Raw genomic sequence first — 57,671 nt, 5'->3', positions numbered from 1 at the left:
GCCTCGTTTTTCTTCAAACCAATTGGTGATCATCATACTCACTGGAATCAATGTACTACTTGTATACGCAATACCTAATATGATAGCTAATAAATACAATTGCCAAACGGCTGTTGCAAATGAAAAACTAAAGTAGGTGCCCACAAAAGCGACTAAAGCAATTGTTTGGATTTTTTTTAAATCGCCGGTCGCTAGCTTTTTCGCTACGATCGGAGAAAAAATAATTCCCATCGACTGTGTGATCGTATTGACTAAAGTAAATGCGCTTCGAGATATCGCCATATCTTCTGTCACTGCTAAAAGATAGACATTTGCTAATGACATAACCATTGGTACTACAGTCGCAGTGATACAAACACAGCCAAAAACAACGATCCAACCATAAAATATTTTCTTTTCTTTCATATTATTTCTCCTGATTGAAGTACTCTGAAACAACGGTCGCCATCGTTTTGGCGGCAATTAAAATGGATGCTTCATCGATATCAAATTTTGGATGATGATGTGGATAGGCTACTTGTCCTTCCCCCGTTGCGCCAACATAAAAGAAGCAGCTAGGACGTTCTTGGCAATAATACGCGAAATCTTCTGAAGGAGCGATTGGTCCGCTATCTACTACTTCTTTTAATTCTGTAAATGGATGTTGCTCTATGATATTGACTACAAATTCTGTTAGCCTTTGATCGTTCATCAAGACTGGATAATCATCTACATAATCTAATTCATATGTCGCACCATAAACTTCACAAATACCTTTAACGGTATCTTCGAAAGCTTCTTTGACTAATGTACGACTTGCTTCATTCATCATTCGGATATCCCCTTCTAAAAAGACCGCATCCTTTAACACATTTGCAGAACCTTTTCCATCGAATGATCCTACAGTCAACGTCGTCATATCAAAGGGATTTACACGTCGACTGACAATACTTTGCAGATTTACGACGATTTGACTTCCAACGAGTACCGCGTCGATTCCGGCATTAGGCATTGAACCATGACTTCCCTTTCCTTGTACTTTCAATTTGAAAGTAGCTCGACCAGTTTGTGTTGCACCTGTATGATAATAGACTGTTCCTAAATCAAAGCCCGACATTACATGACAACCGACTACATGGTCTACACCGTCAAGGCAGCCATCTCTGATCATCTGGATCGCGCCACCTGGAGGTGTTTCTTCAGCAGGCTGATGGAGGATAGTAATTTTACCAGAGAACTGTTCTTTCAATTCAATTAAACATTCTGCTAAAATCAGCATGTACGCGGTGTGTGCATCATGCCCACAAGCATGCATAACTCCAGGATTTTCAGAAGCAAAAGGTAAGCCCGTTTCTTCTTGGATTGGCAGCGCATCAAAGTCCGCTCTTAAAGCAAGATTTTTCCCTGGTTTTCCACTATCAATCTCAACGACTATTCCATATCCACCGATATTCTTCTTAACTGTACATGCTAGATTTTGATAGAAGTCCGCGATATATTTAGCGGTTTCCTGTTCTTCAAAAGACAATTCAGGGTGTGCGTGTAAATAACGACGAATCTCGATCATACGTTCCTTTTTTGAATCAACTAAGCTCAATAGATTTTCCGCAAAATTATTCATAATATCTCCTTTATTTGAATATAATTTTCTGACAAATAAATAGTAGCATGAATCTTTCTGCAGAAACAAGCTGTTTTAAAGTCGATATAAAAAATGGATATTCTACTTTTTTTAGCATTTTAAATAATTTTACAAGAACGGATAGCATTTTATTATTTATTCAAGAAATAAAAATAATTATACTTCTAACAAAAATAAAGTTTCATTTTATAAATATCTTTTTTTATCGAATGTTCCAGCCGTTTAAAATTTTATTTTTCTTGATACTTAAAACTTATTAAAATTTCTATTTACACTTTTTTTAGTTGTTCCTTTATACTTAATAAAAAGATTGTTTATGAGGAGGAATCGTATGGATAATTATCGAGTCGCTTTTTTCGATATCGATGGAACACTCGCGGATAATCAACTACCTCGCGAATTAGCTTTTACTGAACGGGTTCCGGATTCTGCTAAAAAAGCCTTGAAGAAATTAAAAGAAAATAAAATTGAACCGGTTATTGCTTCTGGTCGCCATTATCGAACATTACTTGATTTAGCAAATAGCCTAGGTGTCGATAGTATTATTTCTTCGAATGGTAACTGCGTCCACTATCAAGGTGCATTGATTCATCAAAATGTGATTCCAACAAAGGTAGTGACTCAATTGATCCAACAGCTAAAACAAGCAACAATCGAATTCATGCTGGAAACACCCAACGGAATTTATTATTTAGAAGACAGCACCTACCGTGGTGAACATCCGACTGGAAAATTTGGACTAAACGAACAAGATCCTTTACCAAAAGATATCGTTCAATTGATTGTTCCCTTAAAAGATCTCAGCCATTTTAAATTGGCGGAAGACTCTCCTTTGATCATAGAAAAAGTAGCACCTTTTACTGCCAATATTCATTTAAAGACTGGAACGAAAGCGGAGGGAATCCAAAAAATTTGTTCTTCTATGGGGATCGATACAGCACAAGCTTTAGCCTTTGGTGACGAAGAAAATGATTTTACAATGTTTCATACTGTCGGATTTCCCGTTGCTATGGGCAATGCAACACCTTCTTTGAAAGAAAAAGCAGCTTACGTAACAGACAGTGTCTCCAATGACGGCATTTGGAAAGCTTGCTTACATTTAAATTTAATTTCAGAACAATAAAAAGGATGTGACTTTACCGGTCACATCCTTTTTAGATTATCATTCAATTGTTGATAGCTAGCATGCTCTGAAACTTCCATATAAGCTAGACGGATATTTTTGCGTTGATGCGTTCTTCAATTCGATAAGCTGATCATCTAACAATGCTTGCGATTGCAAAGATTGATGTATATAATTCTTGCGGCAATTCCAATATATGATAAACAACGCCGCTAACTATGTCGGCAATATAAAAACACTTAGAAAACCAAGAATGGTTTGCTAAGTGTTTTTGCTAACGTAGGTAACTATTATTTGTGACGATTCCAGCCACTTCATCATATGTGATTGCTACTTGTCCATTTTGAGCATCAATTTTATCAGCATCCAAGCCGCTAAAACGCTCAACATTTACTACACAACCAGCATCATCTTTATGAACAACTTCTCCAATGATTGGCCGAGCAAAATCAGTCTTACGGCATTCATAGTTTTCTCCTACAATAATCGCTTCTTTATTCATTCAACCACCTCATTAATGTTTTATATTACATTTATATAATAGCATTAAATGGGATAAAAAACTATAATAAAGGTGCTATTTATTAAATAACCCTCTTTTTTAAATTGCAATACGCTTTTTAAGCGAGATTATCTAACAATAATGAGACATATTGTTCCAAATAAAACTGATCGATTTGGTCGTACATTCCGATTTCTGAACTATCTAAATCTAATACACCAATTAATTGGTCTCCTTTTTTCATCGGAACAACAATTTCAGAGCGTGCCGCCGAATCGCAGGCAATATAATTTTTATGTTCTAAGACGTTTTCAACGATCACTGTTTGATTTTTTTCCGCAGATTCGCCACAAACACCTTTACCCATCGCAATATGAACACATGAAACATTTCCTTGGAAAGGTCCTAAAATCAATTCATCATTTTTAAATAGATAATATCCAGCAAAAACCGTTTCTTTTAATGTTTGATTCAATAATGCCGATGAATTCGCTAAATTTGCGATTAAATCAGTTTCTCCTTCAAGTAAGGCTTTTTGTTGTAATAATAATAATTGATAAGCAGCTTCTTTTGCTTCTTGATTTTCCCAACTCATATCTATTCCTCCACTTTGACTCGTCTAATTGATTAAAAATGTTGTTTTTTCAATTTTTTAAAATTGATGGCTTAATTTTAACGTAATTCAAACAAGAATACCATCGTTTCATTTCTTTCCTCTCAATAAAAAAACACAGCTAAATCATTTAGCTGTGTTTCCTATCATTCTGCTTCTGCAATATCTTTTGAAATTTCATCTAAGTTGATTTCATTCTTCAAATAATCTACATTATCAACGGGGAAGTGTTGCCGAAATTCAGCTAATTCCATCAACTCAATCATCCCTTCAGCCAATTCAAAATCTAAAACATGACCTCCAAAACGATGATCATCACTAATAAAGTGTAGATGAAATCCGGCCGCGGCCGCTCCATGAAACAATTTTGGAGTAAAGAATCCGACGATTGTTCCTGCGATATTCTCTGCCTGAAATTCAGGTTGATTCCGTGCAATCTCTACAAAACGAGGATAAGGTTTTTCTTGTTTAGGTGCTACACGAACATGCATTTTCTTGAAAGTTCCTTTTACTTGAACCGCTGAAAATAAATTTTTACTAATTTTAGCTAAAATCCTTTCCTTTAGTTCATCATCCGATTGTTTTTTTGCTGAGAACTGTTGAGTTGAAGTAAAAGAAGTCACAGCAGCATAAGGCGTTAATTCAGTTCCAACAAGTTGATGAATAGCTCCAGCTTCATCCGCATGATAAATGTTACCATCTAAAATAATGATTTCACCGTTAGATCCAGCTAACGTCCCTAAGCCAAAATCACCATTGTCCAGTAACTTACCGATTTCTTCTGTTCCATCCATTAATTCTTGCATCAATCCACCAAGCGTTCCATGTTGATAAATATAATTTTTTGTTTTCATTACCACGAAAAATCCTCTCTTAATAAAATTGATCCGGCAAAATCGTTTTACCTAGTTCTTTGTTATCAGAGTAATCAATTGGAATATCAATAATCACAGGACCATCGGTCGCAAAACCTTCATTGATTGCCGCTTCTAATTCATCTTTTGTCGTTGCTCTTAAACCTTTTGCTCCAAATGCTTCTGCATATTTAACAAAATCAACTGGGCCAAAGTGAACGCCAGAAGAACGATTGTATTTCATTTCCTCTTGGAACTCGACCATATTGTAACTACCATCATTCCAAATCAAATGAATAATTTTTTGTTTCAAACGCACGGCTGTTTCAAGTTCTTGAGCAGAAAATAAGAAACCACCATCACCAGAGATAGAAATGATTTGTGTATTTGGTCGAACTAATGCAGCTGAAATTGCCCATGGCAGTGCCACACCTAACGTTTGCATGCCATTACTAAATAGTAAGTGGCGAGGTTCATAACTTCTAAAATGACGAGCCATCCAAATGTAATGACTCCCTACATCAACTGTTACGGTCATTTCATCTGTCACATTTTTTTGTAACGAATCAATTACCTCTAATGGGTGAACACGTCCCGCTGCGGTTTCACTTATTTGTTTACCGTTCGTTAATTTTTCTTGCAATGTAGCTAAATAGTTTTCTGCATCTGAAGATAATTGATAACTAGTGACAACATGGCTTAATTTTTCAATTGTTTTGGCAATGCTTCCGATTAGTTCTACTTCTGGTTGCATATATTGATCGATTTCCATGGGTACTTCATCGATAACGACGATACGAGCGTCTTTTTCAGCATTCCAGTTTCGGGCTTCATATTCAATTGGATCATACCCTACAGCTAAAACTAAATCACTGCGTTTTAACAGCATATCGCCAGGCTGATTACGGAAAAGACCAACACGTCCAAAGAAATGATTTTCTAAATCGCGAGAAATGATCCCAGCTCCTTGGAAAGTTTCTACTACGGGTAATCCTGTTTTGGCAACCAGTTTGCGAATTGCTTCAGTTTCTTTTTTACCAGAGGCACGCATCCCCACCAACAATGTTGGTAGTTTTGCTTCACTTATTCGGCGAGCTAAATCTGCAATATCTTCATCCGAAGCCGTACCCAAGATAGGTGCTGACAACGGTTTTATTGCTTCACCTTTTACTTCTCCATCGGTTACATCTTGAGGAATTGAAAGAAAACTAGCGCCTTTTTTAGCTGTTTTTGCAATTCGAAAAGCATTCGCAATGTTTTCTGACAATGTTTCAGAATCTTGAATTTCTGTACTAAACTTTGTAATAGGAGCAAATAGTGCCGCATTGTCCATGCTTTGATGGGTTAGCTTTGAAAGATCTGAACGTTTAACTTGTCCTGCTAATGCGACAACTGGATCACCTTCAGCAGTTGCTGTTACTAATCCTGTTGCTAAATTACTGGCGCCCGGCCCACTCGTTGCAATGACTACACCTGGCTCACCAGTTAGACGGCCAATTGCTTGCGCCATAAAAGCCGCATTCTGTTCATGACGGGCTAAAATCAATTCTGGTCCATGATCTTCTAATGTATCAAATACTCCATCAATTTTTGCTCCAGGGATTCCAAAAATATAAGGAACATTATGATTTTCCAAACTGTTAACGATAATTTCTGCACCATTTTTACTCACTGTACTACATCTCCTCAAAATCTGTATTACTAACTGTTGATAATATAGCACTAATATACTTATTTATCAAAGATGAAACATTAAAAATAATTGTTTTATTAGAAAGGTAAAAAAGAATAGTCAATGGTTAAACGCTTTCTTTATTGCCACAAAAAGATTTTACTAATTTCTTATTAGATTAATAATTTTGATTGTTCCTTTAACCTTTCTATGCGATAATTTAAGCAAACGTTTGTTCGGAGGTGGCTACATGCATTTTAAAGAGTACAAAAGTATTCTGTCCGCTAAAAATAATTTGAATCTTTTTCGTGGCTGTACTCACGGTTGTATTTATTGTGATAGCCGCAGTGATTGCTACCAATTAAATCATGTCTTTGAGGATATTGAAGTCAAAGCACATGCATTAGAAATCTTCGAAAGCGAATTACAGCGCCGAAGAAAACCCGGCATGATCACTACCGGGGCAATGACTGATCCTTATATCCAATTAGAGCCTCGTTTAAAAATCACTCAAGGTGCATTGGAATTGATCGAAAAATATGAATTTGGGGTAGCGATCCAAACAAAATCCTCACGTATCCTTCGTGACTTGGACTTATTAACACGTATTAATCAAAAAACGAAAGCTATCGTAGAAATGACACTAACTACCTATGACGAAGACTTATGCAAAATTTTAGAGCCCTATGTTTCGACAACCCAGGAACGTTTTGAGACCTTAATGCAGTTTAAGGCAGCCGGCGTCCCAACTGTCGTTTGGTTGTCTCCAATTTTGCCTTTTATCAATGATAGTGAAGAGAATTTACAAGGAATTTTAGATTATTGTATTCAAGCTGGTGTCAAAGCAATCATGTGTTTTGGCTTTGGTGTGACATTACGCACAGGAAATCGCGAATATTTTTATCAACAATTAGACAAGCATTTTCCAGGTATGAAACAAAAGTATTTAGCGACTTTTGGCGACAACTATGTTTGTACTAGCCCAAAACACGATCAGTTGATGACGATCTTTATCGATACATGCAAAAAATATGGTATCTTGTGGAAAACAGAAGAAGTTTTTCAATACCTCCATACCTTTGAAGATAAACGAGAACAACTTTCTCTATTTTAGTAAAACAAAACGCTTGCTCTGAAACTCGTTTCATAAACTATACTTCGTTTGTAAAGAAAAAGGAGGAAGATTTATGAATACATATGTGAACATCCAGAGCAATACGACACAGGATCATTTTCAAGTTTCTCTACACTTTTCTACGAACCAGTTGGTTTTAACCCGACCACAAGGTTTCAAACGACCTATTACAACGACGTTGCGTCTGGCTGATATCAAGCATTTAGTGATCGATGAATCTTTTGGTAGTCCGATTATCAGTTTCTTCTACCGAGACCGCCGTTATACTTTTTATGAAACAGGACCGGCTGTCACTGAATATTTAAAAGACAATTTAGCAGCATAAATTATTTCTACGAGGTGTTCTATGGCTAATATTCGCGATATCGCAAAAATCACCGGCTACTCTGTTTCAACGGTCTCACGTGTTATCAACAACCATCCTTATGTTGATGAAAAGAAGCGTGAACAGATCCTAGCCGTGATGAAAGAATTGAATTATGTCCCCAATCGTTCAGCTCAAAATCTGAGTTATGGTAAAACCAAAAACATTGGAGTCATCTTACCTTTCATCAATCATGCCTATTATGATCAAATGCTCAACGGAATTATGGAAGCTGCTTTTGAGCATCAATATCGTGTGACTTTGTTGCCGACCGACTATGACCCACAGCGCGAAAAACGCTACCTCGAAGAATTTTCTACCAAAATGTATGATGGTTTGATCGTTACCACAAAATCAAACCCGATTGATGCTTTTAAAGAGTATCATCGCTACGGCCCGATTATTTTTTGTGAGAATATTCCGGATGCAGATGTTAGTTGTGTATACTACAATTTAGACAACTCGTTGCGTGAAGCTTTTATGTTTTTAAAAGATCATGGTATTAAACACGTTGGAATCACCTTAGGTCGGAGTAAAAACATCAGTCACAATTCAAAAGTAACTTTGCAAGTTGTAAAAGAGATTTTCCCCAAATTTGATGATCGCAATATTTTTTGGGATTGCTGTGTTCATGGCCAAGATGGAGAAAAAGCTGCCGCCTTCTTTAAAAAGCGAAACGTAGATGGCATTTTGACGAATGGTGATGAAGTTGCTGCGGTTATCTTAGAGCAATATGGTGCATCCGCTCCCTTAGTTGTCGGACGAGAAAATATTTTAGTCAGCCGTTTGATGCAATTTTCTAGCATCGATCATCACTTAACAGAGATTGGACACTATGCATTTGAAGCATTCATTGATAATAAAAAAGAAAAAATATGTATCCAACATGACTTTATTGAACGCTAAAAATAAATACGCCGATAAGCTAGACAATTGGTCTGCATTATCGGCGTATTTTTAATCATCTAAATCTGTTGCTAATACCTTACCTGATTGCGCATTGATTTTAACTTCGGCTTCTTTTTGCCCATCTTTTACTTTAACTTCCCAATAAGTAATAGCTAAATCTTTATCAAGTGACCATTCTGTTGCTTCTCCACTGCCGACTTCTTTAACCGCAATTTTAGATACTTCATCAATAGTCAATAAATCATTTAAATCTAACTTGTCTTCTTTACGTTTGACCCCATTTTGTTCGTCTGAATCTAAAGTTTCCTCTGATTTTTTCGATACTTTTTTACTTTCACTATCGATTTGTAGTTCATATTCTTTAGTATCATCTACACCTTCTATTTTATAAACGTATTTCCCTAAAGATTTTTCTAGATCAAGTGAGGTGATGTCTGTCTCAGGATAATTATCTTTGAATAATTTAGCAGCCTCATCTACACTAACCTTTCGTTCCGTACCACTACTCATAGTCTGACTATTCATTGTTTTGCTTTGACTAGCCGCTGAACTTGAATTTAGACTTGGACCATCCGTTGATGAAGAACTACACCCAGCTATGGCGCCCAATATAATTAAAAATAAACCCAAATGTATCATTTTCTTCATGATTTTGCCTCCTCATTTACCATTCATTATCTCAATCTTGATATAACTAGCTTCTCTTTAAAATAGTATCATCTATTTATCTTTGAACCAAGAAATCCGTTTACCACCTTGATTTTCAATAGCTGAATTATCAACTAGACCAATTTTCATTATAATTCGTTTGGATAAATAAAGTTATTCAAATTTTTTTGTCTTTTTTTATTATTAAGTCATCAATTTAATAATCTACTCTATCTACTTTATTTTTTTTGCTTTATACTGAAATTAATAACTGAATAGAGGCGATTTATAATGAGAAACGCTTTATCTTCCACCACCAACCGACAAATCGATATTATTGAAATTCTTCGTGATGCTGATAATTTCGTTCCAATAAAAAAAATCACCGAAAAAATCGATGCTGTACCAAAAACAATTTTAACCAATTGTCATGAGATCAATACCCAGTGGGGAGAGATCGTTCACATTGACAAAAATGATTTGTCCGAGCTTCGATTATCTGAAAAAGATAACCGCTCTGTCCAAGAAATTTTCTCAAAGATGATCAAAGAAAGTCCGAGTTTTCAATTGCTTGAATTACTTTTTTTCAAACCGGGGAAACTACGTACCGACCTAGAAAAAGAATTATTTCTTAGCTCATCCAGTCTATATCGTCGCATAGTCCAACTAAATAAAGGCTTAGCAAAACGAGGTTTGACCGTTGATCGCACTGATTTATGTATTTCAGGAACAGATGAATTATATGTCCGGCTATTTATGACAGGGTATTTTTTAGAAGTTTACGAACCGCTTGAATGGCCTTTTCAATTACAAAAAGAACCACTTTACAAAGTCGCACACTTGCTCAATACTACTTTAAAATTAGATTTAACTGTTTACGAATTGACCAAACTAGTCTTTTTAATCGCTGTTACCCTAACTCGGTTAAATCAGGGCTATAGAACAGTCGCAAAGCCCCAAACAAAGCATTCCCACAAGGTGTTCACCACTTATCAAAAAGCACTCCAAGATTCAGTTGATTTGGTCGGACTTTGTTTAACTGCTGAAAAATTTATGGATTTATTTTATACGCTGTTTTGGCAACCATTCTTCGGCTGGAAGTCTTTAGAAGAAGAGTCCCACCTTACTTCGCTATGCGATGAACTATTAGACTTACTCACTGGCGTTTTAAAATTAACTTTTTCCAAAAAAAGTCGAGCCGCGTGCTTGAATGTCTTAAAAACTGTTTATACTAATTATAAGGTTTATCCCCATGAAAATTATATCGCTTATAATCGTGAATACTATAATAGTTTGACGATCCAAAAAGACTTTGCCATTTTTTCAAAGGTCTTAGAAAAAGCATTGCACGACTTCGAAAGAACTAGTTCAATTCCTTGGTATTCCATGTATTTCAATCATATCCTATTCGAATTTTTTATTAATTGGCAGCATCTCCCTGCGCAACTTGATGCGATGCGTCAAGCGGTTGTGACTGAAGTTTGTAGTGATCTAGGCATCAAGCATATTGGCTTACTCGCGTTTTATTTAGAAAAACAATTTCATGAAAAAGTTTCCCTGGTAGTCCGCCCTCAATTAAACTGTAAAGATTTTCCTTCAGATACCTTTACATCAGACCTATACATCACTAGTTTTCCAACTTGTGCGGTTCCAATCGAAAAACTTTTTGTTATAGCTGATATTCCTTCTAAGAAAGATCTAACTGCACTTGGTAAAAAAATTGATAACATTCGAAGGAATAAATTGATCAATGAATTAGCCTATTTAAATTAAGTAGAACGGCTAGTTCAACAATCAAAAATTTTCGACTCGCTTTTATTTTTTAGCAACTTTCACTAAAGTATTCTTTGCGCTGCTTCTTGTTGTTCTAGTCAAGCAAAACCCGAACTAAACACTCGAACTAAAATACACGGAACTAAAACTTGATGTATCACTTGATCCACCTATTAAAAAAAAGAACCTCTTGATCTACATTCTTAAAACAGCTGCTTTTGAGAAAGATCAGTGAGATTCTTTTTTTAATTTCTAAGGTTTGATGTAGGCATAGCCCTTTTCCTGTAATTCAATTAAATCGATCACACCAGCTGGTACGACTTCTACCCCCTGAGGTAAATCTGCTTTTTCTAAATGAAAAGCTTTCATGGCATTTTGGCATGCATGAAAAGAAACCTTAGGATATTGCAAAATAAAGTCGCGGGCCGCGTTTAATTGATAGCTTTGAATGCCACTGCCATTAACTACTAAAATAATTTCAGCATCTGGTTTTAGCTTTAGTAAATTTTTGATATTTTTACTAGCCTCTGACCATTTTTCTAACTCATCTACGTGAAAAACTACCTTCATTAAAATCCTCCTCCTTCTAGCTCAACTTACTTTATTGTAGCAATAATTTTAAATTATTTAAGATATTATGTCTTTTTAGACAACCAATCATAACCTAATAAAGCAAAAAAACAGACTATCCGTAATAGATAGTCTGCTAAACCTTGAGTTAACAATGTTTTGATTATTCTGCAGCGTTTTCGTCTTTGAGACCGTATTTTTTGTTGAAACGATCCACACGTCCATCTGCTTGAGTGAATTTTTGACGACCAGTGTAGAATGGATGAGAGTCTGAAGTAACTTCGACACGGATTACTGGGTAAGTATTTCCGTCTTCCCATTCAACTGTTTCTTGTGAAGATTTAGTAGAACCTGACAAGAATTTGAAACCTGTAGTTGAGTCCATAAATACTACTGGGTGATATTCTGGATGAATTCCTTGTTTCATAGTTTTTTTCGCTCCTTTGCCCTGAATCATTTGCTGGTTCAGAGTTATTTTTGCATTTCGCAACATGAATATACTATCATGAATAATTCAACAATGCAATTATCTTTTTTGATTTCGGCGAGGAGTTTTTCCGCCAAAAGAAACATCTTTAAATGCTTTGAAGACTTCTTCGTTATTCTTTGACTTTTTCAAGAAATTAATGAATTGGGACGTGTATTCCAGTGAATCACCAACCATATTATTACGGATCTTCCAAATTTCTTCTAGACGATTGGCTGGCATCAATAATTCTTCTTTACGTGTTCCAGATTTTTTAATGTCGATAGCTGGGAAGATCCGACGTTCAGCTAAGTCACGTGAAAGTTGCAACTCTAGGTTTCCGGTTCCTTTAAATTCTTCATAGATAACATCATCCATTCGACTACCGGTATCCACTAATGCTGTCGCTAAAATCGTCAAGCTACCGCCTTCTTCGATATTTCTAGCTGCACCAAAGAATTTTTTAGGTTTGTACAAAGCAGCTGGATCAATCCCGCCACTTAATGTCCGACCACTTGGTGGAACCACTAAATTATATGCTCGAGCTAAACGCGTGATACTATCCATCAAAATAACAACATCCCGTTTATCTTCTACTAGACGCATGGCACGTTCCAAGACTAACTCAGAGACACGCGTATGATTTTGTGGTTGTTGATCAAAGGTTGAGTAGACGACTTCACCTTTTACGCTACGTTCTAAGTCGGTTACTTCTTCTGGACGCTCATCGATCAATAGCACGATCAATTCGACGTCTGGATAATTATCTGTGATCCCATTTGCGATTTCTTTTAAGATCGTCGTTTTTCCTGCTTTAGGCGGTGCCACAATCAATCCTCGTTGACCAAAGCCGACTGGAGAAAAGATATCGATCATCCGAGTCGATAATCGGCCGGAAGTCGTTTCTAAAACCAATTGTTTTTCAGGATATAGAGCTGTCAAGGCTGGAAAATGTGGCCGTGCTTTTGCTTCTTCTGGATCCTTGCCATTCACACTTTCAACATGCATCAACCCATAATAACGTTCAGATTCTTTGGGTGGCCGTGCTTTTCCTGCAACTAAATCACCATTCCGTAAGCCAAAACGGCGGATTTGAGAAGACGAAATATAGATATCTTCGGCACTTGAACCATAATTGATTGGACGTAAGAAACCATAGCCATCTTGTCCTACGATGTCTAAGACGCCTTCCATATAAAAGAATCCTTGTTTTTCTGCTTGAGCACGAATCACAGCCAATGACAATTCTTTTTTATTCATTTGACTGTAATAAGGAATTTTAAAATCTTTTGCATATGCGTAGATTTCTTTTAGCGTCTTGTTTTCAAGTTCCGCCATTGTTAAATAATCGCTCATTTACTCTGCCTCTTCCTCATCGATCATTTCGATAGTTGCACCAAGAGCTGTTAATTTTTCAATAATATGATCATACCCACGTAAAATATATTCTACGTTATAGATCGTTGTTTTTCCGTCTGCCATCAACCCAGCAATCACAAGGCACGCACCTGCACGTAAATCAGAGGCAACCACTTCTGCACCGTGTAATTTGTTTGGACCATTCAGCACGATCATATTTCCTTCTACTCGAGCATCAGCTCCCATACGAACCAATTCAGGAATATGATTGACCCGTTTTGAATAGATCGTATCGATGATTTCTGCCGATCCTTGTGCTTTTAATAATAAAGGCGTCAAAGGTTGTTGCAAATCAGTCGCAAAGCCAGGATATGGTGATGTCTTCACATCGACCATTTTTAAATTTTTTGAGGGCAAGACTTCGATGCTATCTTCAGAAATATTCATCTCAACGCCGATTTCTTCTAATTTAGCAATAAAGCTTTCGATGTGTTCGTAGATCACGTTGTTTACCTTCACACCTTCACCCATTGCTGCGGCTAGCGCTAAGTACGTTCCTGCTTCGATACGGTCAGGAATGATAGAATGCACGCAGCCGTGTAATTCTTCGACCCCTTCGATTCTGATTTCATCCGTACCCGCTCCACGAATTTTTGCTCCCATGTTATTCAATAAAGTTGCGACATCAATAATTTCTGGTTCTTTTGCAGCATTTTCGATAATTGTTTTCCCTTTTGCTTTAACTGCCGCTAACATGACATTAATTGTCGCACCAATAGAGACTACATCCATAAAAATGCGGTCGCCTTTCATACCTTCTTCTTCTGTCCGTAAATAAATCACACCTAATTCGTTCGATACATCAACACCTAAACTCTCAAATCCTTTGATGTGTAGATCAATTGGACGAGGACCTAAGAAACAGCCTCCTGGCAAGCCGACGACTGCCTCGCCAAACTTACCGACCAATGATCCCATAAAATAATATGAAGCGCGTAAAGAATTGATTTTGCCACTAGGCATAGGAATGGATTTTACATTGGTTGGATCAATGACCATTCGATTGTTTGCAAAGGTAACTTCTGCGCCCATGATTTCTAAGATTTCAATCAATGAATGGACATCTTGAATGTCGGGAACTCCTTCTAACGTAACGGGAGAATCTGCCATGATTGCTGCTGGGATTAATGCGACTGCACTATTTTTAGCGCCGCTAATTGTGATATTACCTGATAATGGCTTTCCGCCATGAATTTCAATTTTTTTCATTTATATTCACCTAATTAATTATTTTTAAGTTGATAGACCATGAATTATTTTAGCATATTATGAACCGCATAAAAAGGAAGCATTCTCAAAACTCAGAAGATTATTAAATGAAAGGCTTTACAAAAACCTTTAAAAGATGAATATTTGAAAAAATATTTTAAATAACTCTACAAATGTTTAAACCCTTAATTTTTTCCATACAAAAAAAGATACATACCAAAAAATTGGCATGCATCTTCTTGATTCAAACAAATTAAGCTTTGTTTGCTGAACCGAACCAGTCGATATGTTCTTCAGCATCTCTAACGATTGCAGCAGCACCTGGTGCTAACAATTTACGAGGGTCAAAGCCTTTTCCTTCTTTATCTTTGCCAGCTTCGATATATTCACGAGTTGCTTGAGCAAATGATAATTGGAATTCAGTATTAACGTTAACTTTTGAAATACCCATTGAGATAGCTTTTTCGATTTGTTCTTGAGGAATACCAGAACCACCATGTAATACTAAAGGTACTTCAGAACCTACAGCATCAGCAATAGCTTGTAAGTGATCGAATGCTAAACCTTTCCAGTTTTCAGGGTATACGCCGTGGATATTACCAATACCACATGCTAAGTAGTCTAAACCTGTAGCTACCATTTGTTTACATTCTTCAACGTCAGCTAATTCACCAGCGCCGATGATTCCATCTTCTTCTCCGCCGATTGAACCAACTTCACATTCAACAGAGATACCTTTAGCGTGAGCTTTTTCAACTACGTCTTTAGCTAATTTCAAGTTTTCTTCGAATGGTAAGTGAGAACCATCGAACATGATTGAAGTATAGCCAACTTCGATACATTCTAAAGCAGCTTCATAGTCACCATGGTCTAAGTGGATTGCAACTGGTACAGTGATACCCATTGAATCAACTAGATCAGTGATTAAATCTTTTGCAAGTTTGTAACCACCCATGTATTTTGCAGCGCCCATTGAAGTTTGGATTAGAACTGGTGCTTTTTTAGCTTCTGCAGCTTTTAAAATTGATTGCGTCCATTCTAAGTTGTTTGTGTTGAATCCACCTACTGCATATCCGCCTTGACGTGCAGCTTTTAGAAATTCTGCTCCTGATACTACTGGCATAAAAAATTCCTCCTAAGGTTTTTTACTATTTGGTTAAGCCTCGCTTAACTAACGTGTTAATTCTAACAAATATTTGCTCTCTTTGCTACTCCCAACTATCCGATAAAACCTTTACATTTCAACTTTTTTTCTTTTCTTACAAAAAAAAACTGAAAGGATTCAAATCCTTTCAGTCTTTTTTACTATTTTGCTTCTTTACTTTCTAATGATGCACCGACAAAAGCTTTAATTAATGGTTGAGGGCGGTTTGGACGAGAAATCAATTCTGGGTGGAATTGACAACCCACAAAGAATTTATTTTCAGGAATTTCAACGATCTCAACTAAACGGTTATCTGGTGATACACCAGAGAAGACCAAGCCTTTTTCTTCAAACATTTCACGGTATTGATTGTTAAATTCAAAACGGTGACGATGACGTTCTTGGATGACTTCTTCATTATTGTAGGCAGCGGCTGTTTTCGTACCTTTTTTCAATTTACATGGGTATAAACCTAAACGTAATGTTCCACCAAGATTTTCTACATTTTCTTGGTCAGCCATTAAATCGATGATATTGTTTTTTACGCCAGGAACAGTTTCTGCTGAATGAGCATCTTCAAGACCAGCAACGTTACGACCAAATTCGACACAGGCCATTTGCATACCTAGACAAATCCCTAAGAATGGCACATCGTTTTCACGAGCAAAACGAATGGCTTCGATTTTTCCTTCGATCCCGCGATCACCAAATCCACCTGGTACTAAGATACCATCCGCACTTGCTAATTTTTCTGCTACATTTTCACGCGTAACATCTTCTGATTTGACCCAATCGATTTCGATATCTGAATCAAAAGCAAAACCAGAATGTTTCAACGCTTCAACAACAGAGATATAAGCATCTGGCAATTCAACGTATTTACCAACTAAAGCAATCTTAACTTTCTTCTTAAGATTCAAGACTTTTTCTTCCAATGCACGCCATTCTGTCATATCTGCTTCTGGTGCATCGATTTTCAAATGCTCACAAACAATACGATCCATTCCTTGTGCTTGTAGTGCCAATGGAATAGAGTACAATGTTTCAACGTCGCGTGATTCAATCACTGCTTCTGGTTCAACATCACAAAATTGCGCTAATTTATTTTTTGTTCCTTGAGAAACAGGTTGCTCTGTACGAACAACTAAAATATTTGGTTGGATCCCTAAACCACGTAACTCTTTTACACTGTGTTGTGTTGGTTTAGTTTTCATTTCGCCAGCAGCTTTCAAGAATGGAATCAATGTTGTATGGATATACATCACATTGTCTGCTCCAACTTCTGCTTTCATTTGACGTAAAGCTTCTAAGAATGGTAGAGATTCGATATCCCCAACCGTACCACCAACTTCGGTAATGATCACATCTGAATCAGTCATCTTCGCTGCACGCATGATTTTTGATTTGATCTCGTTAGTAATATGAGGAATAACTTGAACTGTTGCTCCTAGGTATTCGCCTTTACGCTCTTTGCGAATAACTTCTGAATAGATTTTTCCTGTCGTTACGTTGGAGTATTGGTTTAAGTTGATATCGATAAAACGTTCATAGTGACCCAAGTCTAAGTCCGTTTCAGCACCATCATCTGTTACAAAAACTTCTCCATGTTGGTAAGGACTCATCGTACCTGGATCGACATTGATGTAAGGATCGAATTTTTGGATAGTAACTTTCAATCCTCTGTTTTTAAGCAAACGTCCAAGTGAAGCTGCCACGATCCCTTTCCCGATTGATGAAACTACGCCGCCAGTTACAAAAATATACTTTGTCATAAATGATAAAACTCCTTCATACTAATTTGCAGGAAACGTCTAGAAAAAACAAATAAAGCTCCCTATCCAATTTGAATAGGGAGCTATGAATTCACTAAACACTTGACCCTTACTAAAAGGGTGCCCAAGCAGTATAATACCCACACTTTCAGAAAATGTCAACAAAAATTATCTACAGCTTACTTTTATTTAATCAAATAATCGGCTAAAGAAGCTTTTTTTCTCTTTAGGTTTTTCCTCTGTCGTTGTTGTATCAGCTGGATATTTTTCTTCGATATCGATAATTTCTTCATTCACCGCATGATCAGTGACCAACAAGGCTCCGATGCTGTCTTCGTCTTCGACAGTAGCATCATTAACGATTGTAAAATCGACTGCGTTTTTAGAAGCTAGCTTGATAAACGCTTGTTGCACCTTTTCCGGTACTTCTCCATTGATCAATAACTTGCCTTCTGGATATTTTTTTATTTCCATTAACAAATGCTCGCAATCTGTTTGATTGCTCATTTCTCGTACCGTCATACTCACAAGACATCGTTCACGAAATGTGCCTAAATATTTTCTTTGCTCATCGGGATTGATTTTAGGAGAACCATATCTTCCTTTATCTAAATGCTGTTGCAATTCATCCTTTGCCAAACAATCACTTCCTTAAATTGAATTTATTGTTTTAAGTATATCAAAAGAAACCAAAAAATGCTGAATCCTTGCTGAATTACATGCGCACTTCTTAACAAACAAGAAAGAGTCTCCTAAGAATCCTAAAAAAACCATTGTGCTTTTATTTCTCCTATTTTATAGTTAAAAATGGTTTTTAAAAATTTGAAAATTAGTTCAAAGTCCGTTTTAGGCGGACTTTTGTCGTGTTTTCAACAAGGAGTGTATGATAATCAAACGTTACAAAAATTTGTTGCAACAAGAGTTTTCACATTATTCTCTAGACAAACTCAAGAAAGATCTATTAGCGGGGCTAACAGTTGCGGCTGTCGCTTTGCCACTAGCTTTGGCCTTCGGTGTTTCTAGCGGAGCGGATGCCGCAGCTGGAATGGTTACTGCAATCATTGCGGGAGTCGTGATTGGTAGTTTTTCTGGTGGTTTCTATCAGATATCTGGCCCAACCGGTGCCATGGCAGCCGTCTTAATGGGGATCATTGCTACTCAGGGCCTTGAGGGTGTTTTAGTCGCCACATTTATTGCGGGTATTTTTTTACTACTTGCAGGTATTTTTAAATTGGGTAGCCTAACCTCGTTTATTCCTTCACCAGTTATTACTGGTTTTACTTCAGGAATTGCCATTATTATTGCTTTAGGCCAAATTGATAACTTTTTTGGAACTACTTCGACTGGTGATTCAGCGATCAAAAAGCTGATCAGTTATTCTTCACTAGGTTTTTCACCTGATATTCCCACTGTTTTACTAGGTCTGATTGTTTTATTGATTTTGATTTTTTATCCTAAAAAATGGAATCAAGTCTTGCCAGGTTCATTAGTAGTGATCATCTTGGCTACATTTGTTACCGTCTTCTTCAAGTTACCCGTTGCAAAAATCGGAACGATCCCAACTTCACTATTAACCGGTACACACTTGAAACTTTCCCAATTAAATCTTCCGATGATTCGCTCATTAATTGTTCCCGCAATTAGCATTGCCATGCTAGGAATGATCGAAAGTTTACTCTGCGGCGCTTCGGCTGGAAGAATGACTGGAAAGGATTTGGACAGTAATCAAGAATTAGTTGCTCAAGGTATTGGAAACATCATCTTACCTTTCTTTGGCGGAATCCCTGCTACAGCTGCGATTGCTCGGACAAGTGTCGCGATCAAATCTGGTGCCCAAACACGTTTGACCGGAATCTTCCATGCATTGTTCTTATTCCTATCTATGTTGATCTTTGCACCGATTATGTCACAGATTCCAATGGCGGCTTTAGCTGGTGTTTTGATGATCACCAGTTGGCGGATGCATGAATGGACTACAATCAAAAATATGATTACTCAAAAGAAACGCACAGCCGTAATTTTATTTTTTGTAACGATGTTATGTACGATTATTTTTGATTTAAGTATTGCTATTGTTGTTGGTATCATCTGCGGATGTATTTTCTTTATTGCCAAAAGTGCACGGATTTCAATCACAACGGAAGAAATTGATTGGGAACGCATGGCCTTACCAAATTCGAATGCTGGTTCTGATTGGGCTGTCATGTATATTACCGGACCGCTGTTCTTCATGTCTGCGAGCCAGTTGAAAAAAGAATTAGATCAAGTCATCAATAAAGAAGGTTTGATTTTCTCTTTACGCGGCGTCCCTAGCATTGATTTAACGGCCTTAGATATCTTTGCTGACTATTTCTCTGTAGCAGCTTTGAATAACCAGCAATTAGTCTTTACTTCAATGCAACCAGAAGTAGCAAAACAATTCCAACAACTATGGGACAAACAAAAACACCAATCTCCAAAACAACACCCTACCGTGGCGCATGCCTTACAAGCGATGCACCAACTATAAAAATTAAGACCGTAAGAATAAATATTCTTACGGCTTTTTTATGTATAGAAAAAGAGCTATGAGGAATATCCTCACAGCTCTTTTTGTTTTGCTAATTATTTAGCGATGAATGGGTTGTTTTTTAAGTTGTAGAAAGATTTGATACCTTTGTATTCTGCAACATCACCCAATTGGTCTTCGATACGTAATAATTGATTGTATTTAGCAATACGGTCAGTACGTGAAAGAGAACCAGTTTTGATTTGACCAGCATTAGTTGCAACAGAGATGTCAGCGATTGTTGAATCTTCTGTTTCACCTGAACGGTGAGATACAACTGCAGTGTAGCCAGCTTCTTTAGCCATTTCAATAGCTTCAAAAGTTTCTGTTAAAGTACCGATTTGGTTAACTTTGATAAGGATTGAGTTATCAACGCCCATTTCAATACCTTTAGATAATTTTTGAGTGTTTGTAACGAATAAATCGTCACCAACTAATTGAACTTTATCACCTAAAGCTTCAGTTAATTTTTTAGTACCTTCCCAGTCGTTTTCGTCTAAGCCGTCTTCGATTGAGATGATTGGGTATTTAGCAACTAATTCTTCGTAGAATGCGATCATTTCTTCAGTTGTTTTTTCGCCTTCGCCTGAATCAGCTAAAACGTAAACACCTTTTTCTTTGTCGTAGAATTCTGAAGAAGCAGCATCCATAGCAAGAACGATGTCTTTACCAGGTACATAGCCAGCTTTTTCGATAGCTTCGATGATTACTTCGAAACCTTCTTCGTTAGAACCAAGGTTAGGAGCGAATCCACCTTCGTCACCAACTGAAGTAGCTAAACCTTTTGATTTTAAGATTGAAGCTAAAGCGTGGAATACTTCTGCACCATAACGTAAAGCTTCTTTGAATGTAGGAGCGCCAACTGGCATGATCATAAATTCTTGGAAGTCGATTGAGTTATCAGCATGTGATCCACCGTTGATGATGTTCATCATAGGAGTAGGCAATACTTTAGTGTTGAATCCGCCAAGGTAGTTGTACAATGGGATTTCTAAGAAGTCAGCAGCTGCACGGGCAACGGCAATAGAAACACCAAGAATAGCGTTCGCACCTAATTTACCTTTGTTAGGAGTGCCATCTAATTCGATCATTGCAGAATCGATAGCAGCTTGGTCGCGTACATCGTAGCCAATGATTGCTTCTGCAATAACGTTATTTACGTTATCAACAGCTTTAGTAACACCTTTTCCACCGTAGCGAGCTTTGTCGCCATCACGTAATTCAACGGCTTCGTATTCACCAGTTGAAGCACCTGAAGGAACCATACCGCGGCCGAATGCGCCGTCTTCTGTATAAACTTCTACTTCGATTGTTGGGTTACCACGTGAGTCTAGGACTTCGCGAGCATAAACGTCTGAGATAATTGACATGTTTTGTCTCTCCTTTGAGTTTTGTTTTTTTATAGGGGATTAGCCCTTATAACCATATATTAGTGAAAATCACGAGTAGTTGCAAATAAAAACTGTAATTTTCTGAAAATTATTTAGCGCCTTCTAATAAAGCTAAGAATGAATCTGCTTTCAAGCTAGCTCCACCAACTAAAGCACCATCAACATTTTCTTTAGCCATGTATTCAGTGATGTTTTCTGGTTTAACAGAACCACCGTATTGGATACGAACAGCTTCAGAAACTTCTTTACCATAGATACCTTCAACTGTTGAACGAACAACGCCACAGATTTCGTCAGCGATTTGAGCGTCAGCAGATTTACCAGTACCAATAGCCCAGATTGGTTCATAAGCAATAACCATGCTTGAAACTTGTTCAGCAGAAAGATCAGCTAAACCAGCTTTGATTTGTCCTTCGATCCATTCAGCTGTTTTTCCAGCTTCATATGTTTCTAAAGATTCACCACAGCAAAGGATTGGTAACATACCATTTGCAAAGATAGCTTTGGCTTTTTTGTTGATTTCTTCGTCAGTTTCGTGGAAGTATTCACGGCGTTCTGAATGACCAATGATTACATATTCCACACCAAGATCAGCTAAAGCAGCAGGTGAAGTTTCACCAGTGAAAGCTCCAGCATTTTCCCAGTAACAGTTTTGAGCAGAGATTTTTAATTCTGTGCCTTTAGCTGCTTCAACTAATTCTTGCAAGAATAAAGCTGGTGATCCAATAACTGAATCCACTTTATCGTTTGCAGGAATGTTGTTTTTTACTGCTTCTGCAAAATCTTTTGCTTCTGAAGCAGTTAAGTTCATTTTCCAGTTACCAGCAATGATAGGTTTACGCATTTAAAAAAACTCCTTTTTTGGTAGTAAGGTTTTTATTTGTCGTTGATTGCTGCAAGACCAGGTAATTCTTTACCTTCTAATAATTCAAGACTTGCACCGCCACCAGTTGAAATGTGAGTGAATTTGTCAGCAAAGCCAAGTTGTTCAGCTGCAGCTGCAGAATCCCCACCACCGATGATAGTAGTTGCGCCTTCTAAGTTTGCGATTGCTTCACAAACACCAATTGTTCCACGAGCAAAGTTGCTCATTTCAAACACACCCATAGGTCCGTTCCATACAACTGTTTTAGCGCCTTTTAATGTTTCAGAGAATAAAGCGATTGATTCTGGTCCAATGTCAAGACCCATTTGTCCTGCTGGAACATCACCTGTATGTTCTTCAGTTGGAACATCGTTTGAGAATTCAGCCGCTGTGATTGAGTCAACTGGTAAAACTAATTTGTCGCCAGCTGCTTCGATCAATTCTTTTGCTAATTCGATTTTATCAGCTTCTACTAATGAGTTACCGATTTCCATGCCTTTAGCTTTGTAGAATGTATAAGTCATTCCGCCACCGATCAAGATTTTGTCAGCTTTAGGAATCAAGTTTTTAATTACGCCGATTTTGTCAGAAACTTTAGCGCCACCTAGGATTGCAACCATAGGGCGTTTAGGTTCTTCAACAGCTTCGCCGATGAATTTGATTTCTTTTTCCATTAAGAATCCAGCAACAGTTGGAATTCCAGTAGAAGCGATACCTACGTTTGAAGCGTGCGCACGGTGAGCAGTACCAAATGCATCATTGACGAACACGTCGCCTAATGAAGCCCAGTATTTACCAAGTTCAGCGTCATTGCCGCTTTCTTTTTTGCCGTCGATGTCTTCGAAACGAGTGTTTTCAAATACAACTACGTCGCCGTCTTTCATGTCTGCGATTGCTGCTTCTAATTCAGAGCCACGAGTTTCAGGTACAAATGTAACATTTTTACCTAATAATTCGCTTAAGCGAACAGCTACAGGTTTTAATGATTTACCGGCTTTATCTTCTTCTGTTTTTACACGACCAAGGTGAGAGAACAGAATAGCTTTGCCGCCTTGTTCTAAAATGTAGTTGATTGTTGGTAACGCCGCTTTAATACGCGTGTCATCAGTAATCACGCCATCTTTAACAGGAACGTTGAAGTCCACACGAACTAAAACTTTCTTGTCTTTCAAGTCAAGATCTTTAACTGTCATTTTTGCCATGAAAGAAAACCTCCAAGTATGATTTTTAAATCTTTTTTTATTATACAACTCTTTCTATTAAAAGAGCCAATGATAGACTTACGAAAAAAACGGAGAAGCGCGTCGCTCCCCCGCCTTTTTCAGACACTATCGTTCTATTTTAAAATAAATCTTAAAGTTTAGCGAAGTATTCTAAAGTACGAACTAATTGTGAAGTATAAGACATTTCGTTGTCGTACCAAGCAACAGTTTTAACTAATTGTTGGTCGCCGACTGTCATAACTTTTGTTAAAGTTTCGTCGAATAATGAACCATAGTTCATACCTACGATATCAGAAGAAACGATTTCGTCAGTATTGTAACCGAATGATTCGTTAGATGCAGCTTTCATAGCAGCATTTACTTCGTCAACAGTAACTTTTTTGTTAAGAACAGTAACTAATTCAGTTAATGAACCAGTTGCAACAGGAACACGTTGAGCAGCTCCGTCTAATTTACCGTTTAAGTCAGGGATAACTAGACCGATTGCTTTAGCAGCACCAGTTGAGTTAGGCACGATGTTTGCAGCAGCAGCACGCGCACGACGGAAGTCGCCTTTAGGGTGAGGTCCATCAAGAGTCATTTGGTCACCAGTGTAAGCGTGGATAGTTGTCATTAATCCTTCAACAACACCAAATTCGTCATTTAAAGTTTTAGCCATAGGAGCTAAACAGTTAGTAGTACATGAAGCACCAGAGATAACTGTTTCTTCACCAGTTAAAGTTTCATGGTTAGTGTTATAAACGATTGTTGGAACATCGTTACCACCAGGAGCTGAGATAACTACACGTTTCGCACCAGCTGTTAAATGTTTTTCAGCAGCTGTTTTAGAAGTAAAGAATCCAGTACATTCTAAAACGATATCTACTCCTAGGTCTCCCCAAGGTAATTCTTCAGGGTTGCGGTTAGCAAGAACTTTTACTTCTTTGCCGTTCACGTTGAATGAACCTTCGTGAACTTCAACAGTTCCGTTAAAGCGACCTTGAGTTGTATCATATTTTAACAAGTGAGCCAACATTTTAGCGTCTGTTAAGTCATTGATAGCTACAACTTCTAATCCTTCTACATCTTGGATACGGCGGAATGCTAAGCGTCCAATACGTCCAAATCCGTTAATTCCAACTTTTACTGTCATTTAAGATTTCCTCCTCATGGAATCAAAAAAATATTTATTTTAAAGGGGTATTCCCTTTTAAAATCTCATTTGCAGCAGCTTCATCTGTAATGAGCCACGTTTGTTTTGGAGCATTCTTCATATACGCGGTGATGGCTTTCACTTTACTTCTGCCACCTGCCACGGCTAGAATCATAGGCATCTTTTGGATATCTTCTAGAGATAGCCCGATACGTGGTACTTTATGAACGATTGCTCCATTTTCGTCAAAAAAGTAACCAAATGACTCAGCGACAGCATTTTTTTGTTTCAAACGAATAATCTCATCTTCTGACATTTTTCGTCTTGCTGCCATGTGTAATGCACGACCGATACTGTGAACAACACAGTTGGCTTCTTTAATCATTGCTAGAACACTTTTAATTGCAGGCTCTTTAAGCAATGTGTGGTACGCCTCTTCACTTAATTGTTCCGGTACATATAAAGCACGATGCTCACCATGAGCGTTTGCAGCCATCAATGCACTAACGGAATTAGCTTGGATCGCAACTGCTTCTCCAATACCGCCTCTTGCTGGAACGAAAAGATTATGACGTTTTGCTGTTTCTAATGGACTGACGTGTCTGGCGACTTCTGCCATCGTTGTACCGCCCATTACTGCGATAATGTTTCGGCCATCCGGTAATTCTCGTCGTAAAGCTTCCTCGACTAAAACACCAAATTCACTAATCACTTTCTCTTGTTCGTCGCTGTTACCAGAAACGATTAAACAACGATCAATCCCAAAAAGTGAGGCTAGTTGTTTTTCAAGCTGATCCATGCCGGTAAATTGCTCTAATACGACTTCAAGCCGTTGCAATAAACCTTCGCCTTTTTCAGTAAGTAACATACCACTCTTTGTTGTATCAATCAAATGTTGTTCTCTGAGAAAATCTGTTTCACTTCGCAAGACTCGTTCAGTTAGACCTAATGAATCTGCTAAGTTTCTGCGACCGATTGGCTGCATCCAAAAAATATTCTGCATAATGCGAAATCTTTTTTTTACAACCTCTAACACATCAGGGGCGATTGCTTCAAGTACTCTTAATTCACTTAACAAAGGAATTCCTCCGTTGGACTTAAGTAGTCCCTCATAGACTTTTAGCGACCCATGAACTTTAAAAAAATTGCAAGAAGCCCAAAACATTCATTTGAATTTCCGAATTTCTTACATGACAAAGTGTACCAGTTTTATTCATTTCTTGCAAGGAAAAAGCCAAGAAATATTCTTGGCCTAATCAAAACGTTTTCTTTTCGATGAACTTGGTATTTTCAAGGCATCACGATATTTTGCGACCGTTCTTCTTGAAATTTTTTGTTCTTTTTCGGCGAGCATTTCGACGATTTTTTGATCCGATAACGGTTTGTTTTTGTCTTCTTCTTCAACAAAAGTAGCAATCAATTTTTTTACTTCGTCTGCCGAAGTATCTTCATCATTGACCTTATTGACAAAAAAACGCCGTAATTCAAAGACACCGAAATCCGTTTCAATGTATTTGCCGTTAACAGCTCGACTGATTGTTGATTCATGAACCGATAATTGTTTCGCAATGTCTTTTAGCATCAAAGGTTTCAGTGCCCCTTGCTTTGTTTCAAAAAAATGAGCTTGTTGCTGAACAATGATTTTACCTACTTCTAAAATCGTATCTTTACGTTGCCCAATTGTTTTATTCAACCACTCAAACTGTTGCAGTTTTTCTTTCAAATAGACTTTCGTCTCTTCATCTGCTTGTTGTTTTAGCCGATTGAAATAATTTTCTTGAAAGTTCAATCGAAGCTGTCCACGTTTGTTGGATAAAACAACCAATTCACCCGCTCTACGAACCAATGTCAAATCAGGAATAATAAAATTAGAATCTTGGCTGCCAAAACCAGCCCCTGGAAAAGGATTCAAACTTTGGATATAATCCATGATTTGTTGGACTTGCGAGAGTGAGAGTTGATATTTTTTTGCGATGATTTCAAATTTTCTTTTGGCAATCTCATCAAAAGATTCTTCCAAAATAAGATAAGCTAAATTAGGTGCATAGTCATCTTGCTCCGTTTGAAGCATCAAACATTCCTGTAAATTCCTCGCCCCTACTCCCGGCGGATCCAATTGTTGTAAAAGGGTCAATGCATCTAAAAATTGAAGCGTTGTTGCATTGATTTCAGCTTTAAAATTTTCTTCGTCTACTTTTAGATATCCATTTATGTCGATATTTTCTACCAAAGCCAACATAATCTCACGAATAAACGTATCGCGATAGTTCAAATTTATTTGATGAATCAAGTGTTCAAAGAGAGAGACAGGATGATCGGCGATTTGGATAAATGATTCTTCTTTGATACCTCCGCTATGCATTTGCATCAAATCACTCTGCATTTTAGGCGCAACGATATCGAATAATGGATTCTCTAACGAAATCGTTTCAACATAGTCTTGCAATTCCTCAGTATTGAATTGAAGAATTTGAATAGCTTGTTGTAATTCTTGAGTCATCGCTAATTTCTGTGTTTGCTGCTGCTTTTGCGAGTATCCTTGCTGAAACTTCATATACTTTCCCCTTGTTTTTTTTTATTTATATGCTAAACTAATATTCGTGCTCGCGCCCTTAGTGTAGTGGATATCACGTAAGATTCCGGTTCTTGAGACGGGGGTTCGATTCCCTCAGGGCGCATATTTTAAACCATCTCTCAATTGAGAGATGGTTTTTTTGTGAGTTAACGAGTATCGCTACATTACTTATAGCATTCATTATACTTTTTTATGTATGACTTCGCAATTCTAGTAAAAACTAATTTAACCCCAAAATAGTTATTCTTTATAAAAAAAGCGTGCGCAAAAAATTGATGCGCACACTTTTTCTTTTTTTAATTAACTTTCGAGTAATCGCTGGATTTTCACTGCCAACTCTTTGCCTTGCTCATAACCTGCTTGAGCAATTTTGGCACAATTAGAAGCATCATAGATATTAGTTCCAATCTCGGAACGACTTCGTTCATCTGGGATGATCAATTCTGCGATTGCCTGTTGACACAATTGATCGACTTCTTCGGCTGGACTGGGAATTGCTCCATTTTTTTGGGGTAATGGAGCAAAAACTAATACTACGTCTACGCCTTGCATATGGTAGGCATTGGTCGACGAAACCATTCCGCCATCAATCCAATCATTATCTAAAAATTGTACATGAGGCCAAACACCAGGAACAGCTCCGCTAGCCGCGACCCCCTCAATCAATGACATGCCACTATGATCATCAAAGAAATGAATCTTTCCTGTATCGGCATTAATTGCACTGATTTCCAAATTTGATGCCCATTCAGTTGTGACTAATCTATTTTTGACTATTGATAAACGTTCTTCCATCCTAGTCAACGCTGGATAGTCTTCTATGATTTGACCGAATAATCTACCAACTGCCTGCCGATCCTTTCCGCCTAAACGAAATGCTTGAATCCATAAGTTCGCTACTTCAGGTCTCACTTTTGCAAACTCATTAAAAGCGGCAGGATTTTTAAATTTCTCCATATAATCGTTCATATTGAAACCACTTGCTAACGCAGCTCCTACAAACGATCCAGCGGAAGTGCCAAGAATTTTATCCGCATCTTTAAGATCAATGCCTTGACTGAATAAGCCACTGATAATCCCTGTTTCCCAAGCGATACCCGTAATCCCGCCACCGCCCAAAACAATACCTAAATTTTTACTCATATTTTTTTGCTCCTTTTCTTTTTTATTCCACGTAGTATAAACTATGAACTATAGTTCAAGGCAAATCAAAGAGGTGCTTTTTATGAAAATCAGTGACTTAGCAAAAAAGACTCAATTACCGATCTCGACCATTCGATTTTACGAGCGCAGAGGCTTACTCTCATCCGATTATTTTACGCGTGACAAAAACGGCTACCGAAATTATGACTCCTCCGCAGTCCAGCAGTTAAAATTTATTTCCCTTCTACTTAGCAATGGCTTTTCGATTACAGAGTTGCTAAAGATCAACGAAAAATTCGGTGACTCTCGAACGATCGAAGAAAATATTCAATTATTGGAAGGCAAGTTGATGGAAACCAAAGCGAAACAAAAAGAATTAGCAGAAACCGAAAAAATTTTAAACCAGATGCTTTCAAATAAAAAACAGCAGCTACATAAATAAAAAGAGCGGCAACAGATCGTTATTCTCATCTGCTGCCACTCCTTTTATTTCTTATAAAGTTTTGCTTTGCTGTTTGGATAAGTCGGGAATTGATTCATCGGGATCGTCCAATCTTGTTCTGGAACCGAAAATTCATACTTATTCACTAACTGGTCTGAAAAGACTCGTAAGGCATGCAAAGTGATCCATTCGCCAGCACAACGATGCATCGCTTCGAACTGCCCACCACCTTGTGCGATCATTTCATATTCTTCATCATAGGAAATCTGTTTTTCTTTTCCTACATACCGTGAGATGCGAAAAACGTCTGGCGTTTCAACCGTTCGCGCATCATGGTTTGTTCCATAAAGATCTAAAACGACCCAACTATCTTCAGGGATCAGGTACCCATCGATTGTGACATCTTTTTTAGCAAATGCTGGTATCATTGGGAAAAATGGGTAATACCGACGCATTTCTTGAATAAACGAATCTTGTAATGTATCAAATTCTGCCTGCAATCGTTGATAAATATCCGGACGGCTAAATAAGGCATGACCCATCAATGCGATCCAGACAGTCAGCGCGACTGTTGGTCGAATAATATTCAATAATTCGACTGCAGCAACCTCGATTGGCAACAGCTCCCCCTTAGTATCCTTCGCATTAGCAAACGCATAAAGGGCCACATTTTCTTTGCCAGCAACCGGATTGATTCGTGCTTCTTCAATCAATGATTGCGCCCATTTTTCTGATTTTTTACGATTTTCTATTCCTTTGATATGAGTTGTCGGATTAGTAACAGCAGAACTAATCATCGAAATTTGATATTCTGCTACTTGATTGGTCTCTCGTTCACTCATCTTAGTCAAATCAATACCCGACCACTCGCAAATCGAGCGGAACAACACATCTTTTGCTAGATCGAATAATTCAAATTCACCTTGCAGATGCGCCATTTTTTCTGTAAGTGTCCGGTCAACAATCCGATGATAGTCTTCCATCCGCTTCGGCGTCATTAGATCCATAAACACTTTTTTTCGTTGACTATGTTCCTTTTCATCTAATGTTTGAACGCCCTCTTCTCCAAATAGCGTTTTTAATACTAGCTTTGGCATCGCGCCTTTGCGTCTGAAATTTGCAGGATCATAAAATGTCTGTGCCGCATCTTTCCCGTAAACTGCAATGACTTCTTTGTTCAGTAAACGAGCTTTTACTACTGGTGCATCCGCTTCTTTACGTAATTCAGTTAAAAGTAGATATCCTTCATCCAAACGCTCACTGATATCTGTCAATTTGATTTTTATTTCAGGGACTTTTTCCATAATGACCACCTTTCATTCACTTCGCTTATTTTAATAGTATCGTTTTTTTAATAAAAGAACAAAAGGTAGCCCTTACAAAAAAAGTTAGAGCTACTCTTAAACACAAAAAAAAGAATAGATCAAATGATCTACTCTCCTTCGTCTTCTTCATCGTCGTCAAATTCATCATCGTCGTCGATCACGCTTAAGTCATCTTCGATTCCGCCAGGAACAACTTCTTCGTCATCCTCATTTGTATCGGCGCCAATTTCGTGAAGATCTGTATTGTATGCTGCGATTTCATCATCGTCATCATCATCATCATCGTCGATGTCATCGTCATCGTCGTCTGCCAATAGATCCGCATCTTCTGGATCGTCATCGTTGTAATCGATGGCATCGTCATCGCCATTGATAAAGGCATTGACTTTTTTACGTTTTTTACGACGTGGTTTGTCTTCTTCTTCATCTTCTAAGCCATGGTTTACTTCTTCATCGATTGAGTCAATTGCGTACCATGAACGTAATCCCCAGCGATTATCGCCTAGAGAAATAAAACTTCCATCAATATTCAAATCGGTATAAAACTGTGCTAATGCATCACGAATCTCACTGTCTGATTTGCCAAGATAGTTTTGGATTTGATTGACTAAATCAGAAAAATCCATTACATCTGCGCGTTCTTCCAGAATTGCGTGTGCCACTTCAATCATTGATAATTCATCCTTGTTTAAACCATCAAAAATACTAAGTTTCAAGTATGACACGTCCTTTCAAAGTCTACTCCTTATCATACAAAATCAAAAGCTAAAAAGCAAATCTTTATTCTACTTAAGTCGTAAATTCTAAAACTAACTGATAATCGCCGATTTTTTCTTCTTTCATATACAAGGCATAGTCGATGTTGATCACGCCTGAAAACGGCCGATCCTTCAGTGTCACATGAAGATTTTGTGCATACGTAGAAATGATAAACATTCCATACGGTGTTTTATAATTGGTCTCCATTTTTTCACGGTAAGCAAAGCGCATCCGCATTCTAGACTCACCTACACGAATCAATTGAACTTGTGAATCGGGGGTGACTTTAACTGTTACCGGTACTTCTTGACCATCAGGTTGAACTTCTTTGTAACGAATGTACAAGGTATCTCCCATTTGAACGACTTGACCAGGAAGATCAAACACGAAATTTTCAGTCTCATTATTTTGCGTGACTTTCGTTTGTACTTTAATTTTTGCCGGAATTCCATCTTTAATATTCACAGAGCTTCCACTCCTTCCAGTCTTTATTTTTCATACTTTTCATTCTTTTGTCAACTACTTCTGCTTTTTGAGCGGCTTAGTTATCTCATTGATCTTTTTTTGTTTATAATAGAAAGGAATTAGAAAGTGAGAGGGTGCTTGAATGAACACAGCTTTATTATTTGATCAGAAAATGATTGCTGAGCAGGACTTATATAATCCATTTGCCCTAACGGATGTTTTAACCGAATATAGCGGTGATCATAATCAACCTATTATTCATTTTTGGCAATTACCAGATACCTTGATTTTGGGAATGAAAGACAGCCGAGTAACTTATTTTGCCGAAGCTTTAGAGACTGTTCAACAACAAAACTATCGCTTATTATTAAGGAATGCCGGTGGTCTAGGTGTTATCAATGATAGTGGCATTCTGAACGTCTCATTGATTTTACCAAAAAATACAACCGCTGAACTATCCATTGATGATGGGTATCAAGCGATGGTAGACTGGTTGAAAAAAACAAGCTTTGGCCAATTCAACATCACAGTTGGGGAAATAGCTGATTCTTATTGTCCAGGCAAATTCGATCTTTCAATCAACGGTAAAAAAATTGCAGGCATTGCTCAACGACGGGTCAAAGAAGGTGTTGCGATCATGATGTATCTCAGTGTGACTGGGGATCAAAAAACACGTGGTGAGATCGTTCGTTCTTTTTATCAAAGTGGACTAAAAGAACGATTCGGGCAAGATTATCCACCCGTCCATCCTGACAGCATGACAACTCTGGCTGACGTAGCTTCCTTTTCAGTAACTATCGAATCCGTCAAAAAAGAATTATTACAAGTCATGCCTTACCAAGAAGAAACCGATTCATTATCTATATTTTATCAACTAGAAGAATACCAACGACGCATAGAAAACATGAAACAACGCAACTTGGCTATTCAGGAGGTGCTCCATGAGTTATAAATATCAAATGCTGCCATTGGAAAAGGTCTTTCGTGATCCTGTCCATAACTATATCCACGTTCAACATCAAGTCATTTTAGATTTGATTAATTCAAAAGAAGTCCAACGCCTACGTCGTGTTAAACAGTTAGGAACGACTTCTTACACGTTTCACGGAGCTGAGCATAGTCGCTTTTCTCATTCATTAGGTGTTTATGAGATCACCCGTAGAATTTGTGATATCTTCAAGCGAAATTATTCCCAAGAAAAATTAGGGAAAGACGGTTGGGATGACTCACATCGTTTGGTGGCATTGTGTGCCGCATTATTGCACGATGTCGGTCATGGCCCTTATTCACATACCTTTGAACATATTTTCCATACAGATCATGAGGCTTTGACTGTTGCGATCATTACCTCGCCAGAAACCGAAGTTTTTCAAATTTTAAACAATGTTGAAGAAGGTTTTCCCGAAAAAGTGGCCAGTGTTATCACCAAAACGTATCCAAATCCTCAAGTCGTTCAAATGATTTCTAGCCAGATCGATGCTGACCGGATGGATTATTTATTACGAGACGCGTATTTCACTGGAACTGAATATGGAACGTTTGATTTAACGCGTATCTTACGAGTCATTCGTCCTTATGAAGGTGGGATTGCGTTTGCGATGAACGGCATGCATGCTGTGGAAGATTACATCGTCAGTCGTTACCAAATGTATGTCCAAGTTTATTTCCATCCTGTGTCTCGCAGCATGGAAGTCCTTTTAGAACATCTTTTAGATCGTGCTCATGAATTATACCAAGAAGATACCGAGCTTTTCTCGCTCCATTCACAATTATTGATTCCTTTTTTGAAGGAAGACTTCTCATTAGGAGATTATTTAAAATTAGACGATGGTGTATTGAACACTTACTTCTCACAATGGATTGATGAACAAGATTTGATTTTAAGTGATTTAGCATCACGGTTCTTAAATCGTAAACCTTTGAAATCCATTCTTGTCGATTCTAGTGAGAATCCGTTGTTGATCAAATTAAAATCATTAGTTGAAAAAGCGGGATTCAATCCTCGTTATTATACAGCAATCAATTCAAGTTATGATTTACCTTATGACCTTTATCACCCTGAAAAAGGCAGCCATCGAACACAGATCGAGCTCATGCAAAAAGACGGTACATTGATTGAACTCTCCAAGGCAAGTCAATTGGTTGCTGCTTTAACTGGCCAAGGGCAAGGCGATATCCGCTTTTATTATCCAAAAGAAATGACACAGCAAAATGGTTTGAATTCCGATCTCTTTGAAGATTATTATCAAACTTTTGCTAAGCATGTCCGCAATGGTGAATTAATTGAATAAAATAAAAAACCTTTCTAATTTATTTAGAGAGGTTTTTGGCTGTCCATTCTTTTACGGCCCATCTATGACTACCGCGTTTTAATAATACAATTGCTTCTTCTGGAGATACCCAACTTCTTTGGTTTCCTTCTTCTAACGGTTCCGAAACTTTAGTCCAGCTTTTGGTCGCATAGAAATAGCCTGGATTATAAAAATACGTATCCCGATGGCGTGAATAAAAATATTCGTCCGCTTGCCCTAAGTACTCAGCTAATACCACTTCAAAACCTAATTCTTCAAGCATTTCTCGCTCAATGGCTTCTTCTTTCGTTTCTATTCCCTCGATCTCTCCTCCGGGTAAGAAATAGGCACCATTAGGAGCTTGTACTAATGCAATTTGCTGCGCATCGTTTATTAAAATTGCATAAGCGGCATAACGTGCTTGATAATTTTTTCCAGTTTCTTTTGTGCCAAATACTTGGATCATTGGTAACCTCCTACAAAATATATTTATACGTTAGTTTACATTAAAAAAAACTCATAAACAACCACTGAGCATAAAAGCTTAGAAATAATTTTTTTATGATATGATACCTATAGTACATTTAGGAAGGATGATTCAGAAATGAAAATGGCTCACACTTGTGTCCGAGTAAAAGATTTAGACACGTCAGTAAAATTTTATCAAGAAGCTTTTGATTTTGAAGAATCACGTCGTCGTGATTTCCCCGATTCAAAATTCACGTTAGTTTATTTAACCTTACCTGGTGATGGCTATGAATTAGAGCTTACTTATAATTATGATCATGCAGCTTACGATTTAGGTGATGGCTATGGTCATATTGCGATCAAAGCAGAAAATCTTGAAACCCTTCAGGAACAACACAAAGCAAAAGGTTTCACAGTAACTGACTTGAAAGGTCTACCAGGAACAGATCCTTCATATTACTTTATTACCGATCCAGATGGTTACAAAATCGAAGTTATCCGCTAAAAAAACATGGGGCTACTATAAAGTAGTTCCCATGTTTTTTACTTTGATCATTCGTATTACTTCTGCTCGCTCATTTTCTTCTAATTTCATTTGAATAAAATAAATCGTTTCTTCTAGTTGGGGAATCGTTAGATATTCTAAGGCATTGACTCTTCGGCGAGTTTTTTCGATTTCTTTTGCCATTAGCTGACACGTTTTTTCGATTTCCGTAAGTTTTAATAACTTTGGTAAAACTTCAGTAAACTTTTGGATGCTTTGATCTAACTCATCATTAGAATTCAGAAAACCATATTCTAATGGCCCATCAGCTAATGCGCGTTCGTAATTAAAATGCATGATGGGGACTTTTACACTTAGGATATCTTGTTCGACCACATCGAGAGTCACCCGTTCTTTCGGAACAGCAACCAATTCCTCGATATATTTATCACTTAATAATGCGTCCGCCATTGAAAAATTTTGCATTGCTTGCTGCAAAGCCCCTTCTACCTCAGTTCGCAGCTGATTATTTTTTTTGATCAGTTGAATAAAACGGCGCATAAGTTCATCTTGTTTATCTTTTAAGAGTTTATGACCTCGACTGGCTGTATTTAACTGCTTTTTTAGCCGGGTAAGCTCCATTCTCGTTGGATTAACATTCAATTTCACCATAGTTTAAATACCTTCTGTCAAATGCTCATCCAACATTTCGTCTTTGATTCGTTTCAATTCTGTGCGTGGCAACATCATCAATAACTTCCATCCAAGATCTAATGTTTCATCTATCGAGCGATTTTCATAGAATCCTTGATTGACATATTCTTCTTCAAAGCGTTCAGCAAATTTAGCATAGATTTTATCCGTATCAGACAGAGCAGATTCTCCTAATACTATCGCTAACTCTTTTGCTTGTTTTCCTTGAGCATAAGCCGCAAATAATTGATTCATCGTCGGTGCGTGATCTTTCCGTGTTTTGCCTTCACCGGTACCTTTATCTTTTAAGCGAGAAAGAGATGGTAACACGTCGATCGGCGGCTGAATCCCATTTTTATCCAATTCGCGAGATAAAATAATTTGACCTTCCGTAATATAACCCGTTAAATCAGGAATGGGATGTGTTTTATCATCTTCGGGCATCGTCAAAATCGGAATCTGTGTAACTGAACCTTTTAGTCCCCGAATCCGTCCGGCTCGTTCATACAAAGTTGCTAAATTAGTGTATAGGTAGCCCGGATAGCCCCGACGACCGGGAACTTCTCGACGTGCCGCTGAAATTTCTCGCAAGGCTTCACAATAATTTGTCATATCCGTCATAATAACTAAGACATGCATTCCTTTTTCGTACGCCAAATATTCAGCAGTTGTCAAGGCCATTCTGGGAGTGGCGATTCGTTCGATTGCCGGGTCATTCGCTAAATTCATAAAGACTACCGAACGATCGATGGCCCCAGTTTGACGAAAATCCTCCATAAAGAATTCCGCTTCTTCAAAAGTAATTCCGATGCCGGCAAATACCACCGCAAAATCATCTTCTTGATTCAATACAGTGGCTTGCCGAGCAATTTGAGCTGCTAACTCTTTATGTGGCAGTCCAAAACCAGAAAAGACAGGTAACTTCTGACCACGGACCAAGGTATTCAAATGATCGATTGCAGAAATGCCTGTTTGAATAAATTCATCCGGATAATCTCGTGAAACCGGATTGATAACTTCTCCATTAATATCGAGCTTTTTTTCAGCTAGAATTTCTGGCCCACCATCTTTTGGACGACCCAAACCATCAAATACCCGACCGACCATATCTTCAGAAACAGCTAGTTCCAAAGGATGACCTAGGAAACGGGCTGTCGATTCTTTCAAATTGATCCCACTGGTTCCTTCAAAAATTTGAACTAAGGCTTTATCTTCGTGAATTTCTAATACTTGCCCACGGCGTAATTCCCCGTTACTCAAACGAATCTCAAGTAATTCTTCGTATTTAATTCCCTCAACTCGATCAATTGCCATCAAAGGTCCGACTACTTCATTGATTGTTTTATATTCTTTAATCATTGGTCATTCCTCCTTCAGCAACAATTGCTCGAATCTCAGTCACAATATCCAAATTGATTTGATCTAATTTTTCTAATTCCGATTCCGGAACATATTTACTCCGAGCGATTCGATCACGTAAACTAACAGTACCTTCTATCAACTCTTTTAGATACGATCCTAACTCTAATGCTTGCTGGCATTCTCGATTGAACGTTAAGATATTAGTAATCATTTTGAATTGCTTTTCGCGAGAAGTAAACGTATCAACATCATCGAATGCATTTTGCTGTAAATAATCTTCTCGTAAAGATTTAGCGACTTCCAAAGTTAATCGATCTTTTTCTGATAAAGAATCGATTCCGACTAGACGGACAATTTCATTCAACTCGGATTCTTTTTGCAATATTTTCATGCCTTCACTAACCATTTTTGACCAGTTTGTTTGCAACTCATTATCCAAATATTTACCAATCTCAGAAGAATACAACGAATAGCTTTGTAACCAATCAATGGATGGAAAATGGCGTTGTTGCGCTAATGTAGCACTTAGTCCCCAAAATACTTTTACAACACGCAACGTATTTTGAGTCACTGGTTCAGAAGTATCTCCGCCTGATGGTGACACGGCACTGATAGCTGTAATGGATCCTTCCCGCCTATCGCGTCCTAAAGCAACTACTCGACCGGAACGCTCATAATATTCAGCTAAGCGACTACCTAAATAAGCTGGGTATCCTTCATCACCTGGCATTTCTTCCAAACGTCCACTCATTTCTCGTAAAGCTTCTGCCCAACGTGAAGTAGAATCTGCCATGATTGCGATATTATATCCCATGTCCCGAAAATATTCGGCAATCGTGATTCCCGTATAAATCGAGGCCTCTCGAGCTGCCACCGGCATATTAGAAGTATTGGCAATCAAGATTGTTCGCTCCATCAAAGACTCTCCCGTCTTTGGATCGATCAATTCAGGAAATTCATTCAATACATCAGTCATTTCATTTCCACGTTCTCCACATCCTACATAAACAACTAAATCCACATCCGCCCATTTCGCAATCTGATGTTGAACAACAGTTTTTCCAGCACCAAATGGGCCCGGAACAGCTGCTGCTCCACCTTTTACAACTGGAAAAAAAGTATCGATGACCCGTTGACCAGTAATCATAGGGGCTTCCGGATTTAATTTTTCAGCTACTGGACGTCCTCTTCGAACTGGCCATTTTTGAAGCATCGAAAATCCTTGTACCCCAGAATCAGTTTCAATGACATACACAATTTCATCGATTGTAAATTCTCCAGAAGTAACTTTTTTCAGTGTTCCTTTGATACCATTTGGCACCATGATTTTATGTGTAATAATCGTAGTTTCTTGGACCGTTCCCACAACATCGCCTGCTGATATAGAACTCCCCACTGCGATGATCGCTTCAAACCACCATTTTTTTTTATGGTCTAAAGCCGGGATCTGAACTCCTCGACTCAAAAAATTACTGTTTGTTTGTTCTTTAAACATATCTAACGGTCGTTGAATCCCATCAAACATTTGAGAAATGATTCCTGGTGCTAATTCAACCGAAAGAGCTTGACCAGTTGTTTTAACAGGTTCTCCTGGACCAATTCCAGCCGTTTCCTCATACACCTGAATTGACGCAACATCGCCACGCATTTCGATGATCTCGCCGATAACGCCCAGATCTCCTACATAACAAATATCTTGAATAGCTGCATGATCCATTTTTTCTGCCAATACTAAGGGACCAGAAACTTTTATTATTCTACCTTCTTGCAAGTCATTAACTCCTTTATAAAATATTCTGTCCGACTGCTCGTTCAACTTGTTTTTGAATCATTGATTTACCAATTCCCAAAGTTCCTTGGTGATTAGGAATAAGGATGATTGCAGGAATCATTTTCTCCTCATAACGCTTGATCGTGTCTGGAATAAGTTGAGCAAACTCTTCTGTAATATAAATAATTCCGTATTCTTTCTGAGCCATCTCTTCAATTTTTTGACGGATCAATTTTTTATCTTTCAGTGTAAATAGATCAAAAGCAAAAAGCTTGAAAGGCAAGACAGAGTCCTTATCACCAATTGCACCAATCCTATGTGCCATAGATCACACGCATCCTCTCTCTAATCTGTTTTGTTGATAGACCAACTTGTTTTCCCGTAATAATCAATCGTAAATTCTTCATTTCGATTGCTTTCGCATTTAACAAGGCTAATACAGGTAACGGACCAAATGCTTGGGTTTGAGCAGCTTCATAAAATTTGGTCAAATAATCATCACATACTCGTTCTAACTGTGTTAAATCTAAACTAGTTTCTTGAACAATCGTCACAATCATTTCACCATAGTCAGTTGAACGTAAATAGTCTGTTAGTTGTTCTAAACTAGTTTCTATATAAGACAATAATTCTACTTTGGGAATACTACCTTGACTAGATAAAACAGTCGACATAAAATTACGGGTTCTTTTTTGTTTGATTCCTCGTGCTGTCATTAAAATATTGGTAAAATCAATAAAACTGATGACTTCTGCTAACAATTCAGGTTCTCCGATTTGCTCTGCTAGTTCTCGTTGACAAGATAGATAATTACGATCCAAAATAATATCGATTCCTTGTAAACTATTGGACTCTTCAAAATGCTCCCGCACTTCCTGAATACTTTCAAGTAAACACTCAGGTAATCCAGTCGCCCGACCATTCCGAATCGCCGTTTTTATTTTTTCTAACGAGTAAAAGCCATCGAAAAGATAAAGTTCATCAAAATTTTGCTTTAATAATTCTGCTTTGATTAGGGCCTTAAGATTATGAAAAGTCGAACGCATGGTATAGATCCAAATTACATTTGGATCCGGAACCAATGGAACTAGCTCCGTAAATAAATCTGACTCTGCTTGTTCAAATATTTTTTCAAAATTATCAGGAAAATCTACTGTTAGATAGATTCCATAGCTTGTTCCACTAAGGATCCCTTCTACTGTTTTTAAATCAGCCGCTTCTAACATCTGTGACATTTGCTCAGATGTTAGTAATTCCATTTCTTTCAAACGTATTAACGGATTTAATTCATGGTACGTCATTTGCTTCATTCTATCCCCTCCTATTCAAAAAGCCTTTGAGCGAATTGGAAACTTTCTCTTAATTGAAGCTCTCTTATCAAACTTTGATAAAGGAAGTTATATTGTACACCTGCTTTGTCTAGCAAAAATCCCGCTTGACCTGAAATTTTAGCTCCCCTTACTAATCGGTAGGGAAGTACTTCATTTTGTTGGTCTAACCACTGTTCATTAAAAATACTTGTCGATTTTTCACCCACACTAAAAACCCATTCACCAGATAATTTCAGTCCCGATAAGGCGTTGTGCGCAAATTCATGTTGGTTTATCCTTGGAATTTTTTCCATTTCCAGGATTGTTTCATTAAAAATTCGTTCTAGAATTGCCTGTTTATGGTTAAGAATCACTTGTTTTTGCGAGACGTTAAGACGATTGCTGTTTTGCTTATAGCTATTTTTTAATTCCACTATTCTCTTTTCTAAGCGTTTTTGATGATCTTCTTCTATTTCCTGTAATTCTGCTTGATAAGTTTGGTCGATCCGAGTAATTTCTGCTTGTTTTAATTGCTGACGTTCTAACTCACCTTGTTGATTCAATTGCTCAACTATCTTCTCAATTGCTTCCATCAAAAAACTCCTTTTACCTCTTCGTTTTTCAAACTAAAAATAAAGTTGATCTTCAGTCGAAATTATTTGTTTAAACTTGTCCGACTAATAAGAATGAAATAACGAAACCTAAAATGGCATAAGTTTCAACCATCGCTGCATAGATAATCCCTTTTGTTGAATGTTCAGGTTTTTTCGCCAAAATTTGAATCCCTGCTGCAGCAACTCGCCCTTGAGCGATCCCTGAGAATAGTCCTGTAAAAGCGATCGGCAAGGCTGCTCCTAAATAACCTAAACCTTGAACAACAGAAAGATCATTTGATAAATTTGTAAAAATCAAGAAAGCAATAACGAACCCATAAAGTCCTTGAGTACCGGGTAATAACTGTAATATCAATGCTTGGCCAAATTTTTCTGGTTGACTAGTTGTCAGAGCTGCAGCAGCTTCACCAGTCATACCGACTCCCTTAGACGAACCAATTCCAGAAAAAATGGTTGCTGTTGCCATTCCTAAAATTGCAAAAATAATCCCACCACTGTTGTTAATCAAATACTCCGTCATTGTTTAAAATTCCTCCAATTATTTTTCTTGTTTGATATTTACATATTTTTCTTCCGTTTTTAATGGACGGAAAGCCCGACCGCCGCCTTCATAAAATTTACCGAAAAATTCCACGTACTGTAAGCGTGCACCATGAACGTAAGCTGACAATAAAGATAAAAAGATATTCAATCCATGTAGTAACACCATTAGTAAAATCCCCACACTAAATCGAGCAACTGGCGGCATATAGCTCACTAACATATTAAAAGCAGCAGCTATACTACCACCAGAAATTCCAAGCGCCATCAAACGAGTATAGCTAACCAAATCTCCAATGTACCCTGTGATTCCGTAAAGTTTATAGGCACCAGAAGCAAGTCCTTGAATCTTTGATTTTGCTTGAATCATCGGCGTAATCATGATCATCAATGCGCTGAATCCGGCGAGGATACCACCAAGCATAAAGAGGGAATGACTGTTCATAAACATTTTTCCTAGACCGCCAATAATGGCGCCGACCATGATTCCTTGCCACGCAAAGCCGTCTGAGATAGCTCCAAGATAATTTTTAGCTTTGATGTTTTCTCGAGCAGCTAAGCCTAACCCCATAAAAATTTGAATAACGCCAAAAATGATTGATAGGATCAAAATACTGATTACGTCATCGCTAGTAGAAAGGAGGGGCTGATAACTAAGTGAAAAACCAAAAAAAGAGTTATAAATCAAGCCCCATAAAATCGTTGGTACAGCTAAGATTTGGAAAAAGTGCATAAATCGTTCCGTTCCCCGTGGCAGTACCGCGCGTAATGCGATAGTAGTCGCAACTAACATCAATGCCCCGTAACCTGCATCAGCTACCATCATACCGAAAAACACAAAATAGAAAGGCATGAACCAAGGTGTTGGATCGACCTCGTGATATTTTGGCAAACTATACATTTCCGTCAACAACTCGAACGGACGGACAAATCGATTATTTTTTAACTTCGTTGGAACTTCTTCACTGATTTCAGTTTTTGTTGGTGCTTCAAATTCCAGATAGAAGTTCTCTTGACCCACTAATTCTCCTATAAAAATTTTTAAGGCTTCGAACGTTTCTGTTTCTACCCAACCTTGCAAAAGAAAGACGCGCTCATTTTTAATAAAACGATGATAAATTAGCCAACGATTTTTTTTAGCTAACAAAACTTCTTCTGCTAACTCTAATTTTTCAATCATGATTTTTTTCTGCCCAATCAACCGAACCAAAAGCTTCTGTTCATCAATTAATTCAAATAATGCTTTTTGGATTTCTGTCAATTTTTCTTTAGGTAATATAGGCAAGTCATAATGAAATCGATCGATGCTAAATTGCTGAATTAACTCCTGAACGGGTTCTTTTTTTTCTCGCAGATACAGCATTACAAAATGAACTCTTTGATCATCGCTATAAATCGCTTCATAATAAATTTGTTGCGTTTTAACTTGGCACTCGAATTGGCTCCATACTTCAGAATCGCTGCTACCTAAAAAAATCTCGATTGAACGGAGTGAATAGTTCTTTGGTACAAAATCTAAGGATTGCCATTTTTGTAAGAGATTCTCTTCTTCTTGTAAGGCTAGTCTTTTTGCTTCAATCCTAAAAAAATCTTTTTCTAAATTCTGAATGTTTGTTAGCTCAGCTAAAAAATTCGTCTCATCAAATGTTCCTTCCAACACTTGTAGTGTCGCTTGTCGACGTTTTAAATGGAGCCCTTTTTCCTTACTACTGCCATGATGTTCGATAAAGCGAATGGCCTCATCTATCTGCTTCAACTGATCTTCAATTTTTGCCAATTCAGTCTGACTAGTTAAAGGTTTTAGCTCATTAAAATAATCCGCTACCCATTCATTACTGACTGTTTGTTGAAAGAGATCTCGAATTTCCACCCCTTGAAATCCTTGGATTGCTGAAAGTATTTCTTCGCTATACCCTTGTTGGGCAATCAACGTCAGTTTACTCATTTTACTGACTGCCATATTCTATGATCACCCTTTCGATTATCATTTGAATCATCTGTGCTTGTTTTACTGAATAATTTTCCTCCATCTGGTTAATTTCTATATCGGCTGTCTCAGCAAATTTTTGTTTTTTTACTTCCAAAGATTGCGCTAAACTGTGTGTTTGAGTATTAACCATGCTAGAAAATTCTTCTTTCAATTGATTTTTTCTTACCTGTAACTCTTGTTTTTTATCTGTTTCATATGCGGCTAATTCTCTCTGCAAAGATTCTTTCTTTAATTCATTTTGTTCTTCTGCTATTTTTATTTTTTCCAAAGCTTCTAACACATAAACCCTCCCTTTTTGATACAAAAAGAGCGCAAGCTCTTAGACCGTTCTTCTCACCCCTTGAAGAACATGATCCTTGAAGCTTGCGCCCAACCATTGTAATTTATAAAAATCTCTTTTTCAGTGTAACAAATACGCTAACTAAAAAAAAGACCTAAAATTCAAAAGTGGTTAGATCTGAAAAGTGGATCTTTCGTTCTACATAAACAAATTTTGGTTTTATCTTATTTAAAAGTATAATTTTTTGACATCACACTAAACCTTCAAACAATTAAAATTCTTTCCTTCGATCATAAATTTTTCAGCTAGATAGGTTCTTGGTTTTAACGCGTAGCGCAATTCTTGCTATACTTTGGCAACTATGATAAGAAAGAAGTATGAAAGATTTTTAGTATTCATATTTAAGCCTAACAACGTAACGATTAAATCAAATAAAGAGGTGGCCTTTTTGACAAAAGCAATTATTGGTATCGCAGCAAGTCAGCATTATCAAAAGAATCAAGATTTTTTTGATCAACAGTTTACTTACAGCCCTCAAGGATTTATCGATGGAATCCATCAAGCTGGAGGGGTTCCGGTTCTATTACCCATCAGTGATCCAGAACTAGCTAGCACGTATATAGCAACTATCGATAAGTTATTATTAGCCGGTGGACAAGATGTCTCCCCGATTTTGTATGGTGAAGAACCTGATCCGAAATTGGGCGCAACAAGTATGGAACGTGATACTTTTGAAATGGCTTTGATCAAAGAAGCCATCAAACAAAACAAACCCATTTTTACAATTTGCCGTGGTACCCAGTTACTAAACGTGACTTTAGGTGGCACCCTATATCAAGATTTATCAGACTATGAAAATTGGACAGTCAAACACGATATGTTTCCGACTGTTCCCGATTTTGGCTTACACTCTGTTACAGTTAAGGGGGATTCAACCCTAGCTGGAATTTTAGGAGAAAAAAATCAGGTCAACTCTTATCATCACCAAGCATTGAAAGATTTGGCAGAAAGTCTAGTACCGATTGCTTGGTCAGCGGATGGAATCATCGAAGCGGTTGAAAGTCGCGATCGTAGCCACAAAATTCTCGGTGTCCAATGGCACCCCGAATTGACGCATAAGAACGATCCGAAAGAACAACGCCTATTTGATTATTTTGTACAAGACTTTGAATAGTATTAAATCAGTAAAAACTGTCATGAGCTTCTTCATGTCAGTTTTTTATTCTTTATCCAGAGTCGAAAGATCTTGTTTTTAACTGAGACCAGCTTCTTTTGAAAAAGTTCCTCAAGCAATTCCTTTTTATATATTACGATCAATACAATCACAACGAGTCCAGTGACTAGTATTCCAGTGATGATCAATGCCTAGGAATACTTATTGTTAGGCAAAGAAATCGCATACATTTCATTTGGATCGGAAATTTTTCTACTGCTAAAAGGATTCCGTTGATTTGAGCGAAAACCCCAATCCAAAATAAGCCAACGAAAGCGTTCTCCCAAACCATTTTCGCTGTAATAAAATGGTCCGCCTAATGCGTTCCCATGCTCATCAAACTTCGATATTTTACGGCTAATAAGCCTTCCGCATATTTTATAGCCCTCCCTTAAAAAGCCAGCGATCTCTAACCAAAATAATGTTCCCTGACCACTCACTACTATTGCTGTAGCTACGCCAACGATGTTTCCAGTTCCAATCCCTAAATCAATGGCGCACCCTAAACGAAAGAATGGATTTTTACCAACAAACTATTCAGTGGACTTTCTCCTTTTTCAAAAATATTAGCATAATTTTGTCACTACTCGCTTTTTTATAAACAACTAAAAAATCAAAAACATTCATTTTGTTAAAGATAAAAAATAAATAAAAAAGTACTTGTAGTGAATCAATCAGGGATTCACTACAAGTACTTTTAAATTTGCTAAAAATTAAAATTGTCTGGATCGCCTCCAAGGCGTTCATTGATATTCAATCCATCGATTTGTTTCATTTCTTCGGAGCTTAATTCAAAATCAAATACATCAAAATTTTCTTTGATCCGTTCTTCGTGGACGGATTTTGGAATAACAATGATGTCACTTTGTAAATGCCAACGAATGATTACTTGAGCAGCTGATTTGTTATGCTTTTGCCCAATTTCAACTAAAGTAGAATTCTCTAAAATCTTACCTTGGCCCAGTGGCGACCACGCTTCTACAGCAATTCCTTCTTGCGCTAGATATTCACGTAACGGTTCTTGCGTGAAGGTTGGATGCAATTCGATTTGATCGACCATGGGTTTGATTTTAGCCGTCGTCATTAATTTTTCGATATGATGTTGGTGGAAATTAGAGACACCTATAGCTTTAGCACGGCCACTTTCATAGATTTCTTCCATTGCACGCCAAGAATCATTGAATTTTCCTTCCACTGGCCAATGAATCAAGTAAAGATCCACATAATCCAAACCTAAGCGTTCTAAACTGGCATCAAAAGCTTTCAATGCTGATTCATATCCTTGATCCGCATTCCAAAGTTTGGTTGTGACAAATAGGTCTTCACGTTTGATACCTGATTGACGAATCCCTTCACCAACACCTTTTTCATTTTTGTATACTGCAGCGGTATCAATCAAATGATAACCATTTTCGATTGCCCATTTAACTGAATTTGTCGCATCATTTTCTTCTACTCGCCAAACACCTAAACCTAGTCGAGGCATTTCGATTCCATTTGCTAATTTTTTCGTTGTATCCATCAAAGTTCCTCCTCTTGCAGTTTGTGTTACAACTTCTATTGTGAGAGACATTCCTTCGTTGGTCAAATGATTTGTTTAGCCCTTTTTACGATCATTCCTCATGATAGAAATCGACTGCTTCAATGCACTGAACGTACCACCTTCGCTATAAACTAAAACATTTGATTTATAAAGCTGAGCAGAAAAAATAGTCAATAACACTGTAAAGACGATCAACACAACTAATGAGATCAATGCGCTAGAAGTTCCTGCAGTATTAGACGCTAGTCGTAACGGCATACTGTAAGAAGATAAAAATGGAATATAGGACGTGACTTTAATAATAATATTGGTTGGATCAGAAGCACCTAATATTAACCCTAACATATATCCGATCATTGAAAGATACATAACTGGCTGAATAGCTTTAGCTGTATCTTCCGGCTTACTAACTAACGAACCACAAAGCGCAGACAAGACCGCGTATAAAAAGATCCCAATCAACATAAAGGCCATAATAATAACTACATTGCTCCCTAATAAACTTTTGATTGACACGTTGTTCATGAACTCTTTGACCATCGGAAAATCTTTGAATTGCCGATAACCTATGACTAATGCCAGACCGTAAATTAGTAATTGGGTCAGTGCTACTAGTAAGACGGCTACTAATTTCCCATAATAATGGGTCTTAGCTTTCATACTGGACAGTAAAACTTCCATGATTCGGGTCCCTTTTTCTGAAGCAATCTCTTGAGCGATAATCGAAGAATAACTCATGATGAATACAAACATAATGATCGTTGTTAAAAAACTAAGAACAAATTGGATACTTGAATCTCCGCCGTCACTTTGCATCTTTCCATGTTCAAAAGTGACTTTATTCGATTCAAAAGTGGCCGGCTCCATGACTTTTTGAACTTGTGCGGTTGTTAGATTTAATTGACTCGCTCGCATAGATGCTTGCAAATTGTTTAGTATCTGCTGCAATTGCGTTTCGGTTGAAGTTCCTAAAGCAGCTTTACTATAAAGCTTTCCCGTAACTTTTTCTTGTCCCAGCTTTAACGTTAGATAAGCATCTACTTTTTTATCTTCTAATTGACTTTGGGCTACCTTCTCGCTCGAAATGACTGTAAAGGAATAATCTTTGTTTTTTGTTTTTACCAATTCTTCGGCTACGGATGATTGATTACTAACAATTCCGATGTTATTGATATCATTTGCATCGCCAAAGAAATGCTGCGATAGATAAAAAATACCCATGACTAAGAAAGGTGCTAAAATCATGATTAAAAAAGCAGCTGACTTGACATTTTTTTTGTAGACATCTTTAACAATAATTCCCATCTTATCCATGTGTGCCACCTACTTTCCATTTAAAAATTTCTTCGAGAGTCGGCGGCTGTTGATTGAACATCGGGATATAGCCATCTTTGGTTGCTTGTTCAAAAATTTCTTTGCCTGCAGATGGATCATTCAACGTGAGATCAAAACTGCCATCTTTTTTTTCCACTACTTTTTCAACCCCAGTAAAAGCTTCCAATTCTGATTTACTCAAAGAAGCATCCAAATATAATTTACTACGACCAAAGGATTCTCTGATAGCATGGACTTTTCCATTTAAGACAGTCTCACCATTACGTAGCATAATCAAGTGGTCACAAATTTTTTCAACATTGTCCATATTATGACTAGAGAAAATGACACAAGAACCTTTCTCTTTTAGTTCAATAATCCCATTTTTCAATAGTTCTGCATTGACTGGATCCAATCCACTAAAGGGTTCATCCAAAATCACTAATTTAGGCTCATGAATTAGTGTTGAGATCAATTGAACTTTCTGCTGATTCCCTTTTGAAAGAGATTTTACTTTGTCTGTTTTCTTCCCTTTGACTTGAAATTTATCCATCCATTCATCAATCTTTGGTTCAATTTCTTGTTTCTTTTTTCCTCTAAGTGAAGCAAAAAAGAGTAATTGATTCTCGATCGTCACTTTTGGATAAAGACCGCGTTCTTCGGGTAGATAACCAATCGTATTATAATCTTTACCTGACAGTGGATGTCCATTCCACAAAACACTGCCGGCATCCTTTGATAAAAAATCCAAAATCAGACGAAAAGTCGTTGTTTTCCCCGCACCATTTTGACCAATCAACCCTAATATTTTCCCATCTTCGATCGTAAAGTTCATATCATCTAATGCTTTATACGAACCAAAACTTTTACTTAAATGCTCTACCTGTAACATCCACTCACTCCTTTGATTGTTTATGACCTAAAAATTCCCCACTATACCAATAATACATTAAAGCCTTTTCTTAAAATAAAGATAACATAGTAAGTAGCTAATAAAAAATAGAGCTATCAATAAACTGGCCATTTGCATGATAGCTTCAGATAAAAAACTACCTATAACGCTCGTTAACACCAGTGTGATCATCATGAAATAACTTGTGAATTGCAATGATTTTTTCATGATTTCTACATTGCGTTCATCCGAATTTTTTATTCGCTCTCTTTTTATCAATTTAGGATCTTTGATCAACTTTCGATTACGAATCACGTAAATAAACAGGACTGCCGCAATGGCTAATAAAAAACCGCTTAAATAATCTGATGCGCGCTGATTGATTTTTAATTCATAATAACTTGTTCCTAAAAATAGTATTGCCAAACAAGCGACTAAAATAAGTGCTGCTATTAAATAATAATGATTTCGTCGTTTTAAACTTTTTAAATATTTCTGATCTTGTTTTGATAACTCTTGCATTAGTCATCCTCCCCTTCAAAAATAAAAATATCTTCAATTTTTAAATCAAATAATCGCGCAATCTTATACGCTAAAATCAAGGAAGCATTGTAGCGCCCATTTTCTAATGAAATAATCGTTTGACGAGTCACTTCTAATTTTTCTGCAAGTTCACTTTGAGTGAGTCTACGTTCTTTGCGTAATTTTTGAATTCTATTTTGCAATGGATCACTCCCTTATGTATAGTTAACTTTACATTTTAAGATAAAAAAAGTATAGCATCCTTTACTTTTATTGTAAAGGAAACTATACATTATTTCTGTTGCAACTGATTGTGCGTACTTTCAGCTACTGATTTTGGCAGTCCAACTTTTTGTAATTCTTCGATCGAAGCTTCTTGAATATTTTTTAGTGACTTGAATTCTTTCAACAACATTTTTTTACGTTTTGGTCCTAGCCCATCAATATTATCTAGTTTTGATGCAAAACTATTTTTGCTTCTTAGCTGCCGATGGAAAGTGATCGCAAAGCGATGGACTTCATCTTGGATTCGCTGTAGTAAAAAGAATTCTTGAGAATTACGTTCTAATGGTACGACACTTAGTTCTGGGCCATACAGTAATTCACTCGTTTTATGCTTATCATTTTTAGCTAACCCAGCAATTGGAATATCAATCCCTAGTTGATTGGCTAACACATCTTTTGCCACATCGACTTGGCCTTTCCCACCATCGATCACGATCAAATCAGGAAATGGTAATCCTTCTTTTAAGACTCTGGAGTACCGTCGATAAATGACTTCCCGCATCGACGCATAATCATCCGGACCCTTGACGGTTTTAATCTTATATTTTCGGTATTCTTTTTTTGCGGGTTTGCCATCGATGAATACGACCATTGCAGATACGGGATCTGTTCCCATGATATTGGAATTATCAAAAGCTTCGATACGAATCGGCGCTGGAATATTCATGGCATCACCCAATTTTTCAACCGCTCCGATCGTCCGTGCCTCACTGCGACCAATCAAATCAAATTTTTCATTTAACGCTACTTGAGCATTTTTGCCAGCAAGCTTCACTAATTTTCGCTTGTCGCCGCGCTGCGGTTGAATCACCTTTGTTTCTAACAAGGCTTCAACACTGGGTTTATCAATATTATCTGGTATCAACACTTCTCTAGGAATAAAGTGTTCATTTTCTTGATAGAATTGCCCAATATAAGTTAGAAAATCTTCTTCTGCATCATTATAAAATGGAAACATCGAGACATCCCGCTCGATTAATTTACCTTGGCGAACAAAGAAGACTTGAACACACATCCAACCTTTATCAGTTGCATATCCGAAAATATCACGGTCCACTAGATCGGTATTGGTCATTTTTTGTTTCGTCATAACCGTTTCGATGGCGCGGATTTGATCACGATATTCAGCCGCCTTTTCAAATTCCATGTCAGCTGCTGCTTGATTCATTTTTTCTTTAAGCTGATCTTGGATCTCTGTATGCCCACCATTTAAAAAAGATTTGATTTCTTCCACCATATCTTTATAGACTTGCGGATCGACATCAAACGCATAAGGACATAAACACTGACCTAAATGATAATACAAACAAGGCGTCTTTTGCGAAGGTTTGCATTTTCTCAACAGAAATAGCCGATCCAATAATTTCTTTGTTTCATTGGCTGCATTGACATCTGGATAGGGACCAAAATACAACGCTTTATCCTTCAATACTTTTCGTGTGATCATCAAACGTGGATACTTTTCATTCGTGATTTTTAAAAAAGGATAGGTCTTATCATCCTTTAACATAATATTATATTTAGGATCATTTTTTTTGATCAAATTTATTTCCAGTAATAACGCTTCGATATTTGATTCAGTGACAATGTATTCAAAATCCACGATTTCACTGACTAAACGCTCAGTCTTCGTATTGTGACTGCCTGTAAAGTAAGAACGAACTCGATTTTTTAAAATTTTGGCCTTCCCAACATAAATGATCGTTCCATTTTTATCCTTCATCAAATAACAGCCTGGCTGATCTGGCAGCAACGCTAACTTATTTTTAATCCGTTCGTTCATACCTTGCTTCCCTTCTGCTAAAAAGAGCGTTGAACGCATTCATTCGCTCTTTTTTATCTCTTTCAATTGCCTTAAAGTGATCAATCAACAAAAGATGGGTGTGACATCCGTCACACCCATCCGCCATTCTTACATGTGAGCTTGGATTAGCTCTTTTAATTGATCTTTTGTATGAACACCAATTACTTTGTCAACAACTTGTCCATCTTTCTTTAAAACAAGTGTTGGAATGCTCATGATACCAAATGAAGCAGGTGTTTCGGGATTTTCATCAACGTCCATTTTAACGACGCGGAATTCATCTTCATCGTATTCTTCAGATAATTGTTCTAAAATTGGTGCTTGCATGCGACAAGGGCCACACCAAGTTGCCCAAAAGTCAATCAATACAAGTCCGTTATCCGTTTCTTCGCTAAAAGTTTTATCAGTAACTACTTGTGACATGTGTATTCCTCCTATATTCACTTCAAAGGCTTGCTCCGAAGTCATCTAATTCTTACTAAAAGTAGTATAGCACGCTCTTTGTCTCAGCGCTACTCTTCTGCTTACACTTGTAAACTATTTGAAAGTCACGACTGTAGCACCGCTTCCGCCTTGATTTGCTGGTGCAAATTCAAAATTTTTCACATTGCGATTATTTTTTAGATACTCAGTAATACCACTTCTTAAAGCCCCTGTACCTTTGCCGTGGATGATTCGAACTTGCGCAAAGTTCGCCAATAAGGCCGCATCAATATATTGATCCACTTCTGCTAAGGCTTCTTCATAACGTTTGCCCCGCAGATCCAATTCTGGTTTTACTCGTGCGCTTGCACCTCTTTGAACACCCGTGACAACTCGTTGTTTTGGCTCTTCGATTGGTTTTGTTAACGTCATATCTTCTTCCGCAACCGTCATTTTTAAAATACCTAATTGAACTTGCCAGTCACTATCGCCGACTTTTTTGATCAATGTTCCACGTTGTCCATACGTTTCGACAATTACTTCATCATTTGGTTTGAATATTTTTTTAGCTTTTGCTTTTTGTAACACTTTGTTTTTCTTTAATTGTTCATCTTGTTTTAAATCCGCAAGTTGTGATTTCGCATCAATCAATTGATGTTCTTTGACTTGGCCTTGCCCATCTAATTGCATTTGGCGAATTTCTTTGATGATTTTCTCAGCATTTTCTTGCGCATCACTCACAAGCGTATTGGCTTCTTTACGTGCTTTTTCCATTTCTTTTTCACGCTCATCAAAGAAATAAGTATAAGCATTTTTCAAATCTCGATATAATTTTTCCGACTCATCAACATAATGACGAATTTCTAAATATTCCGTCTCGGTCGCTTTTCTTTGATTTTCTAAGTCAGAAATCATTTCATTCAGGTCTTGACTCTCTTCATCAATAATTTGTTTGGCACTTTCAATGATTAGCGAATCTAATCCCAAACGACGAGAGATCTCAAACGCATTGCTTCGACCAGGAACACCAATCAATAACCGATAGGTCGGGCTTAAGGTATCTACATCGAATTCCATACTAGCATTAATTGTATTTGAACGATTATAGCCATAGATTTTTAATTCAGGATAATGCGTTGTTGCCATAACATAAGCTGATTTAGCCCCGACTGCATCAAGGATCGCGATCGCTAAAGCTGCCCCTTCTTGCGGATCTGTTCCAGCACCAAGTTCATCAAAGAGCACTAAACTATGTTCATCGATTTTAGCTAAGATTGATACGATATTAGTCATATGTGAAGAAAATGTCGATAAACTTTGTTCGATTGATTGTTCATCACCGATATCCGCAAAGACTTCGTCAAAAATCCCCATTTCACTTTCTTCAGCCACTGGCAATGGAAAACCTGTTTGACCCATTAATTGTAAAAGCCCCAATGTTTTTAATGAAATCGTCTTACCCCCAGTATTAGGACCGGTGATAACGACCGCTTGAAACTCTTCTCCGATCATCAAATCATTCGCCACTGCTTTTTCTTGATCTAATAGTGGATGACGCGCTTGTTTGAAATACACATGATTTTCGGCATTGATTGTCGGAACCACTGCTTTTAGAGCTTTCGCAAAACGTGCTTTCGCATTCATCAAATCAAAACGACCTAACACATACGCATTATGCAAAATATCTTTTCGCGGTGCTACCAATTCGGCGGATAATTCTGCTAAGATTCGCTCGATTTCAGTTCGTTCAGCGATTTGTTGTTGACGTAGACGGTTGTTCAATTCAACGATTTGCTTGGGTTCCATAAATAAGGTTTGTCCTGAAGAACTTTGATCATGGACCACACCACCAAAGACTCCGCGATATTCTTGCTTAACTGGAATTACATAGCGATCATTACGCATGGTAATCAAACTATCGCTTAAATATTTTGCATTTTTTCCACGAATCAATCCATCTAATTGTTCCCGAATCGTTTGTTCACTACGACGAATTTGGCTTCGAATAGTCCGTAGTTCCACTGAAGCTTCATCTCGTACTCGGCCATCTTCTTCAATCGAACGACGGAGTTTTCCACTTAACTCAGGTAACGTTGTTAATTGCTCTTCCCAAAAATATAAACGTTGAAATTCTAATTCGCTATCTTTCAAATCTTCAATAAAACGAACCAATTCACTCGTGGTAGAAAGAACCCGTGAGACTTCCGCTAACTCTAAGCCGTTTAGGTTTGCCCCAATTTCGATTCGCTTCATGTGCGGTTTAATATTATTTAATTTAGGAATCGGTAAGCCGCCACGCAACCGTTGAACTTTGATCCCATCTTCGGTCTCTTCAAGCCAAGCTTGGACCGTTGCCTGATCCTTAGAAGGGACAAGTTGACGGATTTCTTCTTCGCCTTGTTCAGTTGTCAAATACTGTTGAATCATTTTCTTTACTTGTTCAAATTCCAATGTTTTTAGAATACGTTCATTCATTTTTTCACCTTCTATAAATAAATAAACCGAAACCTGTCAAACAGCGTCTCGGTTTTTGCTCTATCCAATAATTTTCGTTACCCATAAATTGTCAAACACTGGGCTCAAAATCAACGAATGCTCAATGATCATCCGAGCTAGCCAACTACCTTCTAGTTGATTTTGAATCAAGACCATCGGTACAAAACTAACCAATTTCAAAATCAAGAAAATCGCTACATAGCAGACGAATAGTTGAATCACACCTGCAACAATGCCGTCATATTGCGGTAGGATTGTTGCAAACAATAAATTTTTGAAAAAAATCGCAATAAAATGAGTGATCAACCAGCCAACTGCCAAAATCAAAACAAAAGCAACCCCAGCATAAAAGGCTTGATCCAAATTAAAAGCTTTTTCAACTGAATAGTAAATCATTTTTGATTCGCTGGTCACAGATGGATACGGAACAAACAAATCTAAGCCAGCTCCCAAACGTTGGTAAAATACCCACGCAACAATAAATGAAAGGACATACCCAACGGTAAATACCAATTGATAGGCCAGACCTCTACGGTATCCTAAATAAAAGGACAGCAATAATGCAAATAAAATTATCAATGTTAACATAGTTTCCCTCACTTATTTGTTTGCCGCTCTTTTTTGGATCTCACGTTTGCGGTTTTCGTTGACAATCTGTTGGGCTTCGACATGATTACGAATCGGTACATCCGCTTTTCCATTTTTACGCATAATTTCTTTTGCTTCTGCTTCAATCGCTTCAATTTTTTTAATACGATTTTCTAACTCTAAATTATGTGCAGCCTGCCCATCCAATGTCGTTTGTTGTTTCTCTAACTTCATTAATGCTTCTTGCTTCTTCAACTGGTCTGAAACAGCATTAATGGCTAATAATATCGCGGCTTTTTCTTCTGTGATTTCTGGCGATAGGGACATGATCTCATTTAACTGTTCATTGATCAAGGCAGTAACCATATCCATGTGTTGCTTGGATTCTTGTCCAATGATAGTATAAGTTTGACCGGCAACGATGGCCTTATAACGATTTTGCGCCATATTGATCAACCTTTCTAAAACATTTTTTACAAAATACGATGCGACTAAAAATACTAATATATTATATGCTAAAACCTAACGTATGTACAACTTTGATTAGCCAAAAGTAAATAACTTAAAGAAAAGAGAGAAACGATGAGTTCAGCTGTCTTAAAATTATCCAAAACTGAAATTCAAAAATTAAAAGCCTATTATACCGATTATCTGTCTAGTAAAAAAGTTCCATACAGTGAATTTTCTGCTAAAAAAAATGGAACAAATATCACTGCTTATACCTCAGGAAAAGTCTTGTTTCAAGGTAACAATGCGGAACAAGAAGCGGCTCGTTGGGGCAATCCAGCTGCTTCAAGTTCAAAGCAAGCCCCTACCAGTAGTTTGCCTAAAAATTTTGCTTCACTAGCTGTTTTAGGCAGCGATGAAGTCGGAAATGGCAGCTATTTTGGCCCGCTATGTGTATGTGCGGCTTTTGCTGATAAAGATCATTTAGCTACACTGAAACAATTAGGGATCAAAGATTCAAAAATGTTGACCGACCCGCAGATTCGACAAATGGCTGTAGCACTCAAAGACTTAATCCCTTATCGCTTACTCATTGTTAATCCTGAAAAATACAATGAGATCCAACCAAAATACAACGCCGTTCGAATGAAAGTTGCTTTACATAATCAAGCGATTCGCTTGTTATTAGCCGATATTGCTCCAACAAAACCCGAAGCAATCTTGATTGATCAATTTACTTCAGAAGCGAATTACATGAAATATGTCAAACAAGAAGCCAAAGCTGTAAATGAAAAAATTTATTTTATCACTAAAGGTGAGCAATATCATCTGTCAGTTGCTGCGGCTTCTATTATTTCTCGTGCCAGCTTCTTGGAAGAATTGGACCAAGCCTCTTTAGAATTAGGAGTAAAAGTCCCTTCTGGTGCAGGAAAACCTTCAGATGAATTAGCGGCCCAGCTTCTTCGTAAAGGCGGTATCGATTTATTGGCAAAATATGCAAAACTTCATTTTGCTAATACTGAAAAAGCCAAAAAACTAGTCTAATCTAGTTTTAAATAATAAAGATCGACAAGTCGTTTGTCGATCTTTTTTCTTTTTATGATTATCGATAATATTCCGGTAATTGAAACCCATATCCCTGTTCAAATAGCTGTCCAACTTGAAACAATAAATCTTCTCGACCTCTAGCAGCCATGAATTGGATTCCTAACGGCAAACCTTTTTTAGTAACATACGTAGGTAGAGAAATCGCTGGTTGCCCAGTTAAATTAGCTAACTGCGTATAAGGTGTGATCTGTAAACTTTTATCAAACATTCGATCGATTAGACTGGCTAATTCCTTTTCCGATAAATTAGTCGCTACTTCCAAACCATCACGAATCTCATCACTTTGCAAATCTTCTTTTATTTTTGGTGCCGTCGTTGCTGCTGTAGGCGTCAATAATAAATCATATTCTCGGAAAAGTTTTTCCATTTTTATTGTCACCGTATCCCAAAAATTCAAAGCGTCAATATAATGACTTGCTGGAATTTTTTTACCATACTGATAAATTCCCCACGTCATCAATTCCATATCATGTTTTTCGGCTGGTCGTGTAAGTCCTTTTTCAATTCCAGTAAACATTGCAGCGGTTTCAGCCCCGTTCATTAGATAATAACTATGGATTAACTGTTTGCCATCAAACGGATAAGAAATCAATTGAATCTCGTGACCTTGATTGACTAAAAAATCAGCCGCTTTTTCTACAGCATTGGCTGCTTCAGGAGAAACGCTTGAACCAATTGGCGATTCAATCAACATAGCTATTTTCAATTTACTTTGCTGAGCGGCTTTCCTATGTTGCCACTCATTAGGGGTAGATTGATACGGGGCACTGGAATCAATTCCACGCATCCCATAAAAAAGTTTCTCCGTATCACGCATTGAAACAGTCAACGCAAAATCGATTGCCGCCCCTTGCCATCCGCGCATTCCATTAGGACCGACAGGCATGGTTCCACGACTCGGTTTCAATCCAATCAAGCCGCAGAAGGAGGCTGGGATCCGAATCGATCCGCCGCCATCACTCGCACCTGCAATCGGAACAATTCCTGCCGCAACAGCACTCGCAGCACCACCACTTGAACCACCAGAAAAATAATCTAAATTCCATGGATTTCTAGCAGGCCCATAAATTTTTGCATCAGTGATATTCTTAAAACCAAATTCTGGCGCATTGGTTTGAGCAAAAGGAATCAAGCCATTTTTAATTAGCTGTTTCGTATAATCGCTCGTTTGATTCGCATGGTTTTCTAAAAAAAGCCGTGACCCTGAGGTACTCAACCAACCCTTTTTTTCTTGTCCCAACATTTTTAATGGAATCGGTAATCCAGCAAAGGGTTTTGTTAATAGTTCTTTTTGTTCTTGATATTCAACGAGTGCATCCCGTTCCATCGTAGAAACGAAGGCATTTAATACTGGATTTTGTTTCTGGGCCTTTTCTTCGATAGAAGACAGCAATTCGGGGAAACTAATTTCTCTATTCCTTAATTTTTCAGCCCAATATGTTCCATCTCTCAACCTCCACACCTCACTTTTTTATTTGTCTTATTATCACAAATTTTGCTAAAGAATCCTAGCAAAATAACTCCCAAAAAAAGAAGCTGGATAAACAGTTGGAACTGACACTATAATTAGAT

Annotated in this window: 58 protein-coding genes, 1 tRNA gene, 1 pseudogene and 1 other annotated feature (1 of these 61 running past the window's edge); of the genes and pseudogenes, 13 read left to right on the top strand and 47 right to left on the bottom strand. The window is 37.5% G+C overall.

What is annotated here, in order from left to right; translation table 11 throughout:
- Positions 1-405 carry the 5' end (the start) of an MFS transporter gene (locus RV04_RS11015; RefSeq protein ID WP_071858519.1) on the bottom strand. It extends 846 nt beyond the left edge of the window, so only the first 405 of its 1,251 coding nucleotides appear in the window; the start codon lies at positions 403-405; its stop codon lies beyond the left edge, outside the window.
- Between the two features lies 1 nt (position 406).
- Positions 407-1,600 carry an amidohydrolase gene (locus tag RV04_RS11010; RefSeq protein WP_071858518.1) on the bottom strand — a complete coding sequence of 398 codons (1,194 nt, stop codon included), beginning with the start codon at positions 1,598-1,600 and terminating at the stop codon, positions 407-409.
- Positions 1,601-1,952: 352 nt separating this feature from the next.
- Here RV04_RS11010 and RV04_RS11005 point away from each other — a divergent pair, with 352 nt between their 5' ends.
- A complete protein-coding gene (locus RV04_RS11005) occupies positions 1,953-2,744 on the top strand; it encodes a Cof-type HAD-IIB family hydrolase (RefSeq protein ID WP_071858517.1) in 792 nt (263 codons plus the stop codon).
- 20 nt (positions 2,745-2,764) lie between these two features.
- Here RV04_RS11005 and RV04_RS13565 read toward each other — a convergent pair.
- The 5 genes and pseudogenes from RV04_RS13565 to alsS all read right to left on the bottom strand — a co-directional run.
- Positions 2,765-2,967, bottom strand: a pseudogene (locus RV04_RS13565) (citrate/2-methylcitrate synthase); the annotation flags it as partial.
- Positions 2,968-3,018: 51 nt separating this feature from the next.
- Positions 3,019-3,246, bottom strand: coding sequence for a hypothetical protein (locus tag RV04_RS11000; RefSeq protein WP_071858516.1), 228 nt, complete (start codon positions 3,244-3,246; stop codon positions 3,019-3,021).
- Positions 3,247-3,364: 118 nt separating this feature from the next.
- Positions 3,365-3,841, bottom strand: a complete 477-nt coding sequence (locus RV04_RS10995) for a GAF domain-containing protein (protein WP_071858515.1) — start codon at positions 3,839-3,841, stop codon at positions 3,365-3,367.
- A 164-nt stretch (positions 3,842-4,005) separates the two neighbouring features.
- Positions 4,006-4,719, bottom strand: coding sequence for an acetolactate decarboxylase (budA, locus tag RV04_RS10990; protein WP_071858514.1), 714 nt, complete (start codon positions 4,717-4,719; stop codon positions 4,006-4,008).
- Between the two features lie 13 nt (positions 4,720-4,732).
- Complete coding sequence (gene alsS, locus RV04_RS10985) at positions 4,733-6,385, bottom strand: acetolactate synthase AlsS (protein WP_071858513.1); 1,653 nt, start codon at positions 6,383-6,385, stop codon at positions 4,733-4,735.
- Between the two features lie 250 nt (positions 6,386-6,635).
- On the opposite strand from alsS, the gene RV04_RS10980 reads away from it, so the two are divergent.
- From RV04_RS10980 to RV04_RS10970, 3 genes are all read left to right on the top strand, one after another.
- Entirely contained in the window at positions 6,636-7,499 is an 864-nt protein-coding gene (locus RV04_RS10980) for an SPL family radical SAM protein (RefSeq protein ID WP_071858512.1), read from the top strand.
- Between the two features lie 73 nt (positions 7,500-7,572).
- Entirely contained in the window at positions 7,573-7,845 is a 273-nt protein-coding gene (locus RV04_RS10975) for a hypothetical protein (protein WP_071858511.1), read from the top strand.
- A 21-nt stretch (positions 7,846-7,866) separates the two neighbouring features.
- Positions 7,867-8,790, top strand: a complete 924-nt coding sequence (locus RV04_RS10970) for a LacI family DNA-binding transcriptional regulator (protein ID WP_071858510.1) — start codon at positions 7,867-7,869, stop codon at positions 8,788-8,790.
- Positions 8,791-8,841: 51 nt separating this feature from the next.
- On the opposite strand, the gene RV04_RS10965 is transcribed toward RV04_RS10970, so the two are convergent.
- Entirely contained in the window at positions 8,842-9,441 is a 600-nt protein-coding gene (locus RV04_RS10965; RefSeq protein ID WP_071858509.1) for a PepSY domain-containing protein, read from the bottom strand.
- Between the two features lie 291 nt (positions 9,442-9,732).
- On the opposite strand from RV04_RS10965, the gene RV04_RS10960 reads away from it, so the two are divergent.
- Positions 9,733-11,214: an AcpB/EbpR/MafR family transcriptional regulator gene (locus tag RV04_RS10960; RefSeq protein ID WP_071858508.1), complete on the top strand. Its 1,482-nt coding sequence runs from the start codon at positions 9,733-9,735 to the stop codon at positions 11,212-11,214.
- Between the two features lie 252 nt (positions 11,215-11,466).
- Here the strand turns inward: RV04_RS10960 and RV04_RS10955 are convergent, their stop codons facing one another.
- The 7 genes from RV04_RS10955 to RV04_RS10925 form a co-directional block, all read right to left on the bottom strand.
- Positions 11,467-11,784 carry a DsrE family protein gene (locus RV04_RS10955; RefSeq protein WP_071858507.1) on the bottom strand — a complete coding sequence of 106 codons (318 nt, stop codon included), beginning with the start codon at positions 11,782-11,784 and terminating at the stop codon, positions 11,467-11,469.
- Between the two features lie 163 nt (positions 11,785-11,947).
- The gene (locus RV04_RS10950) at positions 11,948-12,211 is read right to left on the bottom strand and encodes a type B 50S ribosomal protein L31 (protein WP_071858506.1); all 264 of its coding nucleotides are present in this window, start codon (positions 12,209-12,211) and stop codon (positions 11,948-11,950) included.
- A 99-nt stretch (positions 12,212-12,310) separates the two neighbouring features.
- Entirely contained in the window at positions 12,311-13,606 is a 1,296-nt protein-coding gene (gene rho / locus RV04_RS10945) for a transcription termination factor Rho (protein ID WP_071858505.1), read from the bottom strand.
- A complete protein-coding gene (locus tag RV04_RS10940) occupies positions 13,607-14,878 on the bottom strand; it encodes a UDP-N-acetylglucosamine 1-carboxyvinyltransferase (RefSeq protein WP_071858504.1) in 1,272 nt (423 codons plus the stop codon).
- Between the two features lie 253 nt (positions 14,879-15,131).
- Entirely contained in the window at positions 15,132-16,001 is an 870-nt protein-coding gene (locus tag RV04_RS10935) for a class II fructose-bisphosphate aldolase (protein ID WP_071858503.1), read from the bottom strand.
- A 182-nt stretch (positions 16,002-16,183) separates the two neighbouring features.
- Positions 16,184-17,794, bottom strand: coding sequence for a CTP synthase (locus RV04_RS10930; RefSeq protein ID WP_071858502.1), 1,611 nt, complete (start codon positions 17,792-17,794; stop codon positions 16,184-16,186).
- Between the two features lie 189 nt (positions 17,795-17,983).
- Positions 17,984-18,433 carry a YueI family protein gene (locus RV04_RS10925; RefSeq protein ID WP_071858501.1) on the bottom strand — a complete coding sequence of 150 codons (450 nt, stop codon included), beginning with the start codon at positions 18,431-18,433 and terminating at the stop codon, positions 17,984-17,986.
- A 244-nt stretch (positions 18,434-18,677) separates the two neighbouring features.
- Here RV04_RS10925 and RV04_RS10920 point away from each other — a divergent pair, with 244 nt between their 5' ends.
- Positions 18,678-20,303 (top strand): SulP family inorganic anion transporter, encoded by a 1,626-nt coding sequence (locus RV04_RS10920; protein ID WP_211271197.1) that lies wholly within the window; start codon positions 18,678-18,680, stop codon positions 20,301-20,303.
- A gap of 95 nt (positions 20,304-20,398) precedes the next feature.
- On the opposite strand, the gene eno is transcribed toward RV04_RS10920, so the two are convergent.
- From eno to rpoN, 6 genes are all read right to left on the bottom strand, one after another.
- A complete protein-coding gene (gene eno / locus RV04_RS10915) occupies positions 20,399-21,712 on the bottom strand; it encodes a phosphopyruvate hydratase (RefSeq protein ID WP_071858500.1) in 1,314 nt (437 codons plus the stop codon).
- 109 nt (positions 21,713-21,821) lie between these two features.
- Positions 21,822-22,577, bottom strand: a complete 756-nt coding sequence (gene tpiA / locus RV04_RS10910) for a triose-phosphate isomerase (RefSeq protein ID WP_071858499.1) — start codon at positions 22,575-22,577, stop codon at positions 21,822-21,824.
- A gap of 32 nt (positions 22,578-22,609) precedes the next feature.
- Positions 22,610-23,800: a phosphoglycerate kinase gene (locus RV04_RS10905; protein WP_071858498.1), complete on the bottom strand. Its 1,191-nt coding sequence runs from the start codon at positions 23,798-23,800 to the stop codon at positions 22,610-22,612.
- 151 nt (positions 23,801-23,951) lie between these two features.
- Entirely contained in the window at positions 23,952-24,953 is a 1,002-nt protein-coding gene (gene gap, locus RV04_RS10900; protein ID WP_071858497.1) for a type I glyceraldehyde-3-phosphate dehydrogenase, read from the bottom strand.
- Positions 24,954-24,987: 34 nt separating this feature from the next.
- Positions 24,988-26,031, bottom strand: a complete 1,044-nt coding sequence (locus tag RV04_RS10895; RefSeq protein ID WP_071858496.1) for a sugar-binding transcriptional regulator — start codon at positions 26,029-26,031, stop codon at positions 24,988-24,990.
- 174 nt (positions 26,032-26,205) lie between these two features.
- Positions 26,206-27,507, bottom strand: coding sequence for an RNA polymerase factor sigma-54 (gene rpoN, locus RV04_RS10890; RefSeq protein WP_071858495.1), 1,302 nt, complete (start codon positions 27,505-27,507; stop codon positions 26,206-26,208).
- Positions 27,508-27,559: 52 nt separating this feature from the next.
- On the opposite strand from rpoN, the gene RV04_RS10885 reads away from it, so the two are divergent.
- Positions 27,560-27,631: transfer RNA gene (locus tag RV04_RS10885), tRNA-Arg, on the top strand.
- A gap of 197 nt (positions 27,632-27,828) precedes the next feature.
- On the opposite strand, the gene RV04_RS10880 is transcribed toward RV04_RS10885, so the two are convergent.
- The gene (locus tag RV04_RS10880; RefSeq protein ID WP_071858494.1) at positions 27,829-28,671 is read right to left on the bottom strand and encodes a patatin-like phospholipase family protein; all 843 of its coding nucleotides are present in this window, start codon (positions 28,669-28,671) and stop codon (positions 27,829-27,831) included.
- Positions 28,672-28,753: 82 nt separating this feature from the next.
- Between RV04_RS10880 and RV04_RS10875 the strand changes: the two genes are divergently transcribed.
- Positions 28,754-29,113, top strand: a complete 360-nt coding sequence (locus tag RV04_RS10875) for a MerR family transcriptional regulator (RefSeq protein ID WP_071858493.1) — start codon at positions 28,754-28,756, stop codon at positions 29,111-29,113.
- A gap of 44 nt (positions 29,114-29,157) precedes the next feature.
- Here RV04_RS10875 and RV04_RS10870 read toward each other — a convergent pair whose 3' ends face one another.
- The 3 genes from RV04_RS10870 to RV04_RS10860 all read right to left on the bottom strand — a co-directional run bounded on the left by RV04_RS10870 (position 29,158) and on the right by RV04_RS10860 (position 31,662).
- Positions 29,158-30,417 (bottom strand): cytochrome P450, encoded by a 1,260-nt coding sequence (locus RV04_RS10870; RefSeq protein WP_071858492.1) that lies wholly within the window; start codon positions 30,415-30,417, stop codon positions 29,158-29,160.
- 128 nt (positions 30,418-30,545) lie between these two features.
- Positions 30,546-31,109 (bottom strand): DNA-directed RNA polymerase subunit delta, encoded by a 564-nt coding sequence (gene rpoE / locus RV04_RS10865; protein ID WP_379952930.1) that lies wholly within the window; start codon positions 31,107-31,109, stop codon positions 30,546-30,548.
- 118 nt (positions 31,110-31,227) lie between these two features.
- Complete coding sequence (locus RV04_RS10860; RefSeq protein WP_071858490.1) at positions 31,228-31,662, bottom strand: YwiB family protein; 435 nt, start codon at positions 31,660-31,662, stop codon at positions 31,228-31,230.
- Positions 31,663-31,804: 142 nt separating this feature from the next.
- Between RV04_RS10860 and RV04_RS10855 the strand changes: the two genes are divergently transcribed.
- On the top strand, positions 31,805-32,614 hold the full coding sequence (locus RV04_RS10855; RefSeq protein ID WP_071858489.1) for a lipoate--protein ligase family protein: 810 nt from the start codon (positions 31,805-31,807) through the stop codon (positions 32,612-32,614).
- Entirely contained in the window at positions 32,604-33,953 is a 1,350-nt protein-coding gene (locus tag RV04_RS10850) for an HD domain-containing protein (protein WP_071858488.1), read from the top strand. The genes RV04_RS10855 and RV04_RS10850 overlap by 11 nt, the downstream gene beginning before the upstream one ends.
- 19 nt (positions 33,954-33,972) lie before the next feature.
- Here RV04_RS10850 and RV04_RS10845 read toward each other — a convergent pair whose 3' ends face one another.
- Positions 33,973-34,419: an NUDIX hydrolase gene (locus RV04_RS10845; protein WP_071858487.1), complete on the bottom strand. Its 447-nt coding sequence runs from the start codon at positions 34,417-34,419 to the stop codon at positions 33,973-33,975.
- A gap of 138 nt (positions 34,420-34,557) precedes the next feature.
- Here RV04_RS10845 and gloA point away from each other — a divergent pair, with 138 nt between their 5' ends.
- Complete coding sequence (gene gloA / locus RV04_RS10840) at positions 34,558-34,926, top strand: lactoylglutathione lyase (protein ID WP_071858486.1); 369 nt, start codon at positions 34,558-34,560, stop codon at positions 34,924-34,926.
- Between the two features lie 15 nt (positions 34,927-34,941).
- On the opposite strand, the gene RV04_RS10835 is transcribed toward gloA, so the two are convergent.
- From RV04_RS10835 to RV04_RS10795, 9 genes are all read right to left on the bottom strand, one after another.
- The gene (locus tag RV04_RS10835; RefSeq protein WP_071858485.1) at positions 34,942-35,577 is read right to left on the bottom strand and encodes a V-type ATP synthase subunit D; all 636 of its coding nucleotides are present in this window, start codon (positions 35,575-35,577) and stop codon (positions 34,942-34,944) included.
- Between the two features lie 3 nt (positions 35,578-35,580).
- Positions 35,581-36,957: a V-type ATP synthase subunit B gene (locus RV04_RS10830; protein ID WP_071858484.1), complete on the bottom strand. Its 1,377-nt coding sequence runs from the start codon at positions 36,955-36,957 to the stop codon at positions 35,581-35,583.
- On the bottom strand, positions 36,950-38,731 hold the full coding sequence (locus RV04_RS10825) for a V-type ATP synthase subunit A (RefSeq protein ID WP_071858483.1): 1,782 nt from the start codon (positions 38,729-38,731) through the stop codon (positions 36,950-36,952). Before RV04_RS10825 ends, RV04_RS10830 begins: the two co-directional genes overlap by 8 nt.
- Before the next feature lie 13 nt (positions 38,732-38,744).
- A complete protein-coding gene (locus tag RV04_RS10820) occupies positions 38,745-39,056 on the bottom strand; it encodes a V-type ATP synthase subunit F (RefSeq protein ID WP_071858482.1) in 312 nt (103 codons plus the stop codon).
- Positions 39,046-40,032 carry a V-type ATPase subunit gene (locus RV04_RS10815; RefSeq protein ID WP_071858528.1) on the bottom strand — a complete coding sequence of 329 codons (987 nt, stop codon included), beginning with the start codon at positions 40,030-40,032 and terminating at the stop codon, positions 39,046-39,048. Before RV04_RS10815 ends, RV04_RS10820 begins: the two co-directional genes overlap by 11 nt.
- Before the next feature lie 20 nt (positions 40,033-40,052).
- Positions 40,053-40,634 carry a hypothetical protein gene (locus RV04_RS10810; protein ID WP_071858481.1) on the bottom strand — a complete coding sequence of 194 codons (582 nt, stop codon included), beginning with the start codon at positions 40,632-40,634 and terminating at the stop codon, positions 40,053-40,055.
- A 70-nt stretch (positions 40,635-40,704) separates the two neighbouring features.
- The gene (locus RV04_RS10805) at positions 40,705-41,175 is read right to left on the bottom strand and encodes a V-type ATP synthase subunit K (RefSeq protein ID WP_071858480.1); all 471 of its coding nucleotides are present in this window, start codon (positions 41,173-41,175) and stop codon (positions 40,705-40,707) included.
- Positions 41,176-41,193: 18 nt separating this feature from the next.
- Positions 41,194-43,155: a V-type ATP synthase subunit I gene (locus RV04_RS10800; protein ID WP_071858479.1), complete on the bottom strand. Its 1,962-nt coding sequence runs from the start codon at positions 43,153-43,155 to the stop codon at positions 41,194-41,196.
- Positions 43,142-43,465, bottom strand: a complete 324-nt coding sequence (locus RV04_RS10795; RefSeq protein ID WP_071858478.1) for a hypothetical protein — start codon at positions 43,463-43,465, stop codon at positions 43,142-43,144. Before RV04_RS10795 ends, RV04_RS10800 begins: the two co-directional genes overlap by 14 nt.
- Positions 43,466-43,512: 47 nt before the next feature.
- Positions 43,513-43,560: a sequence feature (sodium ion sensor (DUF1646 type); this cis-regulatory element may regulate processes involved in with the transportation of sodium ions), on the bottom strand.
- A 353-nt stretch (positions 43,561-43,913) separates the two neighbouring features.
- Here RV04_RS10795 and RV04_RS10790 point away from each other — a divergent pair.
- Positions 43,914-44,639, top strand: coding sequence for a gamma-glutamyl-gamma-aminobutyrate hydrolase family protein (locus RV04_RS10790; protein ID WP_071858477.1), 726 nt, complete (start codon positions 43,914-43,916; stop codon positions 44,637-44,639).
- A gap of 191 nt (positions 44,640-44,830) precedes the next feature.
- Here the strand turns inward: RV04_RS10790 and RV04_RS13685 are convergent, their stop codons facing one another.
- The 11 genes from RV04_RS13685 to zapA form a co-directional block, all read right to left on the bottom strand.
- A complete protein-coding gene (locus RV04_RS13685; RefSeq protein ID WP_084405619.1) occupies positions 44,831-45,172 on the bottom strand; it encodes an alanine:cation symporter family protein in 342 nt (113 codons plus the stop codon).
- Positions 45,173-45,384: 212 nt separating this feature from the next.
- The gene (locus RV04_RS10780; protein ID WP_071858475.1) at positions 45,385-46,200 is read right to left on the bottom strand and encodes an aldo/keto reductase; all 816 of its coding nucleotides are present in this window, start codon (positions 46,198-46,200) and stop codon (positions 45,385-45,387) included.
- A gap of 75 nt (positions 46,201-46,275) precedes the next feature.
- A complete protein-coding gene (locus RV04_RS10775; protein ID WP_071858474.1) occupies positions 46,276-47,535 on the bottom strand; it encodes an ABC transporter permease in 1,260 nt (419 codons plus the stop codon).
- A complete protein-coding gene (locus tag RV04_RS10770) occupies positions 47,528-48,427 on the bottom strand; it encodes an ABC transporter ATP-binding protein (RefSeq protein WP_071858473.1) in 900 nt (299 codons plus the stop codon). Before RV04_RS10770 ends, RV04_RS10775 begins: the two co-directional genes overlap by 8 nt.
- Positions 48,428-48,484: 57 nt before the next feature.
- On the bottom strand, positions 48,485-48,949 hold the full coding sequence (locus tag RV04_RS10765; RefSeq protein WP_071858472.1) for a DUF2178 domain-containing protein: 465 nt from the start codon (positions 48,947-48,949) through the stop codon (positions 48,485-48,487).
- The gene (locus RV04_RS10760; RefSeq protein ID WP_071858471.1) at positions 48,949-49,152 is read right to left on the bottom strand and encodes a helix-turn-helix transcriptional regulator; all 204 of its coding nucleotides are present in this window, start codon (positions 49,150-49,152) and stop codon (positions 48,949-48,951) included. The genes RV04_RS10765 and RV04_RS10760 overlap by 1 nt, the downstream gene beginning before the upstream one ends.
- An 89-nt stretch (positions 49,153-49,241) precedes the next feature.
- The gene (gene uvrC / locus RV04_RS10755; protein ID WP_071858527.1) at positions 49,242-51,017 is read right to left on the bottom strand and encodes an excinuclease ABC subunit UvrC; all 1,776 of its coding nucleotides are present in this window, start codon (positions 51,015-51,017) and stop codon (positions 49,242-49,244) included.
- Positions 51,018-51,146: 129 nt separating this feature from the next.
- On the bottom strand, positions 51,147-51,461 hold the full coding sequence (trxA, locus tag RV04_RS10750) for a thioredoxin (RefSeq protein WP_071858470.1): 315 nt from the start codon (positions 51,459-51,461) through the stop codon (positions 51,147-51,149).
- Between the two features lie 114 nt (positions 51,462-51,575).
- Positions 51,576-53,936: an endonuclease MutS2 gene (locus tag RV04_RS10745; protein WP_071858469.1), complete on the bottom strand. Its 2,361-nt coding sequence runs from the start codon at positions 53,934-53,936 to the stop codon at positions 51,576-51,578.
- 60 nt (positions 53,937-53,996) lie between these two features.
- Positions 53,997-54,545, bottom strand: a complete 549-nt coding sequence (locus tag RV04_RS10740; protein ID WP_071858468.1) for a CvpA family protein — start codon at positions 54,543-54,545, stop codon at positions 53,997-53,999.
- 12 nt (positions 54,546-54,557) lie between these two features.
- Entirely contained in the window at positions 54,558-54,992 is a 435-nt protein-coding gene (gene zapA, locus RV04_RS10735) for a cell division protein ZapA (protein WP_071858467.1), read from the bottom strand.
- 135 nt (positions 54,993-55,127) lie between these two features.
- Here zapA and rnhC point away from each other — a divergent pair, with 135 nt between their 5' ends.
- Positions 55,128-56,036, top strand: coding sequence for a ribonuclease HIII (rnhC, locus tag RV04_RS10730; RefSeq protein WP_071858466.1), 909 nt, complete (start codon positions 55,128-55,130; stop codon positions 56,034-56,036).
- Between the two features lie 58 nt (positions 56,037-56,094).
- Here rnhC and RV04_RS10725 read toward each other — a convergent pair whose 3' ends face one another.
- Positions 56,095-57,552: an amidase gene (locus RV04_RS10725; RefSeq protein ID WP_071858465.1), complete on the bottom strand. Its 1,458-nt coding sequence runs from the start codon at positions 57,550-57,552 to the stop codon at positions 56,095-56,097.
- Positions 57,553-57,671: the final 119 nt, after the last annotated feature.

It is taken from the genome of Enterococcus hermanniensis (genome assembly GCF_001885945.1).
GTDB lineage: Bacteria > Bacillota > Bacilli > Lactobacillales > Enterococcaceae > Enterococcus_A > Enterococcus_A hermanniensis.
This window is presented reverse-complemented; position numbering and strand designations above follow the sequence as displayed.

What these genes read in the sequence shown, in the direction of transcription:
- RV04_RS10870 (WP_071858492.1), bottom strand. Translation starts at nt 30,417, where the DNA reads ATGGAAAAAGTCCCTGAAATAAAAATCAAATTGACAGATATCAGTGAG.
- RV04_RS10775 (WP_071858474.1), bottom strand. Translation starts at nt 47,535, where the DNA reads ATGGATAAGATGGGAATTATTGTTAAAGATGTCTACAAAAAAAATGTC.
- tpiA (WP_071858499.1), bottom strand. Translation starts at nt 22,577, where the DNA reads ATGCGTAAACCTATCATTGCTGGTAACTGGAAAATGAACTTAACTGCT.
- RV04_RS10980 (WP_071858512.1), top strand. Translation starts at nt 6,636, where the DNA reads ATGCATTTTAAAGAGTACAAAAGTATTCTGTCCGCTAAAAATAATTTG.
- RV04_RS10800 (WP_071858479.1), bottom strand. Translation starts at nt 43,155, where the DNA reads ATGGCAGTCAGTAAAATGAGTAAACTGACGTTGATTGCCCAACAAGGG.
- RV04_RS10930 (WP_071858502.1), bottom strand. Translation starts at nt 17,794, where the DNA reads ATGACAAAGTATATTTTTGTAACTGGCGGCGTAGTTTCATCAATCGGG.
- RV04_RS11000 (WP_071858516.1), bottom strand. Translation starts at nt 3,246, where the DNA reads ATGAATAAAGAAGCGATTATTGTAGGAGAAAACTATGAATGCCGTAAG.
- RV04_RS10745 (WP_071858469.1), bottom strand. Translation starts at nt 53,936, where the DNA reads ATGAATGAACGTATTCTAAAAACATTGGAATTTGAACAAGTAAAGAAA.
- rpoN (WP_071858495.1), bottom strand. Translation starts at nt 27,507, where the DNA reads ATGAAGTTTCAGCAAGGATACTCGCAAAAGCAGCAGCAAACACAGAAA.
- zapA (WP_071858467.1), bottom strand. Translation starts at nt 54,992, where the DNA reads ATGGCGCAAAATCGTTATAAGGCCATCGTTGCCGGTCAAACTTATACT.
- RV04_RS10765 (WP_071858472.1), bottom strand. Translation starts at nt 48,949, where the DNA reads ATGCAAGAGTTATCAAAACAAGATCAGAAATATTTAAAAAGTTTAAAA.
- RV04_RS10960 (WP_071858508.1), top strand. Translation starts at nt 9,733, where the DNA reads ATGAGAAACGCTTTATCTTCCACCACCAACCGACAAATCGATATTATT.
- rho (WP_071858505.1), bottom strand. Translation starts at nt 13,606, where the DNA reads ATGAGCGATTATTTAACAATGGCGGAACTTGAAAACAAGACGCTAAAA.
- gap (WP_071858497.1), bottom strand. Translation starts at nt 24,953, where the DNA reads ATGACAGTAAAAGTTGGAATTAACGGATTTGGACGTATTGGACGCTTA.
- RV04_RS10780 (WP_071858475.1), bottom strand. Translation starts at nt 46,200, where the DNA reads ATGGATACAACGAAAAAATTAGCAAATGGAATCGAAATGCCTCGACTA.
- RV04_RS10770 (WP_071858473.1), bottom strand. Translation starts at nt 48,427, where the DNA reads ATGTTACAGGTAGAGCATTTAAGTAAAAGTTTTGGTTCGTATAAAGCA.
- RV04_RS10830 (WP_071858484.1), bottom strand. Translation starts at nt 36,957, where the DNA reads ATGATTAAAGAATATAAAACAATCAATGAAGTAGTCGGACCTTTGATG.
- RV04_RS10815 (WP_071858528.1), bottom strand. Translation starts at nt 40,032, where the DNA reads ATGACGTACCATGAATTAAATCCGTTAATACGTTTGAAAGAAATGGAA.
- RV04_RS10880 (WP_071858494.1), bottom strand. Translation starts at nt 28,671, where the DNA reads ATGAGTAAAAATTTAGGTATTGTTTTGGGCGGTGGCGGGATTACGGGT.
- RV04_RS11005 (WP_071858517.1), top strand. Translation starts at nt 1,953, where the DNA reads ATGGATAATTATCGAGTCGCTTTTTTCGATATCGATGGAACACTCGCG.
- RV04_RS10845 (WP_071858487.1), bottom strand. Translation starts at nt 34,419, where the DNA reads ATGATCCAAGTATTTGGCACAAAAGAAACTGGAAAAAATTATCAAGCA.
- rnhC (WP_071858466.1), top strand. Translation starts at nt 55,128, where the DNA reads ATGAGTTCAGCTGTCTTAAAATTATCCAAAACTGAAATTCAAAAATTA.
- RV04_RS10805 (WP_071858480.1), bottom strand. Translation starts at nt 41,175, where the DNA reads ATGACGGAGTATTTGATTAACAACAGTGGTGGGATTATTTTTGCAATT.
- rpoE (WP_379952930.1), bottom strand. Translation starts at nt 31,109, where the DNA reads ATGATTGAAGTGGCACACGCAATTCTGGAAGAACGCGCAGATGTAATG.
- RV04_RS10905 (WP_071858498.1), bottom strand. Translation starts at nt 23,800, where the DNA reads ATGGCAAAAATGACAGTTAAAGATCTTGACTTGAAAGACAAGAAAGTT.
- RV04_RS10820 (WP_071858482.1), bottom strand. Translation starts at nt 39,056, where the DNA reads ATGGCACATAGGATTGGTGCAATTGGTGATAAGGACTCTGTCTTGCCT.
- RV04_RS11010 (WP_071858518.1), bottom strand. Translation starts at nt 1,600, where the DNA reads ATGAATAATTTTGCGGAAAATCTATTGAGCTTAGTTGATTCAAAAAAG.
- RV04_RS10950 (WP_071858506.1), bottom strand. Translation starts at nt 12,211, where the DNA reads ATGAAACAAGGAATTCATCCAGAATATCACCCAGTAGTATTTATGGAC.
- RV04_RS10875 (WP_071858493.1), top strand. Translation starts at nt 28,754, where the DNA reads ATGAAAATCAGTGACTTAGCAAAAAAGACTCAATTACCGATCTCGACC.
- gloA (WP_071858486.1), top strand. Translation starts at nt 34,558, where the DNA reads ATGAAAATGGCTCACACTTGTGTCCGAGTAAAAGATTTAGACACGTCA.
- eno (WP_071858500.1), bottom strand. Translation starts at nt 21,712, where the DNA reads ATGTCAATTATCTCAGACGTTTATGCTCGCGAAGTCCTAGACTCACGT.
- RV04_RS10935 (WP_071858503.1), bottom strand. Translation starts at nt 16,001, where the DNA reads ATGCCAGTAGTATCAGGAGCAGAATTTCTAAAAGCTGCACGTCAAGGC.
- RV04_RS10810 (WP_071858481.1), bottom strand. Translation starts at nt 40,634, where the DNA reads ATGGAAGCAATTGAGAAGATAGTTGAGCAATTGAATCAACAAGGTGAG.
- RV04_RS10835 (WP_071858485.1), bottom strand. Translation starts at nt 35,577, where the DNA reads ATGGTGAAATTGAATGTTAATCCAACGAGAATGGAGCTTACCCGGCTA.
- RV04_RS10855 (WP_071858489.1), top strand. Translation starts at nt 31,805, where the DNA reads ATGAACACAGCTTTATTATTTGATCAGAAAATGATTGCTGAGCAGGAC.
- trxA (WP_071858470.1), bottom strand. Translation starts at nt 51,461, where the DNA reads ATGTCACAAGTAGTTACTGATAAAACTTTTAGCGAAGAAACGGATAAC.
- uvrC (WP_071858527.1), bottom strand. Translation starts at nt 51,017, where the DNA reads ATGAACGAACGGATTAAAAATAAGTTAGCGTTGCTGCCAGATCAGCCA.
- RV04_RS10970 (WP_071858510.1), top strand. Translation starts at nt 7,867, where the DNA reads ATGGCTAATATTCGCGATATCGCAAAAATCACCGGCTACTCTGTTTCA.
- RV04_RS10955 (WP_071858507.1), bottom strand. Translation starts at nt 11,784, where the DNA reads ATGAAGGTAGTTTTTCACGTAGATGAGTTAGAAAAATGGTCAGAGGCT.
- RV04_RS10940 (WP_071858504.1), bottom strand. Translation starts at nt 14,878, where the DNA reads ATGAAAAAAATTGAAATTCATGGCGGAAAGCCATTATCAGGTAATATC.
- RV04_RS10965 (WP_071858509.1), bottom strand. Translation starts at nt 9,441, where the DNA reads ATGAAGAAAATGATACATTTGGGTTTATTTTTAATTATATTGGGCGCC.
- RV04_RS10995 (WP_071858515.1), bottom strand. Translation starts at nt 3,841, where the DNA reads ATGAGTTGGGAAAATCAAGAAGCAAAAGAAGCTGCTTATCAATTATTA.
- RV04_RS10975 (WP_071858511.1), top strand. Translation starts at nt 7,573, where the DNA reads ATGAATACATATGTGAACATCCAGAGCAATACGACACAGGATCATTTT.
- RV04_RS10740 (WP_071858468.1), bottom strand. Translation starts at nt 54,545, where the DNA reads ATGTTAACATTGATAATTTTATTTGCATTATTGCTGTCCTTTTATTTA.
- RV04_RS10850 (WP_071858488.1), top strand. Translation starts at nt 32,604, where the DNA reads ATGAGTTATAAATATCAAATGCTGCCATTGGAAAAGGTCTTTCGTGAT.
- RV04_RS10920 (WP_211271197.1), top strand. Translation starts at nt 18,678, where the DNA reads ATGATAATCAAACGTTACAAAAATTTGTTGCAACAAGAGTTTTCACAT.